Origin of the sequence: Pseudoalteromonas rubra (assembly GCF_004212645.1) — a bacterium.
GTDB lineage: Bacteria > Pseudomonadota > Gammaproteobacteria > Enterobacterales > Alteromonadaceae > Pseudoalteromonas > Pseudoalteromonas rubra_G.
The window spans coordinates 1-50,744 of sequence record NZ_PPUZ01000015.1 but is presented as its reverse complement, the minus strand read 5'-3'; the positions used below and the strand labels follow the sequence as shown (position 1 = coordinate 50,744).

General features: G+C 51.4%; 55 protein-coding genes. 50 read left to right on the top strand and 5 right to left on the bottom strand.

The window, feature by feature from the left end; translation table 11 throughout:
* Positions 1-169 precede the first annotated feature (169 nt).
* From C3B51_RS23545 to ettA, 3 genes are all read right to left on the bottom strand, one after another.
* Complete coding sequence (locus tag C3B51_RS23545; protein ID WP_155946259.1) at positions 170-331, bottom strand: hypothetical protein; 162 nt, start codon at positions 329-331, stop codon at positions 170-172.
* 319 nt (positions 332-650) lie between these two features.
* Positions 651-1,013, bottom strand: a complete 363-nt coding sequence (locus tag C3B51_RS05910; protein ID WP_046005592.1) for a PilZ domain-containing protein — start codon at positions 1,011-1,013, stop codon at positions 651-653.
* A gap of 134 nt (positions 1,014-1,147) precedes the next feature.
* Positions 1,148-2,812, bottom strand: a complete 1,665-nt coding sequence (gene ettA, locus C3B51_RS05905; RefSeq protein WP_130244479.1) for an energy-dependent translational throttle protein EttA — start codon at positions 2,810-2,812, stop codon at positions 1,148-1,150.
* Positions 2,813-3,345: 533 nt separating this feature from the next.
* On the opposite strand from ettA, the gene C3B51_RS05900 reads away from it, so the two are divergent.
* The 40 genes from C3B51_RS05900 to C3B51_RS05710 all read left to right on the top strand — a co-directional run bounded on the left by C3B51_RS05900 (position 3,346) and on the right by C3B51_RS05710 (position 33,952).
* On the top strand, positions 3,346-3,621 hold the full coding sequence (locus tag C3B51_RS05900; protein WP_125720083.1) for a helix-turn-helix domain-containing protein: 276 nt from the start codon (positions 3,346-3,348) through the stop codon (positions 3,619-3,621).
* Positions 3,596-3,958, top strand: a complete 363-nt coding sequence (locus C3B51_RS05895) for a hypothetical protein (protein ID WP_125720081.1) — start codon at positions 3,596-3,598, stop codon at positions 3,956-3,958. Before C3B51_RS05900 ends, C3B51_RS05895 begins: the two co-directional genes overlap by 26 nt.
* Before the next feature lie 9 nt (positions 3,959-3,967).
* Complete coding sequence (locus tag C3B51_RS05890) at positions 3,968-4,387, top strand: glycoside hydrolase family protein (RefSeq protein ID WP_046005596.1); 420 nt, start codon at positions 3,968-3,970, stop codon at positions 4,385-4,387.
* Positions 4,388-4,426: 39 nt separating this feature from the next.
* Complete coding sequence (locus C3B51_RS05885; protein ID WP_046005597.1) at positions 4,427-4,672, top strand: hypothetical protein; 246 nt, start codon at positions 4,427-4,429, stop codon at positions 4,670-4,672.
* A gap of 133 nt (positions 4,673-4,805) precedes the next feature.
* Complete coding sequence (locus tag C3B51_RS05880) at positions 4,806-5,627, top strand: baseplate assembly protein (protein ID WP_130244478.1); 822 nt, start codon at positions 4,806-4,808, stop codon at positions 5,625-5,627.
* An 8-nt stretch (positions 5,628-5,635) separates the two neighbouring features.
* Complete coding sequence (locus C3B51_RS05875; protein ID WP_130244477.1) at positions 5,636-6,550, top strand: phage tail protein I; 915 nt, start codon at positions 5,636-5,638, stop codon at positions 6,548-6,550.
* 14 nt (positions 6,551-6,564) lie between these two features.
* Positions 6,565-7,122: a phage tail protein gene (locus tag C3B51_RS05870; RefSeq protein ID WP_125720071.1), complete on the top strand. Its 558-nt coding sequence runs from the start codon at positions 6,565-6,567 to the stop codon at positions 7,120-7,122.
* A gap of 33 nt (positions 7,123-7,155) precedes the next feature.
* Complete coding sequence (locus tag C3B51_RS05865; RefSeq protein ID WP_130244476.1) at positions 7,156-7,422, top strand: hypothetical protein; 267 nt, start codon at positions 7,156-7,158, stop codon at positions 7,420-7,422.
* Positions 7,423-7,464: 42 nt separating this feature from the next.
* A complete protein-coding gene (locus C3B51_RS05860) occupies positions 7,465-8,280 on the top strand; it encodes a hypothetical protein (RefSeq protein ID WP_130244475.1) in 816 nt (271 codons plus the stop codon).
* Positions 8,281-8,289: 9 nt separating this feature from the next.
* Positions 8,290-8,742 (top strand): hypothetical protein, encoded by a 453-nt coding sequence (locus C3B51_RS05855; protein WP_130244474.1) that lies wholly within the window; start codon positions 8,290-8,292, stop codon positions 8,740-8,742.
* A 72-nt stretch (positions 8,743-8,814) separates the two neighbouring features.
* Positions 8,815-9,804, top strand: coding sequence for a baseplate assembly protein (locus tag C3B51_RS05850; protein WP_130244473.1), 990 nt, complete (start codon positions 8,815-8,817; stop codon positions 9,802-9,804).
* On the top strand, positions 9,797-10,519 hold the full coding sequence (locus tag C3B51_RS05845) for a phage tail protein I (protein ID WP_130244472.1): 723 nt from the start codon (positions 9,797-9,799) through the stop codon (positions 10,517-10,519). The genes C3B51_RS05850 and C3B51_RS05845 overlap by 8 nt, the downstream gene beginning before the upstream one ends.
* 7 nt (positions 10,520-10,526) lie before the next feature.
* Positions 10,527-11,081 (top strand): phage tail protein, encoded by a 555-nt coding sequence (locus C3B51_RS05840; RefSeq protein WP_130244471.1) that lies wholly within the window; start codon positions 10,527-10,529, stop codon positions 11,079-11,081.
* 2 nt (positions 11,082-11,083) lie between these two features.
* On the top strand, positions 11,084-11,809 hold the full coding sequence (locus C3B51_RS05835) for a hypothetical protein (protein WP_130244470.1): 726 nt from the start codon (positions 11,084-11,086) through the stop codon (positions 11,807-11,809).
* A 10-nt stretch (positions 11,810-11,819) separates the two neighbouring features.
* On the top strand, positions 11,820-12,179 hold the full coding sequence (locus C3B51_RS05830; RefSeq protein WP_130244469.1) for a hypothetical protein: 360 nt from the start codon (positions 11,820-11,822) through the stop codon (positions 12,177-12,179).
* 67 nt (positions 12,180-12,246) lie between these two features.
* The gene (locus C3B51_RS05825) at positions 12,247-13,083 is read left to right on the top strand and encodes a baseplate assembly protein (RefSeq protein WP_130244468.1); all 837 of its coding nucleotides are present in this window, start codon (positions 12,247-12,249) and stop codon (positions 13,081-13,083) included.
* Positions 13,068-13,919, top strand: a complete 852-nt coding sequence (locus tag C3B51_RS05820; RefSeq protein ID WP_125720050.1) for a phage tail protein — start codon at positions 13,068-13,070, stop codon at positions 13,917-13,919. Before C3B51_RS05825 ends, C3B51_RS05820 begins: the two co-directional genes overlap by 16 nt.
* Before the next feature lie 20 nt (positions 13,920-13,939).
* Complete coding sequence (locus tag C3B51_RS05815) at positions 13,940-14,419, top strand: hypothetical protein (RefSeq protein WP_125720048.1); 480 nt, start codon at positions 13,940-13,942, stop codon at positions 14,417-14,419.
* Positions 14,420-14,427: 8 nt separating this feature from the next.
* On the top strand, positions 14,428-16,404 hold the full coding sequence (locus tag C3B51_RS05810; RefSeq protein ID WP_130244467.1) for a DUF4815 domain-containing protein: 1,977 nt from the start codon (positions 14,428-14,430) through the stop codon (positions 16,402-16,404).
* Positions 16,404-17,591, top strand: coding sequence for a hypothetical protein (locus tag C3B51_RS05805; RefSeq protein ID WP_130244466.1), 1,188 nt, complete (start codon positions 16,404-16,406; stop codon positions 17,589-17,591). Before C3B51_RS05810 ends, C3B51_RS05805 begins: the two co-directional genes overlap by 1 nt.
* A gap of 9 nt (positions 17,592-17,600) precedes the next feature.
* Complete coding sequence (locus C3B51_RS05800; RefSeq protein WP_130244465.1) at positions 17,601-17,819, top strand: hypothetical protein; 219 nt, start codon at positions 17,601-17,603, stop codon at positions 17,817-17,819.
* 45 nt (positions 17,820-17,864) lie between these two features.
* Positions 17,865-19,346, top strand: coding sequence for a hypothetical protein (locus C3B51_RS05795; protein ID WP_130244464.1), 1,482 nt, complete (start codon positions 17,865-17,867; stop codon positions 19,344-19,346).
* A 9-nt stretch (positions 19,347-19,355) separates the two neighbouring features.
* Positions 19,356-19,781, top strand: a complete 426-nt coding sequence (locus tag C3B51_RS05790; protein WP_130244463.1) for a hypothetical protein — start codon at positions 19,356-19,358, stop codon at positions 19,779-19,781.
* A 598-nt stretch (positions 19,782-20,379) separates the two neighbouring features.
* Positions 20,380-21,261, top strand: a complete 882-nt coding sequence (locus C3B51_RS05785) for a baseplate assembly protein (RefSeq protein ID WP_165389118.1) — start codon at positions 20,380-20,382, stop codon at positions 21,259-21,261.
* Entirely contained in the window at positions 21,254-22,381 is a 1,128-nt protein-coding gene (locus C3B51_RS05780) for a phage tail protein I (RefSeq protein WP_130244461.1), read from the top strand. The genes C3B51_RS05785 and C3B51_RS05780 overlap by 8 nt, the downstream gene beginning before the upstream one ends.
* Positions 22,381-22,938, top strand: a complete 558-nt coding sequence (locus C3B51_RS05775) for a phage tail protein (protein ID WP_130244460.1) — start codon at positions 22,381-22,383, stop codon at positions 22,936-22,938. The genes C3B51_RS05780 and C3B51_RS05775 overlap by 1 nt, the downstream gene beginning before the upstream one ends.
* A 33-nt stretch (positions 22,939-22,971) precedes the next feature.
* Positions 22,972-23,805 carry a hypothetical protein gene (locus C3B51_RS05770; RefSeq protein WP_130244459.1) on the top strand — a complete coding sequence of 278 codons (834 nt, stop codon included), beginning with the start codon at positions 22,972-22,974 and terminating at the stop codon, positions 23,803-23,805.
* Between the two features lie 2 nt (positions 23,806-23,807).
* Positions 23,808-24,053 (top strand): phage tail assembly chaperone, encoded by a 246-nt coding sequence (locus C3B51_RS05765; RefSeq protein ID WP_130244458.1) that lies wholly within the window; start codon positions 23,808-23,810, stop codon positions 24,051-24,053.
* Positions 24,054-24,129: 76 nt separating this feature from the next.
* Positions 24,130-24,711 (top strand): hypothetical protein, encoded by a 582-nt coding sequence (locus tag C3B51_RS05760; protein WP_130244457.1) that lies wholly within the window; start codon positions 24,130-24,132, stop codon positions 24,709-24,711.
* Complete coding sequence (locus tag C3B51_RS05755; RefSeq protein ID WP_130244456.1) at positions 24,708-25,439, top strand: phage baseplate assembly protein V; 732 nt, start codon at positions 24,708-24,710, stop codon at positions 25,437-25,439. The genes C3B51_RS05760 and C3B51_RS05755 overlap by 4 nt, the downstream gene beginning before the upstream one ends.
* Positions 25,440-25,454: 15 nt before the next feature.
* The gene (locus C3B51_RS05750; RefSeq protein WP_130244455.1) at positions 25,455-25,769 is read left to right on the top strand and encodes a PAAR domain-containing protein; all 315 of its coding nucleotides are present in this window, start codon (positions 25,455-25,457) and stop codon (positions 25,767-25,769) included.
* A gap of 11 nt (positions 25,770-25,780) precedes the next feature.
* Positions 25,781-26,116, top strand: a complete 336-nt coding sequence (locus C3B51_RS05745) for a GPW/gp25 family protein (RefSeq protein WP_125720016.1) — start codon at positions 25,781-25,783, stop codon at positions 26,114-26,116.
* A 124-nt stretch (positions 26,117-26,240) separates the two neighbouring features.
* Positions 26,241-27,401: a phage tail sheath C-terminal domain-containing protein gene (locus C3B51_RS05740; protein WP_054015366.1), complete on the top strand. Its 1,161-nt coding sequence runs from the start codon at positions 26,241-26,243 to the stop codon at positions 27,399-27,401.
* Entirely contained in the window at positions 27,401-27,910 is a 510-nt protein-coding gene (locus tag C3B51_RS05735; protein ID WP_125720012.1) for a phage major tail tube protein, read from the top strand. Before C3B51_RS05740 ends, C3B51_RS05735 begins: the two co-directional genes overlap by 1 nt.
* 97 nt (positions 27,911-28,007) lie before the next feature.
* Entirely contained in the window at positions 28,008-28,265 is a 258-nt protein-coding gene (locus C3B51_RS05730; RefSeq protein ID WP_125781843.1) for a phage tail assembly protein, read from the top strand.
* A 5-nt stretch (positions 28,266-28,270) separates the two neighbouring features.
* On the top strand, positions 28,271-28,396 hold the full coding sequence (locus tag C3B51_RS24060; protein WP_276312565.1) for a hypothetical protein: 126 nt from the start codon (positions 28,271-28,273) through the stop codon (positions 28,394-28,396).
* 166 nt (positions 28,397-28,562) lie between these two features.
* Positions 28,563-32,234 (top strand): hypothetical protein, encoded by a 3,672-nt coding sequence (locus C3B51_RS05725; protein ID WP_130244454.1) that lies wholly within the window; start codon positions 28,563-28,565, stop codon positions 32,232-32,234.
* Between the two features lie 27 nt (positions 32,235-32,261).
* Positions 32,262-32,717 carry a phage tail protein gene (locus C3B51_RS05720; protein WP_125720006.1) on the top strand — a complete coding sequence of 152 codons (456 nt, stop codon included), beginning with the start codon at positions 32,262-32,264 and terminating at the stop codon, positions 32,715-32,717.
* A gap of 9 nt (positions 32,718-32,726) precedes the next feature.
* Entirely contained in the window at positions 32,727-32,939 is a 213-nt protein-coding gene (locus C3B51_RS05715) for a tail protein X (RefSeq protein WP_125720004.1), read from the top strand.
* Positions 32,940-32,941: 2 nt separating this feature from the next.
* Entirely contained in the window at positions 32,942-33,952 is a 1,011-nt protein-coding gene (locus C3B51_RS05710; RefSeq protein ID WP_130244453.1) for a phage late control D family protein, read from the top strand.
* Between the two features lie 157 nt (positions 33,953-34,109).
* Here C3B51_RS05710 and C3B51_RS05705 read toward each other — a convergent pair whose 3' ends face one another.
* The gene (locus C3B51_RS05705) at positions 34,110-34,454 is read right to left on the bottom strand and encodes a hypothetical protein (RefSeq protein ID WP_125720000.1); all 345 of its coding nucleotides are present in this window, start codon (positions 34,452-34,454) and stop codon (positions 34,110-34,112) included.
* Positions 34,455-34,574: 120 nt separating this feature from the next.
* The gene (locus C3B51_RS05700; RefSeq protein ID WP_165389117.1) at positions 34,575-35,675 is read right to left on the bottom strand and encodes a response regulator; all 1,101 of its coding nucleotides are present in this window, start codon (positions 35,673-35,675) and stop codon (positions 34,575-34,577) included.
* A gap of 140 nt (positions 35,676-35,815) precedes the next feature.
* On the opposite strand from C3B51_RS05700, the gene C3B51_RS05695 reads away from it, so the two are divergent.
* The 10 genes from C3B51_RS05695 (at position 35,816) to C3B51_RS05655 (ending at position 50,625) form a co-directional block, all read left to right on the top strand.
* A complete protein-coding gene (locus tag C3B51_RS05695) occupies positions 35,816-36,760 on the top strand; it encodes an ABC transporter substrate-binding protein (RefSeq protein ID WP_165389116.1) in 945 nt (314 codons plus the stop codon).
* Positions 36,757-39,936, top strand: a complete 3,180-nt coding sequence (locus C3B51_RS05690) for a PAS domain S-box protein (protein WP_130244450.1) — start codon at positions 36,757-36,759, stop codon at positions 39,934-39,936. The genes C3B51_RS05695 and C3B51_RS05690 overlap by 4 nt, the downstream gene beginning before the upstream one ends.
* A 109-nt stretch (positions 39,937-40,045) precedes the next feature.
* The gene (locus C3B51_RS05685; RefSeq protein ID WP_130244449.1) at positions 40,046-40,993 is read left to right on the top strand and encodes a homoserine O-succinyltransferase; all 948 of its coding nucleotides are present in this window, start codon (positions 40,046-40,048) and stop codon (positions 40,991-40,993) included.
* Between the two features lie 55 nt (positions 40,994-41,048).
* Positions 41,049-42,071, top strand: coding sequence for a homocysteine S-methyltransferase family protein (locus tag C3B51_RS05680; RefSeq protein ID WP_125720136.1), 1,023 nt, complete (start codon positions 41,049-41,051; stop codon positions 42,069-42,071).
* Between the two features lie 11 nt (positions 42,072-42,082).
* On the top strand, positions 42,083-44,716 hold the full coding sequence (metH, locus tag C3B51_RS05675; RefSeq protein WP_130244448.1) for a methionine synthase: 2,634 nt from the start codon (positions 42,083-42,085) through the stop codon (positions 44,714-44,716).
* A 425-nt stretch (positions 44,717-45,141) separates the two neighbouring features.
* Entirely contained in the window at positions 45,142-45,312 is a 171-nt protein-coding gene (locus C3B51_RS23540) for a hypothetical protein (protein ID WP_164488164.1), read from the top strand.
* Between the two features lie 185 nt (positions 45,313-45,497).
* Positions 45,498-46,571 (top strand): YjgN family protein, encoded by a 1,074-nt coding sequence (locus C3B51_RS05670; protein WP_130244447.1) that lies wholly within the window; start codon positions 45,498-45,500, stop codon positions 46,569-46,571.
* A 38-nt stretch (positions 46,572-46,609) separates the two neighbouring features.
* A complete protein-coding gene (locus C3B51_RS05665) occupies positions 46,610-47,587 on the top strand; it encodes a M48 family metallopeptidase (RefSeq protein WP_240701858.1) in 978 nt (325 codons plus the stop codon).
* A 315-nt stretch (positions 47,588-47,902) separates the two neighbouring features.
* Entirely contained in the window at positions 47,903-48,790 is an 888-nt protein-coding gene (locus C3B51_RS05660) for a hypothetical protein (protein ID WP_130244445.1), read from the top strand.
* Positions 48,787-50,625: a GGDEF domain-containing protein gene (locus C3B51_RS05655; protein ID WP_130244444.1), complete on the top strand. Its 1,839-nt coding sequence runs from the start codon at positions 48,787-48,789 to the stop codon at positions 50,623-50,625. The genes C3B51_RS05660 and C3B51_RS05655 overlap by 4 nt, the downstream gene beginning before the upstream one ends.
* Positions 50,626-50,744 lie beyond the last annotated feature (119 nt).

Here is a 50,744-nt window from a genome sequence, read left to right as displayed (position 1 = left end):
TGAACAGGTATTAAGTGAAATCGGTATTAAGCAGTGAAAAAAGCAGGTTGAGTTTCAGGCAATTGAGAAACGCGGAGTTATAAACAGGGTTGAATAGGATTGTGGACACTCTAATAAGCCCGCCGGGTGCAAATTTCTTCGCGGGCTTAGTAACAATATCAATGACGGATTAGCACAGCCACGATGTTTGTGTGCCCGGACAGCGATGATCTGACCAACAGTAGTAAGTTTTTTCTACGCCACCAGCTACTTGGGGTGTCATGTTTGCAGGTACGCCTGCTTTGTCGTTAGATAGGGCTTTCATTGGTTTCTTTTTCAGTTTTAGTAACATAGTTATCTCCTTTGGTTGTTACATTAACTAACCTAGCACAGGCCAAAAGTAAAAATAAAGTAAAATATTCCCTTTAATCTAAAGAGAATGATTAGGCTATTTCACCACAACGATCCCAAAACGGCATTCTACCAGGCTTGACGGTCATAACAACGGCGTCAGCGTGATGGGATATTGTTTATGGCTGCAATGGCTGGGTAAGGCGCAAAGAAAATGGCGTGTTCTGGAACTTAAGATCAAATGAACAGAGAGTAGTTCAGTGCTCTGGTGCACACAAGGGTGCAAAGCCACCCTTGTGGGACTTTGTCCATACCGGAGCTTAGTCGTGCAGCAGGAGTTGCTCCAGGTCGCGGTGCAGTACGTCGTCGTCTCCCAGGTTTAGCTCAATCAGGCGTTTGAGGTGGGTTACGCTGTCTAAGTCTATCTGATTACAGTGCACGCCAAGGTGGCCTTCTTCTATATGACGAACCTGAACCTCCATTGCGATTTGAATATCGCTTTGCGGTAAGGCAAAGCGCAAACTGGCTGGCTCATCTTTAAGGGGGACATACCCCACAGGTAACGTCAGCAGTGCGCCATTGAGTGAAAGGTCAATCACTTCGCATTTGTAGTCGCCACTGGCCGTCATAAGCAGGGCCGGGTTCGAAAACAGTACGCGTGAAAATCGTCTACGTTCTTTCATCTGTATTCTCTTAGCTTGTTTCTTATAGCTTAGCCAGTTTTTTGCTGTCTCTCCACTTTGCGGAGCAAAATTCAGTTCAGAGCAGGTATAAAAAAGCCCCGAAAATCAGGGCTTTTATCTGGCGTTATGGGTGATTAACCAATTTTTTTGTATTTAATACGCTTTGGCTCAGCGGCTTCCGCGCCATAGGTCTTTTTCAGCCACTCTTCGTATTCAGTGTAGTTACCGTCGAAGAAGTTCACCTGACCTTCGTCACGGTAATCCAGAATGTGTGTCGCGATCCGGTCGAGGAACCAGCGGTCGTGCGAGATACACATTACGCAGCCTGGGAATTCCAGAATGGCGTTTTCCAGTGCACGCAGGGTTTCTACGTCCAGATCATTGGTTGGCTCATCCAGCAGGATCACGTTACCACCTGCTTTGAGCAGTTTAGCCAGGTGCAGTCGGTTGCGCTCACCACCGGAAAGCTCTTTTACGAACTTCTGCTGGTCGTTGCCCTTAAAGTTAAAGCGGCCCACATACGCACGGCTGGGTACTTCAAAGTTACCAATTTTCAGAATGTCCTGACCATCAGACACTTCCTGGAATACGGTATTGTTGCCGTCCATGTCATCACGGAACTGCTCAACGGTGGCCAGCTGCACGGTCTCGCCCAGCACAATCTCACCGCTGTCCGGCTGATGCTCACCACTGAGCATTCTGAACAGGGTAGATTTACCTGCGCCGTTGGCACCGATAATGCCAACGATTGCGCCTTTTGGTACCGAGAAGCTCAAGTTGTCGATCAGGACGCGATCGCCAAAGCTCTTAGTCAGATTGTTCACTTCAATGACCTGATCACCCAGACGCGGACCCGGCGGAATAAACAGCTCGTTGGTTTCGTTACGCTTCTGATAATCTGTTTGTTGCAGCTCACTGAACTGTGCCATACGGGCTTTTGATTTAGCCTGACGGCCTTTCGGATTAGAGCGTACCCATTCAAGTTCTTTTTCAATCGACTTCTGGCGGGCTTTTTCCGACTTCTCTTCTTGCTTCAGACGGGCATCTTTTTGCTCCAGCCATGAAGAGTAGTTGCCTTCCCATGGAATACCATGGCCACGGTCCAGCTCCAGGATCCAGCCTGCCACGTTATCAAGGAAGTAACGGTCGTGGGTAATCGCGACCACAGTACCTTCGTAATCGTGTAAGAAGCGCTCTAACCAGGCAACCGACTCGGCATCCAGGTGGTTGGTCGGTTCGTCCAGTAATAGCATGTCTGGCTTTTCAAGTAACAGACGACAAATGGCAACCCGGCGACGTTCACCCCCCGACAGGTGCTCAATTTTGGCATCCCACTCAGGTAAACGCAGTGCATCGGCAGCGCGCTCCAGCGCGTTGTCCAGGTTATGGCCATCGTGTGCCTGGATAATGGCTTCCAGTTCGCCTTGCTCTTTGGCTAATGCATCAAAGTCGGCGTCTTCCATTGCGTACTCAGCGTAAACTTCGTCCAGGCGGCTCAGTGCGCGTTTTACTTCACCCACTGCTTCTTCAATGGTTTCGCGCACGGTTTTGCTTTCATCCAGCACCGGCTCCTGCGGCAGGTAGCCAATTTTGGTGCCAGGTTGCGGACGTGCCTCTCCTTCAAACTCGGTATCGACCCCGGCCATAATGCGTAACAGGGTTGATTTACCCGCACCGTTCAGACCGAGCACACCAATTTTGGCACCCGGAAAAAAGCACAGAGAAATATCTTTTAAGATTGTGCGTTTGGGTGGCACTACTTTGCTCACCCGCGACATTGTATAGATATATTGAGCCATGAATTTTGCTTCTCTTTGTTTAGATGTGGTTATTTTAGTGAATGCGATGCATGGGGGCAATGTTTGTCTGGCATACAAGCTACTTTGTGAAGAATACCCCGCTTAATTTTACAATTGTTAATACTGTTTGCTTCCCTCAAGAACTGCAGGTAAGTTTCTATAGAAATCTTAGATGAATTTTAACTTTATAATTGTTAGGGCATTTTTGACCTGTTTAGCGCCGATGAAAAAGGTATTATAGCCCTAAGCTTGATAAAGCTATGACATGGAGTTGTAAACATGTGATGCGATTTTTGCATCAGCGCACTTTTCCTTCAATCCCTGCGCCAGCACACTAATAACAGCGGATGTTACAGGGAGTGAGTGAACAACCTACCTGGTTCACTGACGGATCCGTTTAATTTAATGACCAGAAACATGAACAGTGACCGCTGTTGCTCGTGATTGCTTATCACATCAAGTGCACAATGCGAAGTCCCGCATACAGGGCGCTGTTTTGTCTGTCGAATGACTTCAAAAGTATAAGGAAAACGATGAAGCAATTTATACATGCAAAGCCGCGACTCACAGCGCAGCGAAAAACACCATTAGGTGCCGATATTCTGAGGTTTGCTCGCCATATCAGAGGCTATACACAGGCAGAATCAGCTGCGCACTATGGTGTTGAGGAGCGTACATTGAGACGTTGGGAAAACAAAGAGTACAGCCCCAAGTGGAACGACGTAGTCGGTCTGGTGGAGGATGTTTACTCGCTCGATATTCTAGAAGTAATAGGAAAGATCAATGATGATGACACAACCAACCATTAAGCAGCTGCGTACCGCCTTGAAGCGCTGGGGTCGATTCTGGCGTGCCAAAGAGCTGGGTAAAGGGTTTAGCCGTCAGGCTGTAACTGAGCGGATAGGGGATTCTGGTGCAGGCTACATCAGCAGCGACATGATGACGGTGCCTGAAGAAATTGAAACGCTGACCCAGTGCATTGCCAGGCTGCGACCTGAGTGTATTCGGGCGCTGCGGGGCAAATATCTGGTTGAGGGAGATATTGCCCTGGTTGCTAAAACACTGGGGTTTGACTCCAAGCGGTCGATGGAGTTTTGGCTGGTGAAAGCAGAAAGAAGCCTGCTCCAGAGTTTATGTCATCCATAAGGAGCGAATATGACCATTATGAACACGGTTGAACAGTTAAAAAAGCATGAAGGGTTTCGCCGTTTCCCTTACTACTGCACGGCGGGCAAGCTGACCATAGGCTATGGCAGAAACCTGGAACAGAACGGCATTGCAGAGGAAGAAGCGGAACAGTTGCTGGCACAGGATGTGGCTAACGCACAGGCCGGCGTGCGACGCCGCATAGATACTGTGCACTGCAATGAGGCCAGGCAGGCGGTACTGACCAATATGGCGTTTAATTTGGGGATGCAGGGATTGCTGGGCTTCAAAAAGATGCTTGAGGCAGTGCAAAGTGGCGATTTTGAGCGTGCAGCACTGGAAATGCTGGATAGCCGCTGGGCTCGCCAGGTGCCAGAGCGGGCGCAGGAGCTGGCCCAGCAAATGCTCAGTGGCCAGTGGCAGTCTTAAATTGCTGGGGGTAACTATGAATGAGGAGGTGGCCAAACCATGCAAGCCGATCAATGGCAAATGAAAAAGGAGCTGAATCTGGCTCATATCCTGACCACCATTGCATTAGTGGTGTCGGGCATTTTATATCTGAACGATCTGGATAAACGGATCACCACAAACTCACAGGAGCTGGCACATCTAAAGCAGATCCGCAAAGAGGACCAGAAGCGCATCGAAAAGCGTCTGGATTCTATCGATAAGAAACTCGACGCCCTGTTGAGTGCAAAACGCAATAACGGCTAGCTGAGGGCACAGTCGATGCAGCACATCTGCATCAGGTTGCACCGCCAAAGCATTCTGCCTCGTCCTTTTAATGACTGAATTGACCTGAACAGTATTGTCCGGGCGGGACGACTGTTGCCTGAGGAATTGATCTATGAATACCGCGATTGACTTATCACGCCTGGCGCCTCCGGCGGTGATAGAAACACTGAATTACGACGAGATCCGCCAAGCGCTCATAAGCGCGATTACCGAACGCTTGCCTGAGCATACGTTACTGGCGTCTGATCCGGCAGTCAAAGTCCTGGAGGTTGCCGCTTACCGGGAATTACTGTTAAGACAAAGGATTAACGACGCTGCACAGGCTGTGATGCTGGCCTTTGCAGCAGGGAGTAATCTGGATCACCTGGGAGCCCTGTTTGGTGTTGCCCGCTCAGAAGGGGAAAGCGATGAGCGTTACCGTGCACGCATTCCACTGTCGCTAGAAAGCCATAGTATGGCTGGCACCAATGGGGCCTATCAGTTTCAAGCGATGTCGGCTGACCCGCGAGTGCGGGATGTGCATGTGGCCTCAAATACGCCGGGTGTGGTGGAGGTCACGGTGCTCACGGAGTTGGGGGCCGATCAGGCGGCGGTGCAGGCGGCGGTGTCGGCACACCTGAACCATGAAGATGTTCGGCCACTGACAGATCAGGTGCAGGTCACCGTCACACGCCCAACCAGTGTGGTGGTTGATGCACATATCTACCTCAATCCGGGTGTGAATGAGGCTCAGGTCAGACTGGCAATTGATACGGCTATGGACGATTTCAACCGCGCACATACCCGCCTCGGCAAAGAGATCCCGCATTCAGCCATTATCGATATGTTACACCAGGGCGGGGTGCGCAAAATCAAGCTGTTGTCGCCGTCGGATGACATTGTGCCTGAGGCAACACAGGCCGTGAGTTTGTCGCTGCAACTGTCGTTTTTATAGGTGGGGCAATGACTGAGACAACACAATTATTGCCGCCCGGCGCGAGCGTACTGGAACGTGGCTTGAGCGAAGTAACACAGTGCAGCGAGCGTGGGGTTGTGCCAGAGCAGATAGCCAAACTGTGGGATCCACAAACCTGCCCGGAACCTCTGTTGCCCTGGCTGGCCTGGGCGCTGTCGGTGGATGAGTGGGATGAAAACTGGCCGAGCGAGACCAAGCGGGCATTGGTAGCCCGCTCTGTGCCTATTCACAAACATAAAGGAACAGTGGGCTCGGTCAAGCGGGCGCTGTCTTCACTGGGCCTGGAACTGGAGTTTTTCGAGTGGTTTGAGGATACCGATGATGTCTATCTGGCCCCGTACTTAAGCAAGGAGCCGCATACCTTTGTGTTTATTGCCTGGGCCAATGCACTGCCTTACACCAGTCGGGCCATCAAGCTGGATCAGGCGCTGTACGACGCCATTTACCGGGTGACGAATCAGACCAAGCCGCAAAAGGCCCATTTTGATTTCCTGGTTGGGATGAAAATGGCCAGTGGCGCGGCAGCAGGGGCAATCGTTCACCCGATCACACACAAGCGGATGTATGCGGCGGTAGAGCCCTGTATTGGCGACAAAGCCAAACAGCGAGACAGCCTGGTTGGGCTTTCTGTGGCTAGCAACTTATCGCGCGCGCGTTATCAGGTGTTCAGGCACCGCGCTGGGGTGGACAAAGAGCGCCACCGAACATGGCAATGTGGTTTACGTCAGGCACTGTGCATGACTCGTAAGCCCCTGCAGGTCGTTCGTTTCAGAGGGCTATCGGACCAGCGTATTCCCGATGAGTTTATTAACAGTCGCAGTTGCGCCGCAGCGTTCATGCACATCAGCCGCCGCCGGGTGAGTGCGGTGCGTTGCTACGGCACGCTTGGCGTACCTGTATAAAGGAGTTTTTAACAATGAGTATTTTACTACAACCCGTGATCACCTCGGCGGGCTTATCGGCGCTGTTCAGGGCGCAACAAGGTGGCTTTAAGGCCAAAATCAGCAAGGTGGGCCTGGGCAGTGGCAGCTATCAGCCGCATGAAGGGATCACCCGCTTGCAGGATGAAAAATACAGACTGGATCTGGCCAGTGCCAAAACCCTGGCGGATGGCAAACAGTTACATCTGACGGTGCGCGATGCAGAGCCTATCGCAGGAGAGGGCTTTTTTGTTAACGAAATCGGTTTTTATACCGAAGAGGAAGTCAATGGTGAAATTCAGCATGTATTGTTCGCTGTTTATTCTTCTCCGACCGAGTCTATTGCTTATAAATCCAATGATGTTGAATTGCTGCTGGCATTTGACTTGGCCCTTACGGGCGTGCCTTCGGATTCAATCACGGTGATCGATCAGGGGGTTGAGTTCAATATTTTGGTCGCACCTGAGCTTGCCAAAATGGGCAAGGCACAAATTGGCAATATGCATCGTCACCTGAAAATGAAGTTTGCATTGATGGATCAGGGCGTGCTTTAGGCACCTGGTCTAAATAAACAAGGAGGCATCATTATGACGCAATACAGCACGGCTCCTGAGCGGGCACAACAGCTGGCCGAAGAGGCCATTAAATTACTCAAGCAAGCCAAAGCACTGCAACATCAGGCGCAGGTGGATGCCGCCCGGATGCAGGCTTATCAGCAACACAGCGATGGCCTGGCCTTTCAGTTTCTGGCTGCCTGCGCGGAATACGGCGAGCATAGCCCACAGGCGGGTAAAGCCCGTGAACGCTGGCTGGGGGCACGTAACGCCATCAAGGTCCAGTTTCCAAGAACTTAATTTTATTTAACTTTTTAATTCCAATTTTAAACGGAGAAAACGATGGCATTAGAACACGATATTGCCAGCCTGGTTGAAGCGTCAGAAGCGCTGACCAGCACGGTAGATAACAAAATTCAGAGTATTGATAGCGCGCTCAGTGCGGCACTCAGTGCAAGTGAGACAAAAACAAACCAGCACCTTGCAAAAGTAGATGCGCAGTTGAGTAGGTACACGGAGTCTCAGTCGCATTTTCGGGTGACAAAGAACCAGGCATTGATCCCTAAAGAAGATGGCTCGTTTCCCAAAGATTGGAGTGCGGGCTATCTAAAGCAAGCCAGGTTGGTTGAAACCGTAGAAACGGGTGTTGAGCCGCAAAACAGAACCGATCTTGCGCGCGAGTTTTTACGCGCAATTGGTTCAGATACCAAGTACTTTGCCAAAAACTTTAATATCTGGGAAATGGAATTTCTGCCTTATCGAAACGTGACCAACGAGAACGGAGACACGGTTAAAACCTATTCCTATATGATGTATCAGTATCTGCGTCGTCCTACCTACGTGACCTGTGCGGCGGTAGTAAAGCACATTCGTGGTGCGGTTCCAACCGGGTTCTGGTGCAGTGGTTTAGAAGCAAATGCACCGGCTAAGGTATGCGGTGGTGGCATATCCCATAGTAATCGCAACTTATACACACATTGCCATCCCTATATCCATGGTAAAGACCTCGACTTGTCTGAAACAACGGTGATCCAGGTCGCATTACCTGCGGTGGTAACGGGCAATGTTCCAATTGCGAACGCCTGGGGCCAGTTCCCATACTTGGGTGACAGTACTGTGTCTGCTTATGAACATCAACCAACCCCAACTTTACCTTAGGAGTGCAACATGGCAAAACTTATCGTCAATAATCAGGTAGCAGAGCAATTCTTTGACCCATTTACCCCACCTGCGGTGGTTGCACAGTTTGTGGAGGAAAACTTCGGTAAACACAGCGAATATTCAGTTGAGCTGAGTGAGGCCGAACAACAGATGAAAAACCGTATTCAGGTTCGCGGTGATGTAGAAAAGCAAGTAGCGGACAATCAATCCCTGCTTGGCACAACGTCAGATACGGCCCACTTGTTACTCAATGAGCTCAGCGGTTTCGTCAACAAACTGTCAGCAGCTCAAGACATAGACGACGTAAAAGCGTCAGTGACTTCACTGAAAGACACCATTGGTGATATTGAAGGGAAAGTAGCAACGGGTGAGCTGACCTTTCCTTATCAAAGCAAAGGGCTGGATACTGTAAAACAGGAGATCATTGACCGCGCCAATGGCGTTAACGACCTGCTGTAACCCTTGCCCGTTCGCCGCACTCTTGCGCTGCCCTTTGCCTTAATTTCCAAACTTGTATTATCAGGAGCTGCTATGTCTCTGACCAATTTTAGTGCCATAGATATGGCACGTTTACCTGCGCCAAAACTGATAGAGCCGCTGAGCTTTGATGAGATAAAAACCGCCATCGTGGCGGACTTTTCACAGCGCTATGACGGGGGAGGGCTGGATTATGCCAGTGACCCCGCTATAAAGCTCATTGAGGCCTTTGCCTACCGGGAAATGCTCTTAAGGCAGCGCATTAATGAGGCAGCCGAAGCCGTGTTGCTGGCCAAAGCCAGCAGCGCTGAGCTGGACTATCTCGGCGCGCGCTTTGGTGTCAGTCGTGCAATGCTGTCGTCAGGCGATACCTCTGCGACTTCGCCTGCACAACCTCAGTATGAAAGTGATGAGCGCTATCGTGAGCGAATTCGTCTGGCGCTGGAAGGATTCAGCACAGCGGGACCGGCCGGCGCTTACGTGTTTCATGCCTTGAAAGCATCGCCAAAGGTTCGGGATGTGTATGTCTGCGCGCCTGAGTTTGAGCGCTCAGCGGTAGCGGACGCCACTGCAACAAGCACATTTGTGTTGAACTGTACATCAAGTGCGGGGCTGAGTGAGCCCATGCCCGGCGATGTCGCGGTGACTATCCTCAGTGATGAGGGAAGCGGGCTGGCGTCGCCGGCTTTACTGGATACGGTCCAGCGCTATCTCAATCAGGATGAGATCCGCCCGCTGACCGACCGGGTGCGGGTGAAAGCCGCAACTATCAAGCCGTTTACCATAAACGCGCGCTTGTATCTTTATCCGGGTATGGATGGTGACGCCATCAAACAGCAGGCATTAGACATCACCTCAGAGTGGCTATCTGAACACCACAAACTCGGCCATGACATTTCGCTGTCCGCCCTGTATGCGGTGCTGCACCGGGAAGGAGTTCAACGGGTAGAGTTACTTGAGCCACAGTGGGACATCACGGTAGGACTGGATGAAGCCGCTTATTGCTCAGCGATTGAAGTCGACATTGGAGGCGAGCATGTCTGAGTCACTCTTGCCCTGTCAGGCGAGCGAATTTGAGCAAGCACTGGATAAGGCCGGAAGTCGTATTTCACAGCTGCCTGTGCCCATTTCACAAATTTGGGATCCGTGGCGCTGCCCGGCGCATTTTTTGCCCTGGCTGGCCGACGGGCTCAGCGTGGACAGCTGGGACAGCCTCTGGCCCGAGCATATTCAGCGCCAGGTGATTGCCGACAGTGTGCCGAATCACAGGATCAAAGGCACCATCGGGGCAATTAAGCAATCTCTGAATAGTTTGAATGCCAGTGTTGAACTACACGAGTGGTGGCAAACCGGCGGTGTGCCGCACAGTGCTGAGCTATTGGCGCTGGCCCATGACAACCTGGACCCGCAGGGCAACACTTTGCTGACGCCAAAACTTCAGGCGCAGTTGTGGCAAAGCGTCGCTGCGACCAAACCCTGTCGTAGCCAGATCCAGTTTAGTGTTGGTGTGACGCAAACTCAGACGCTGGGTCTGGCTTCGGGCGCACACTCACTGAGCGCCCAGACGGGGCAGTGGTCTGAACAATACGATTTTTCTTTTTCACCTTCATCAATACACCTGTCAGGCGCGGCACAGTCCTTGTCTGTGTCGACACGCTGTTTAAGTCAGTCTGCTCAGATGCAACTTAATAGCGCGGTGTGGGTGGCCAATGGGATGGCCACGACCCAGCTGCAACAGGTTATGATGACAACTGTTTAGGCAACCTATGAGTATCTATACACCCATTATTACCCAGGCGGGCATCAACGCCGCCGTGAATGCCCAAACCCATGGTATTCAGCTTGAGATTGGGCGCATCGGCGTGGGCGACAAAGGCTATGTGCCTACCCGCACTCAAACACGTCTGCAAAATGAACGTAACAATGTGCCGGTCACCGATGGCCGAGTGGTCGGCGACGGTCAGTTTCATCTATCCGGTGTGTTCACTGACGATAAGGAATACGCGGTTTGTGAAGTGGGCTTTTATCTGAATGACCACTCCGATGATGCACGCAAAACCCTGTTTGCCATCTGGTCTCACCCTGAAAATGTCTTGTTTTATCAAACGCCGGTTGCCCGCGTTGTACAGGGTTTTGACCTGACGCTAACGGCGGTCCCATATGAGCATCTAACCGTGAATACCAGCGGAGATCTGAACCTGTTTCACACCCCCGAATTTGTGGCCATGGCAGAAGCACAAACCAGTATGGCGATCGCCCAGTTGCAGTCAAACCACAGACAAATTCAATTTAACGACCGTTTACTCGAACTAGGAGTTTAACTATGAGTAATTCACAAACTATGTCGCTGGATCAGCGTATCGCTGCATTGCAGCAAACCAATGGAGAGCTGGTGGCGTCAAACAATACGCTTACCAGTGAAGTGACAGCTAAAATGGGCGCGATTAATGCCACAGTTGCTGGTGCAGAAACCCGAGTAGATCAGGCCATTGCCGAACTGGCTGCAAGTCACTCTGATACAAAAATCAACTATTACGATGGAACTGTTTACTCAAAGGATACTCTTGGAATAGAAGCCGAGGAAGGTCAGGAGCATATCTCCAAATGGAAGAAAGTGCCTTTAACTGGTGCCGGTTTTTATCAGTATCCAAGTGCCGGAGCCCTGACAAGAGTACAATTTATCAACTCTTATATCAAAGCACCGGGTTATTATGAAAAACCAGTCCAATATGTTGAAGACTGGAGCATTACACAGATGCAGTTTGTGCTAGCCAATGAAAAAGCGACCAGTGAGCAGATAAACCACGTACTTAACGAACAGGGAAGTGTTTTATATAAAACAGGCTATTGGGATTCTACGCCGAGAATGCTTACTATTCCTTGTATTTTTATTCCAGGTTTGCACCCCTATTCAGTGTTGTTTGTAAGATTTATAAACTCGAATACTGAACAAATACCTGATCCTCGGCCTTTGCAAAACATCACCCAATTTGGTTATGCCACATTTGCCGTTGACCGCGTTGTTAACTATCCACATATCAAAGTATAGGAGTATTGAAATGGAGCCATTTCTAACACCAGAAGCAGAGCTGGAAATGCAGGCAAGACTGGAAAAGCTTGTCAAGCGAGGTCAAATCACGCAACAAGTCGGCGACAGTGAGTCACTGCTAGGCACGACTTCAGATACGGCTCACCTGTTACTGGTGGAGCTCTCCAAACTGGTATCTGCAATTGTCAGTGCAAATTCTTTGGATGATATTAAACCCACGGCACAAAACTGTGTCGATCTCATTGGCACAATAGGTGAGCAAGTTGATGCTGGTGCCCTGTATTTTCCCTATCAGCAAAAGGGGACCGAGGTGGTTTTGTCTGAAATTCAAAGCCGGGCTAAAGGAGTGTCTGAGATTTTAGCACCCTAATCACGCCACTCCTGAAGTACTTCAAGGCAGTCTCTGAGGCTGCCTTTATTCACCCCTGAGGCCTTCCATGACCGACCTTTTCGATTTTGCGGCGCTCCCTGCGCCCGATATATTAGAATCTATTGAATTTGAAGAAATTTATCAGGCGCGGGTGGCGCGGTTTAAAGCCCTTGCGCCGCAATATGCAGACGCACTGGCCCTGCAAAGCGACCCGTTATCGGTATGCTTGCAGGTCGAAAGTTACCGTGAATTACTGCTGCGCCAGCGTATTAACGAGGCGGTGCAGTCAAACCTATTGGCCACTGCGCAGGATGCCGACCTGGATCAGCTGGGGTTGTTCTATGGTGTCCTGCGGGCGGCTGATGAAGCTGACAGCGGGTTTCGCCAGCGGATACGGCAAAAGACTCTGGCATCTAGCACCGCAGGCAGTAAAGACCACTATCGCAATGCGGCCCTGAGCGCAGCACCGAGTGCTATCCGCGATGTGGAAGTAGACAGTCCCGAGCCCGGCAAGGTGCGAGTGGCCGTGCTATTTCACACCAACGAAAACCCGATAACGGCGCTAGAACAGGTGCGCAGCCATGTGCTTAGTGATGAAGTTAAAGTACTGACTGATACGGTGGATGTCGAGCTGGCCGAGGCCATTGAGGTGGATGTCCGCGCTGATATTTATCTCAATCCGAATACGCCCGTGCGGGTATTCGAGCAACTGGAGGCCAAGTTGCATGCAGCCTGGCAAACGGAGCTGGCATTGGGCACAGTGATGACGCCCAGCTGGCTCAGTGCCCAGTTGCATATTGCGGGCGTGAAACATGTTGAGATCCATACGCCTGCCTCCTTGGTCGAGGTCGCGGCAAATCAATATGTGCAACTTAGGCAGGTGAATTTATGTCTGAAAACCTGACCCCAAATTCGCCATTAGTGCCGCCCAATCACACCAAATTGCAATGGGCGCTGGATCAGCACGGACAACTCACTCAGACACTGGAAACAGGCATTTCACTGCTGCGAGGGTTTAAGTCTCACCCTAATCCCAATCTGTTGCCATGGCTGGTATGGGAATATGGCCTGGATCCGCTGGAGCCTTATCTGGACAATCTGGATGAGGTGCTGTTACAGGGCCTGAGTTGGCAACGGATCCGGGGCACAAGGGCGAGTCTGGCGATGGCGGTTGGCTGGCTGGGCGTACCCTTATTGCAAATTGAGGAGTCGGACTCACTTCGGCATTTTTACCGCTATCAGTTGCACCTTGATAGTGTCCCGGGAGAGTGGCAGCTTAATCGGCTGGCGCAGCTGAGTGAACTCAGTGCGCCGGCTCGCAGTCAGCTGGTCCGCATTACTTATCAGCTCGACATTCGAGAACTGGCCCTCTCCTCAGGTCAGTTTGGCGACTTGCTCAGCGACCAGTCTGGTTTTCGCTACACCCTGCAAGATGGCCAACAAGTGAGGCTATCCCGCCTACGTGCTCACAGCGAAGGAACAGAGGTATCCGTACAGAGCGAGGGCGGCGTATTGCGCAAACGAGGGCAGTTGTGGGGTCAAGTCCATGATGTCCGACTGGGTTCATTGGTACTCAGTGAACCGCCCGCCAGTCACCTTCTAGCAGGTATCTCACATCAACGTAACATTGCCAGTCACATCCATACCCAACCCGGACTCTGGCAGGGAAGCTGGTCAACGGTGAGCTGGTCACACAACCAGACACCTCAGCTTGTCCAGTGTCATTACTCACTTACTTAACCTCTAAACAAGGAGTTACATTGTCTATTTTCACCTTTAACGGGCGGACTCTGCTTGCGCGCAGTGTGGCCCAAACCCCGCTTTATCTGGCATGGGGACGTGGTGATGGCAACTGGCAGACGCCACCATCCGAGCCCATCAGTGCAACACATCTGGCAGATCCGCTTGGCTATCGCAAAGTCAAAGTTCAAGGTTTTTGCGAACCCGATGAACAAGGCGATATCGAAGTCCAGGGAGGGCGATACCGACGCTCAACCGAGCCAACGCGTCATGTTTATTGTCAGTTTGTTTTTGATTTTGCAGATGCCCAGGGCGAGACCATTCGTGAATTGGGGATCTTTTCAGGCACCACGTTCACAGACGATGTGGCAGCAGGGCAGGTCTATGTATCGCCGGAGCAAGTCGCATCACCGGGAACCTTGTTGCTGCTGGACCATCGTGCACCTTTGGTAAGAGAACCCGGTGTGCGAGAAAGTTTTGAATTTGTGATGAGTTTTTAGGAGAGCCCATGCTACAGGATTATTATCACAATTATGATAAGGCCAATGGCTATGAGCGCTTGTTGTTTCGCTCCGGGCGCGGTTTGCAAAGCCGGGAACTGAATGACCTGCAGTCTCAGGTTCAGAATCAGGTTAAAGACATTGCCGATGTTTTGCTAAAAGACGGCGATCTGGTGTCTGGCGGCGACGTGGTGATCGATACACAATCGGGTGAGACGCAACTGAGCGCCGCTCAGGTCTATCTGGATGGTCATATCAGAAGCCTGCCAGCTGCCACACTTACCATTGCGCTGCAAGGCTCGGTAGACATTGGTGTCTGGCTGACCCACAGTGTGGTGACGGAAGTGGAAGACCCAACGCTCAGAGATCCGGCCGTCAATGCCCTCAATTATGACGAACCTGGTGCTGCCCGTTTAAAACAGCATTGCCAGTGGGGCCAGCGCGATGACGCCCTGGCCGAAGAAAATGCCTTTTACCCGGTGCACCGCATTGAAGATGGGGTGCTGATCATCAAACAGCCGCCGCCTCAGCTGGATGCCGTGACTCAGGCACTGGCCCGCTATGACCGTGAAGCCAATGGCGGCAGTTATGTGGTTGAGGGCATGGCGCTGAGCTATCGTGACCGCGAAGCCGATCAGCAGGTATTCAGTCTGCAAGAAGGGAAGGCGCATATTCAGGGCTATGAAGTGGCCTTTGATACCGCACGCAGCGCGGCTTTTGACTGGGATCCGGATATTGGCACTGTCAGGGAAGAGCCCAAAGCCTTTATCAGTGTTCCGGCATCGGGTGACGACACACGCAGTATGCGGGTTGACCTGGATTTCTTCCCGGTGAAAACCGTAGAAGAAGTGAATGTCAGCATCGAGAAAAGTGCGACACTGACGCGTGCTCAGCTGGCGGGGGGGGAAGATCTGCTGCCAGATGAATCGGTGCTGGAGATCCTCAGTGTCACCCAGGGCGAGACCACCTTTGTGGCTGGGGTCGATTTTCTTTTTTTGCGCAATCACATCAGCTGGCAGCTCAGTGGAGCAGAGCCTGCACCGGGCAGCCAGTTTGAGGTGCGTTACCGCTTTCGTACCCAGGTTGTAGTAGAGCCCGATGAATTTGGTTTTACTCTGCAAAAGCAACAACCACAGGGCGAGCTGGTTGAGAATGCACTGATCACGGTGGACTATCAGTGGTATCGACCGCGTATTGATTTAGTGGTACTGGACCGCTTTGGCCAGCTTAAACGCATTAAAGGCCAACCGGCCCATCAACTGCCCGTAGCACCAAAAGTGCCGGCCAATCATTTGCCCCTGGCACAGGTGAGTCAGAGCTGGTTCGCGGAGCAGGCGCCGGAAATTGAAAACCTGGCGGTCAGAGCGGTATCTATGTCTGAGCTGGAACAAATGCAGTCTCAGATCAGCGATTTATATCAGTTGCTGGCGATTGAACGGCTGCGTAATGACGCCAACAGTGAAGAGTCTTCCAGCAAGTTTGGTGTGTTTGTTGACCCCTTTATTGACGATGATATGCGCGATGCCGGGATTGAACAAACGGCGGCCATTGTCGATGGTGAGCTTATTCTGCCCTTAAGTGCTGATATTGTTGAACTGCCTTTGCCGACTGGCAATGTGCTGACTTTGCCCTATGAGCTCGAAGACGTGCTGGCGCAAACCAAGCAAACCGGCAGCATGAAGGTCAATCCCTATCAGGCGGTTGAGCCTATCCCTGCCACCGTGCGTTTGTCACCCAGTGTCGATCACTGGACTCAGACAAGCCGCAGCTGGACCAGCCCAATTACCCGGCGCTTTGATATTGGCCGGGGCCTGCGCAGGTTAACCCGCACTCGCACCAGCACTCAGGTATTGCGCCGAACCACGCGTCAGGCTCAGTTTATGCGTTCACGTTGGGTGAATTTTACCATCTCCGGATTTGGCCCACAGGAAACCCTGGACAGGGTGACCTTTGATGGGATCCGTGTTCAGGCTCAGGAGGCATAATGATCAAGGCAGATAATAATGGTCAGGTACGTGGCCGATTTTTGATCCCCGGCAATGTGCCGGTGGGCAGTAAAGATGTGCGCTTTAGTGGCGCCATGGGATCGGTGGGGCAGGCCCGTTATACCGGTAATGCGACCATCCGCAGCGAAACGGTCAGACGCATCAACTCCATCGTGACAGTGCGCTACGATCCGCTGGCACAAACTTTTACTTTGCCAGAGCGTCGCTTTATTGCCGCTGTGGAGCTGTGGTTTAAAAAGACCGGGCCCGAGGCGGTACGAGTGCAGATCCGCGAAACTGAGCTGGGGATCCCAAACCAGACCGTACTGGCCGAGGCGACCTTGCAGCAAAGCGACATCAAACTCGGTGGCGAGTCGACCTTGTTCGAGTTTACGCCGGTGTCGCTGAATGCTGGCGAAGAGTACGCGATAGTAGTGCTCACGGATGGTGCTGAACATGAAGTGGCGATTGCCGAGCTGGGTCAATTTGACAGCCAAAGCGGTTGGGTAACCAGTCAGCCCTATCAGGTAGGTGTATTGTTGTCTTCAAGTAATGCATCAACCTGGACACCGCACCAGAATCGTGATTTGGCGTTTCGCCTTAAAGCTGCGCGCTTTACGCAAACCGAGAGCCAGGTTGCACTGGGCGAGGTAGCACTGGATGGTCACACAGACTTGCTGGCACTGGCTGTTGCAGAGCGCCCGGGCAGCGATACTCAGCTACAACTTGAGTTTTCAGGTGAAAACACAGGCACATTCAGCTTGCAGGAGTTGCAGTCTGTGCGACTTGCCAATAAGGCTGTGGAAGCGCTTAGCGTCAGTGCCAGACTGACTGGTACGGCAACTCAGTCTCCGGTGTTGTTTGAAAGCGTACAGGCTGCGCTGGGCAAAGTCGCGGAGCAGGCCGACTACGTAACCCGGGCTATTCCCTGTGAGCTGGATGGCAGCCTGAAAGTGAGCTTTGAAGCCCAACTGCCCGGCGTGGCCAAGGTCACTGTCTTGATTGAGCAGGGCGATGCCTGGACTGAGGTGCCACTGAAATCGACACAGGCAGCGGATGAAGGCTGGCAGCTGTGTCACTATCAGCTGGATAACCTGACTGAGCGCAGCGCTCGGGTAAAATTATTGCTGTCTGGCAGCCATACCGAGCGCCCCAGAGTGCGCGCTTTACGGGCATTTTCAATCTAAGGAGGCGGTATGCATAATCCACAAACCCCGCACTTTTCGCTGCCGCTGCCGCATCCGGACAATTTGCTGCAACAAGATGTATTGCGACTCGCCAATGCCCTGACGGCAGTAGATTCGCAGTTATATCAGCAACAACACATTCAACAGCAACAGTATCTTGCGGTGCAGGAAAAGCTGCGTCGCAGTCGCCTGAACCAGCTATTAGGTGAACCCCTGCTTGCGCTCTAGTGCAGGCCCCTTCATTTACTTTCTACATTATTCAACGAGGAATTTATGGCAAGTATACAAACTGCCGTGCAGGTCATGGTCGACAAACTGGTCGCCGATATGCAAGGCGAACAACCGCTCAGCGCCGAAGAGCAGGCGCTGGTCAGTAATGCAATCACCAAACTGGCCGACAACGAAAAACTGGAACAGGCTGTTGTGGCCGTCGCCGAATCACATATAGATGAGGCGACCACGGCGCTGCAACAGGCCGCTCAGGTCGGTCAGACCAGCTTGCAGCAGGCGGCTCAAACGCTTAATGACAACGGCGCTGCGCTTGAAGGCAAAGCAGCCAAGCTGGACAGATTGGATACCATGGCACCAAGCCTGGCTCGGGTTGAGGCATTGCAGGGGCGAGCTTTTAACAATCAAATCAGGCCTTTGTTTGGCATGACACCGATAGAAACATCCAGCACGGATGCTAGTTATCGGCGGGGAACAGCTGCATTTGCTGTTTATGATAATAGTGGTGAGACTTTTCTAGTTAGGCCTGCTTACACTCATAACGCGAGCAATGAACAATGCCGTTTAGAGTTTTTATCTTTGAGTTCTGATGGAGCAAGTAAAACGACTTTGCATTCCTGTTTTGTGTATGCGAATGCGTTTGAACAAAACCCAACCAGCAAAATATATTTGTATGGTGCCAGCGCAATTTTACCGCTCGGTAAAAAGGCGAACAATGCTGATGTTGACTATGAAGTTGTGTATAGCACGCAGGATTCTCAAGCAACAGGTGTGGCCAATTACGGTGGCATATTTGTTCGTTCACAGGGGTTTACGTCGATCACTCGCCCTAAAAAAGATTTAAATGCTAAGGACCAGTTTGGAGTAACAACCAATACCAGTCACGCCTACACCAATGTTGCTGTACTTTACGACAATCAGAAACACTGTTTGGTGATGGTGGATGAAAATACCTCTCTGCTTATTGAGAAGTATGGAGATGGCAATATTGTTACGAATGTCGCAATTGCTAATCAAGATGAGCTACAGGCCTATGTTGATGCTGGGGATTTTACGACTGTTAATTTTATTTATCACAATTTACCACACCCTTATGGCAACCGACGCTATACATCCAATGAACAGCAATTGAACCATGCTTCATATAGTTATTATGGATACTATGGTGTTTACAATAACACTGTAAAAATGGGAGGGAATAAGTACTGTGCCCACTATCGTTTCACCGCAGAACAACGTTTAGAGCCTGTTAATTACTTCTTTGCAAGCAATTCTTCAGCAAGTCGAACACAAAGCTCAAATGGGACTGAGAATGGTGAAGGTGAGGTCAAAGTTGCGCTAGAAAGCATGGGTGGCGAACTACTGGGCTTATACAGCTTTTGTACAAGAGCTGCCAGCCCTGGTTATGATGGAGGTATAGTGGCTACGGCGATCCATTGTATCAACCCATACAGTCATGTTGGGCTTATCAATGAGTATTATGTTTATAACAAATACGGCCTCGGCCGCACCTGTCGCGCATTTTAAGGAGAGATCATGAGTTGCGAATATTTTGCCGATAAAGGCATGAAAATCGAGGGAAACTACTGGCTGGTGCACCCGCAAACGGGCGAAGCTTGGGATGAGGAGTCTGTCGCTGCCTTTATTGCTGGCTATCAGCCGCCACACCTTAGTGAAGCGGCCATTGCTGCACGTAAAGACGAGCTGGTAGGTGAGATCAAACGTGCTGTGTATGATTGTCTGGAAGCGCAGCTGTGGCGTGTAACCAAGGCGCAGGAACGTGTGCAACTGGCGCAACTGGGTGGCAGCGAGGCCGAGCAAGCCGCAGCTGTGGCTGCATTGCAGGCCGAATTAGCAAAACGTGAAGCGTTGCGTCAGAAAAGTGATGAGGCGGAGCTAGAGGTTGCGGAGCTGACGTCTATTGAGGCAATTGATGCGTTCTCATTTACGGCTGAGCTTTAGATCCGCTCAGCTGGCGAATTAAAAACGTAGAAATATCTAACCCGGTCAGAATTGACCGGTTTTCTGCCCAGAAAATCAGTAAGATACACCTAAGCTTGAGAAAGTTAAGTCAGGCAACCAGGTAAACGGTTACTTTGCAAATAAAGCATCCGCAAGTTAAAAACCACCGGCTCGTATTTCGACTGGTGGTTTTTTTATGTCTGGTTAACGGTGGCTTACTCTGCGGCATTTAAACCGGTCAGAATTGACCGTTTTTAATTCCAAAAAATCAGTAAGATACACCTAAGCTTGAGAAAGTTAAGTCAAGCAACCAAGTAAACGGTTACTTTGTAAGTAAAGCATCCGCAAGTTAAAAACCACCGGCTCGTATTTCGAATGGTGGTTTTTTTATGCCAGGTTAACGGTGGCTTACTCTGTGGCATTTAAACCGGTCAGAATTGACCGTTTTTAATTCTAGAAAATCAGTAAGATACACCTAAGCTTGAGAAAGCTAACAGAGATTAAAAACAGACTTCCCGTGATAAACCCGATGCGGTACTGCACTGATGCAGGACCAAATCGGGTTTTTTTATTCCTTTTTGTAAAGACCGAGGGTGAGATGAGCCAATTTTCAACACCAGACCTGTCTCGGGTGCCTTTGCCGGACCTGCTGCAGGATGTAGATTTCGAACAGCAGTTTAGTGAAATCAAACAGCGTTTTTTGGCGTCTCACCCTCAATATGCCGATGCGCTTAAGCTTGAAAGCGACCCTTTGACGGCTTTATTACAAACGCTGGCTTATCAGCAGGTATTGCACACTCAGCAGGCAAATGATGCGGTCAAAGGCGTGATGCTGGCAACAGCCAGTGGCGCAGATCTGGATGCCATCGCATCGCGCTATAACCTGCTGCGCGACGAGGGTGAAAGCGATACCCGGTTTCGCCAGCGTATTCAGCTGGCCTTCGACGGGTTAAATACTGCGGGCAGCGTATCGGCCTATACCTTTCATACTTTGTCGCTCGACCCGGCCATTCGGGATGTGACGGTGCACAGTCCGGCGCCGTGTGAGATCACCCTGACCATTTTAAGCAACGAAGGGGACGGTACGCCCACGCAGGCGTTGCTCGACAAGGTGGGTAAACATTTTGCTGCCCAGGGATGGGAGCACCAGGGTGCTTCGCAAGTGAGACCACTCGGAGACAGAGTAACTATCCATGGCGCACAAATTGTGCCCTTTACGGTTAACGCTCAGCTGATTGTGTTACCCGGACCGTCTGCCGAAGCTATCCGGCTGTCGGCCGAGGACGCATTGCAAGCCTACCTGACAAGTCGCCGGGCACTGGGCAAAAAAGTGACCCGTGCTGGTTTGTTTGCGGCGCTGCATCGTGAAGGGGTAGACGAAGTGAATTTGCTGTCTCCCGCTAACAATGTGTCCGTGACACAGGCTCAGTCGGCCTGGTGCGAGCATATGCAAGTGTCTGTGGTGGTCAAAGATGAATGAATTATTGCCAACCAATGCATCGGCGCTGAGCCGGGTGGTTGCCGATGAGATGATAAAGCCTGGCAAGGTACGGGCATTGTTACTTGATACACTGGATATCAGCAACAGGAGCCAAGCAGAACGCCGGCGCCTTGCGACCCAGTGGCAGTTAAATTCCACGACCGATAGCGCATTTTTTAGTACGGACATCAATCAGTTACTGACCTTACTATGGGATCAGGCGATTTGCCCAGCGGCTAAGCTTGCTGAGCTTGCCCGGGCGCTCAATATCCCCAATTGGCATGACGGCCTGGATGAACAAGCACAGCGCCGGGCTGTGCAGGATGCCTGTATTTTACAGGATATCCGCCTGCTGCTTCGCGCGCTGTGGGATCCCATGTTGTGCCCTGCGCCTTTGTTGCCCTGGCTGGCCTGGGCGATGTCGGTGGATGAATGGGATGAAGCTTGGTCAGAAACACTCAAACGCCAGGTTATCTGTGATGCCTTTGCGGTGCACCAATACAAGGGCACCCCTTACGCGCTGCAAAAAGCGCTCGACAGTTTAAACATTGCTACTGAGATCAAGGAATGGTGGCAGTCCGAAGGAGCGGACACCCCCTCAGATGAGGTCATGCCGCCCGGTAACATTAAAGTCTGGGCACTGGTGAATCAGAATTTGGACGACCAACAGCAAGGACTGCTGACTCCCCTGATGCTGAAAAAAATCCGCCGGGTGATCAATACCGTTAAGCGCGGCGCTATTCACGTGGATTTACAGCTGGGTATAGCACTGAGTGAATCCTTGGCCCCTTTTGGAGCTGCACAATCGCCGCTCAATCTTATCGACCATCAAGCGGCGGGGTTGGGGGTTACGCCAGACTCAGCACAGGGAGCTGTGGCAACGGCCGCAGCGGGACACTTACTCAATTGTCAGCGTTGGCGCATAGAAGGTGAGGGGATCACTCCGGATCCGAGCGACGGGGTAATGGCAGCGCATGCACAGCTGCAGTCCTTAAATACCGCCAGCCTTAAGGCCGAAAGCTCGGGTGTGACGCCCGACTCTATGGCTGGCGCACTGGCGCTATCTTCAGGGTTAGATGCGCTGAATATTCAATCTTTTCATTTCCAAGGAGTGACGTAATGTCAGCATTAACCTTGCAATTTACTCAGGTGGGGCTGGATGCGCTGTTGTCGGCGCGCGCCAGAGGCTTTAAAGGGCAAATAAGCCACATGGCCTTTGGCGATGCAAGCTACACCCCGTCAAAAAATCAAACCACGCTGCGCTCTCAAAAAGAGCTGGTGGAAATTGCCGATTCGGATTACACCGACGGCGAAAGCAGCAGCCTGAAAGTGGCCGCCAAATTCGAAGCGCCGCTGGAATATGCCATTGGTGAAATTGGCGTATTTCTGGATTCCGGCGAAAAGCTCTCCAACGGTCAGCCCAAGCTGATTTTACTGGGCGTGTATTCTAAACCTAACACCACGCTTGGGTATCGTACGCCGGACGTCAAAGTGTTGCAATGGCTCACCCTAAGCCTGACCCAGCTGCCTTCCGACAGTATTGAGGTCAAACTCGGTGTCGATAACCTTAACCTGATCCTCGACAACGAACTGGCCGAGCTGACCCTGGTGCAGCTAGATACCATGCACCGTCAGATCAAACAAGAATGGCGCTTAGTGGCGCTGGAACAGGCTTGAAGATAAAGACTTATAAAATTCAAAGGAAACTATATGACAACTGAAACTAAACCAATCTCGCAGCAGCTTACTGAGGTCGCAGGGCGTGCAAACGCATTGTGTCAAACTGTAGCCGATAAAGCCGGTGAAATAACAACCACACTGAATGCTAAGCTTGCGCAGGTTGATGCGCGTGTTACAAACGCTGAAGCGTCGCTCAATACTGAAATGGTTCAGGCTCAGTCTGAGTTTAATAGCTGGAAAAGTGGCCATACTGAGCTGGTTAACGGCTTGGATGTCCATAAGCAAGGCAAAATAAAGCGCTACTTTTTTGCGACTACTCTGGGTAATGGTGGATATACAGCAGATAGAGATGGACCTGACGCTGCTTTTCCGCATTGCGCCTCACCACAGGAACCCTATTACATCAATTTACTTGAATTTGATGCACAAAATGGCGGTGGTTTCGGTGCAGCCGGTGACTACTTTAAATGCGAAGTTATCATGACCCACCGGGGGATGTTTGCAACCAGTTACACTGAACACTTAGTGTTTACCGGTACGTCATTTCAGGACTGTGTTTCTGCCGTAATGGAAGCAAAAAGCATTGTACACAATAACCATTTGAGCCTGTTTATTTCGGAGCCGGACAACCCTGCGAAAGAAATTCCTTTGGGTTCGGATCTGGCTGGTTCTTCGGTTCCTGTGAATTTCAGGGCAATTGGTCAGGGATATGACTCGGGCATCGCGAGGTTAACTCTTAAAGTTGACCCAAGATTCCATTGCGGCGCATCTCGAGCTATTAGCGTAAGCACTGAGTATACGTCGGAGCGTGGTCGCCCAAGTGCCGAGCGCATTAGTCAAAACCAACCAACATGGGAGCAATAAACATGGACATAGCAGAAAATGAAGCGCAAATGCCTGTTCAGCAACTTGCAGATGAGAGTCAATGGCACTCAATCAGGGCAATGCGCGATGCGTATTTGCGTTCAACGGATTGGCTGGTACTGAAATATCAGGAAACGGAAGGTGCGATACCTGATGAGCTGAAGCAGTATCGTCAGGCGTTGAGGGATTTACCGCAGGCATATAGCTCGCCGAGCGAAGTCGTGTGGCCGGTCAGACCCGAGCTGTAATATCGTTCCCTTCGGGCACGTCGCCCGCCCTGACTCACTGATTGTCTTCGAGTCTTTTTAATCTAAGAGCAAGTCTATGCAACGAACGACCTTAATCACCCAGGTGCTTGAGCGCCTGACGACGTCCCTGGCACAGGTGGCTCGGGTGGATTATCTAATCCCGAGCCAGGCTGCCATGGACCTGACCCAGCAAGCGCAACTGACAGTAACGCCGACACAGGAGCGTCAGGCCAGCGAGCTGCAAAGTAAAGGCACCGACAAAGGTGTCAGCTATGGACCGGCGTACAACAAAAACCTCAGCCCAAACCCGCTTGACAGGCGGGTGCTGAGTGTACAGCTCGATATTGCGTTGATGGATGGCGATAAAGCCAGGTTGCTGGAGAGGCTGGATGAGGTACTCAGTATAGGCGAAGCCGCGATGATGGCGGACGACGTGCCCACCCATTGGCAGCACTTTATTGCTGAGCAAACGACCTTTGCGTTTAGCCAGCACAGTGAAGGGATTAAAGCACAGTTGCAGCTGAACTGGTCATTTTACTATCAGCTTGAACAGAGCGAGTCACCTGGTACGCCCATCACGGATGTTTACCTGGGGCAGCAGGGCTATGAGCACAAGTTAATCTACAGCACCCAGACGGGCGCCGGGGAGGTACTATGAATCTGGATCCCGCTCAATCTGAGTTAGCGCTATCTGACTTACAGCATCGTTTAAGCAAGCTGATCACGCTGGGTACGGTGCATGAAGTGGATTATGAAACGGCTCGTGTGAAAGTCAAAATCGGTGACTGGATCACAGCTAAGCTGCCCTGGCTGACCGATATGGCAGCGCATAATATGACCTGGCGAGCCCCGGAAATTGGTGAGCAGGTAATTGTTCTTGCGCCCTGCGGCGACACCGCTCAGGGTGTGATCCTGGGCAGTGTGTATAGTGCGGCTGCTGATCACCATAAACCCGACCATGTGTTAGGTGCGGGTGAAGGGGAAAGTTACGCTGCGGCAAGTAGTCGTGAACATGTGCATCGCACCCGCTATCAGGACGGCGCGCTGGTGGAGTATGACAACCAAAATCATGCTTATCATATTTATGTGCCGGACACGGACGGTGGGGAAACGGCAAGAGTACATATTCATTGTGCCAGAAATATTTCGCTCAAAGCAGATAAACAGCTGGATATCACTGCAGTTCAAAGCAATGTGAATATTAAAGCTGAACAGGGAAACCTCAACGTTGAGGCCACCAAGGGGGCGCTGACGGTAAAGGCGAGTGAAGGAGCGTTGACACTAGAAGGTAAGACTGTCTCGGTTAAATCCACTGGTGGAAATTTGGATGTTGATGCTGGTGGCAGCACTTTGCTGCTCAAAGGCAACAAAATCGAAGCGAGTTAGTAAGGAGAGTTTGACATGGCAGATGTCAGCATCTTAGGCGATAAAGCCGATGGAAAGCCGCACAATAAGCTTTTTGACCCGGGAGTGGTGTTCATTGAAAAACCCGAATCGCGCAAGTTTACCGTCAACGGAAAGCCTGTGACTCTGGTGGGAGACAAAATTACAGAGCACCTTAGTAAGGACAAAAAAATCCTTCATGAGAAAGCGGTTGTAGCGACTGGTAGCGCTTTATTTACGCTTGGTGGTGTGGCTATCGCCAGGGTAGGAGACAGCACGTCTTGTGATGCCCTGCTGATTGGTGGAGATGCAAAACTGGACATTAAAACATAAGGAGGTGAAACATGATTGGCATGAATGCCCGGACAGGTAAGCCGCTGGGCGGCGTTGAGCACCTGAAACAAAGTATTCGCGATATTGTGACGACCCCTAAGGGAAGTCGGGTGATGCGTCGCGATTATGGCTGCGGTTTGTTTGAACTTATTGACCGGCCGTTTTCACACTCTCTGGTTGGTGATATTACCATTGCCATTTCCAATGCGCTTGAGCAGTGGGAGCCGAGATTCGCACTTGAAGGGGTGGCGGTGCACCCGGCCGGAGACGGCAAATTATCAATCGCCATTGAAGGTTTATATCTTATCAATGGCGAACCGGTAACCATCGAAGGGATCCAAATCTAACTTGTGATTTTTTAATTTTCTCAATTTATTTTTCAACTTAAGCCACAGCACCTGGGCTGCGTTTGTCGCAGCTCGGCTGTGGCTTTTTTATTAGCTAATTGACATACCTTTAAAGGAGATATCTATGTCTGAATTTCTACACGGTGTAGAAGTCATCGAGGCGCAATCTGGTACGCGTCCTATTAAAACTGTAAAAAGCTCGGTTATTGGTGTTATAGGTACTGCCCCTGGCGCAGATACAGACGCTTTCCCGGCCAATACACCAGTATTAATCGCAGGTAAACGTAGTGAAGCCGAAAAGCTGGGAACTGACGGTACACTGCCTGCTGCACTGAGTGGCATTTTTGACCAGGCTGGCGCCGCTGTGGTTGTGGTACGTGTTGAAGGTGCCGATGAAGCCGCTGTGATGGCAGCGATGACAGACGATTCAACGGATGACGGCAAGTATAAAGGGGTATTTGCCTTTTTAGGTGCAGAGTCTGTACTGGGTGTTGCGCCACGTATTCTGGTTGCGCCGGGTTACACGCATCAACGTGATGGCGGTGCTAACCCTGTGGTCAGCAAACTAGTGGGCGTGGCTGAGCGACTTCGTGCGGTGATCATCGCAGATGGTCCAAATAGCACAGATGCGAAAGCCATTGAATATCGTGGTGATCAGAGTTCACGTCGTGTATTCCTGGTTGACCCACATGTTCGCGTGTTCAAAGACGGTGTTGAAAAGGTTGAGCCAGCCAGCGCACGTGTTGCCGGTATGATTGCCAAATCGGATAACGACCGCGGATTCTGGTGGAGTCCGAGTAACACTGCCATGAATGGCATCGTCGGTACTGCTCGTCCGGTGGACTTCCAGCTGGGTGATAAACAGGCGCGTGCTAACCACCTGAACGAAAATGATGTAGCAACTATTATCCGCCAAAACGGCTTTAAGCTTTGGGGTAACCGTACGTGTTCTGGCGACCCGAAATGGGCTTTCCTGTCAGTGGTTCGTACCGCAGACATGATCAATGACTCACTACTGCGTGCCCATATGTGGGCGGTTGACCGTAACATCACCAAAACCTATATCGAAGATGTGAAACAGAGCGTGCAGTCTTACCTGGACAGCCTTAAAGCACAAGGTGCAATCCTGGGCGGCGAAATCTGGGCAGATGAAGAGCTGAATACGCCGGAAAACCTCCAGGCTGGCAAGGTGTACTTCAGCTTTGACTTCACGCCGCCAACCCCGGCTGAGCACATCACCTTCAAGAGCATTCTGACAAATAACTACCTAGAGGAAATCGTATAATGGCAATGTCTCCTAAAATCCTTAAAAAATTCAAACTGTTCGTAGACGGCAAAGGCTACCTGGGCATTGCGGACGAAATCCAGCTGCCAAAAGTCACAGTAAAAACCCGTGAAGTAACATCGGGCTTTCAGGCACCGATTGAGCTGGACGTGGGTCAGCTTGAGAAACTCGAAGGCAGTATCACTTTGCTTGAATACAACGCCGACATGCTCAAGCTGCTGGGTGACTGGAGTGGGGCAACCACGCCACTAACCGCGCGTGGTGCGATTCAGGCACAGGGTCAGCCACCACAGCCTGTGGTTGTGACCCTGGAAGGTTACTTCAAAGAAGTCGATATGGGTAACTGGAAAGACGGCGAAGAAGCCAAGCTGACGATGCAGTACACAGTGCAGAAGTACAAGCTGGAGATCAACAACGAAGTGATCTACGAAATTGACCTGTACAACGATGTGCGCAAGATCAATGGCACAGACCAAATGGCGCTGCTACGCGCTGCGATTGGCGCTTAATTCGCGCGCTTGCCTTGATTTGGTGGGCACGTCTTACTGGTTTAACCCCTAAGGCGGCCCACCTGCGCACTGAGAAAATAATAATAGGAGCAAAAGCATGAAAGAAATCATTACCCTGGCATTTCCAGTGACGGTCGACGGGCATGAGTATGCCGAATTAACAATGAGACGACCAAAAGTACGAGACCGGTTAATGGTGGACAAGGCTGATATCAGCGAGTCGGAAAGTGAAATTCGCTACTTCTCTAATTTGTGCGAAGTCTCGCCGGATATCATCGAAGAGCTTGACTGGAGCGACTTTGTGAAGCTCAGAGAAACCTTACAGGCTTTTCTCGTATCCCGCCCAGGCGCTTAAGAGCCATGGTCGTGGCCCTGGCCAAATACACTGGCTGGGGCCTGGCCGAACTCAATGCATTGACCGAGGATGAATTAATCGACTGGTTCAATGCCGCGGTTGACTACAAAGAGGCAACCTCAGCGTCCTGATCTGGTGCGGGTCATATCTCTGCAAACATGCGTTTTTGCGCATGTTTGTAGTTTCAATTGCGGGCATTGCTCAGTGGCTTTTTGCAGGCTGCTTAGCAATGCCAATCACACACTACATCGTCCTTCACTCTCTGGTATCACTTCTTAACGCTTTTCAGGTAAATCTATGAAACAAGGAACTGTCGAACATCTTCGTGCTCCTGGCGGAGCCAAAAATAAAGTTAAACATCGCCTGGCGCAGAGCAACGGCGTGGACCAGCGGCTGGCAAAACTTGGCCGGGCACTGCAGGCTTTGCAGCTGCAAAGTGAGGCAAGTGCCATGTCCATCGGGCAATTGCTCGCACAACTGCAGGCGCTGTCGTTATTAGCGCCTCAAAGTGGCGATTTGCAAAAACGTCTGCAATCTGTACTGGCACAACCGGGACCATCGGCGCAGCCTGCTTCAGGCCAAGGCGTTGTCAGTCTGAGCGTCGATAATCCAGCTTCTTCTGAGGTGTCAGACGCTTTGCTGGCGTCTTTGGATAACCTGGGCGGTGTGATTGCGCGCCTCGCAGCTCAAAATGAACAAGCACCTCAGCCTGGCGGAGTTAGCCAGATAGCAACCACAACGGCGCCCGGTTTTGCGCCGGTAAATGCGCCCGGGCAACGACCGGAGGCGCTTGAACTCAATACGTCCGCAGGCAGTGATGTATTGGCGACAGCGACTGCTGAGAGCTCAGTGGATGTATCCGCTGTGACTGCGTTGTCTCAGTCTGTGAATGCTGATCTGGACAGTCTGACTACTTTGGTGCCTGAAGTGGCACGTGCACTGGATCTGGGCCAGAGCGTAGCGGCGTTTCAATCCGCAGTACCGGTATTACAAAATCAGGACCTCAAGGCGTTGCTCGAAGGTGACCTGAGTGGACTCAAAGCGGCTTTACCTGCGTTGATTGACGCCGTCGATTTGCCTCAGCTACAGCAGGCATTGGCTTCAGAACTCCCCGCACTGGCACAATTGGATTTGTCTGGTGCATTGCGTGGTGATGTACAGGCTTTGGCATCAGAGCTGCCAAAAATGCTTAGTGCGCTGCAACTGGATGGCGTCTCGGACAGCGTAGCACAAGCCTTACCCGCCCTTGCACAACTGGACATACCGGCGATTGCCAGCGGAGAGTTGGGTTCACTGGTTCAGGCTGCACCGCAGCTATTTCAGGCCTTGAACATGCCAGGTGCATCACAGGCGATGGAAAAAGCCCTGCCGGTGCTCAGTAAACTCAATGCGCCTGCGATCATTGAAGGCGACCTTAGCAGTTTACTGGACGCTGCGCCCGAGGTTTTGCGTGCATTTGAGCTGGAAGGGGCTGCAGACAAATTGCAGGCCGCCATACCCAGCTTGACCCAGCTTGATCTCAAAGGCATAGCACAGGGCGATGTGTCCACTCTGATGGCGGTCGCCCCTCAGTTGCTCAGTGCATTGGAGCTGGGAGATGCGGGCACGGCTATGGCTGCCGCGCTTCCCGCATTACAAAAATTTGATGTAGACGGATTGCTCGGGGGTGATCTGACTTCTCTGGCTGAAGCCGGTCCGGAACTGCTCAATGCACTGGGCATGGAAGAGGCGGCAGCCCTGCTACAACAACACGCTGGCATTGTGCAAAAGCTCGACATCCAGGGCGTGATGAGTGGCGATCTGGCTTCGCTGGGAGAGGTTGCCCCTGCGGTATTTGATGCACTGGACATGCCCGGCGCATCGGCAGCAATGCAAAAGGCCATGCCGGTGCTGAGTAAGCTCAATGCCCCGGCGATTATGGAGGGCGATCTCAGCAGCTTACTGGATGCTGCGCCCGAAGTATTGCGCGCGTTTGAGCTGGATGACGCCGCGGATAAGTTGCAAACCGCCATTCCCGGGCTGGCCAAGCTTGATCTGAAAAGCATAGTGCAGGGAGATGTCTCCAGCCTGATGAATGCGGCCCCGGACTTGCTAAAAGCATTGGACCTGGGAGACGCAGGTGCCTTACTTGAGTCGGCTTTACCTGCGCTACAGAAATTCGATGTGGACGGGCTTTTGAGCGGCGATCTGTCTTCTTTGACAGAAGCCGGCCCTGAGCTGCTGAGTGCCTTTGGGATGGATGATGCGGCCTCGTTGCTGCAACAACATGCCGGGGTGTTCCAGAAGCTTGATGTAAAAGGCGTACTGGATGGCGACTTGTCGTCGCTGGTGTCTGCTGCACCGGATCTGCTCAATGCGTTTGGCATGGACGGCGCGGCCTCATTGTTGGCGCAACATGAAGGGGCGCTTAGCAAGCTGGACTTTAAAGGACTGATGAACGGCGACTTGTCGTCGCTGGGCGACGCTGCATCTGAGTTCTTGACCGGTTCAGGGCTATTTGGCGATTCTGAAGGGGGCGGCGAAGCCTCTAGTGTCTTTGATGACCTTGACGGTCACTTGGAAGACGAGCCTGAAGAAAAGAAAAAGCCAGGCAAGCGCAAAAACAAAGGCAAATCTAAGGGTAAGTCAGGCTCTAAACGTGGCCGTAACAAAGGAAAACGCCAGGGCCAGGCAGGCTCTGAGCCTGAGCAAAACAGCAACAGAAAGCATAAACATAAGCCTGTAACTCAGGGCAATGCTATTCGCATGCTCGACAGTGGCAGACAGCTGCCGAATGCGACATCAAAGTCGATTGAGGTGCAGGCTGCGGCAAATGATGCGAAAGCTGGCAAGCTGGGGGAATTTGCAGGGAAAAAAGGCGGGTTATTTGGTCGTCTGCCCGGAGCCAAAATGCTCGGTAAGCTGGCTCCCCCTTTGAGTGCTGTGATGGGCGCGGTGGATGTGGCGACTACTTTGTCAGATGACACTCTGAGTGCTGAGCAGAAAACGCAGCAGGTTGGCAGCGCCGTCGGCGGTGCGGGCGGTGCCTGGGCTGGTGCGGCAGCAGGTGCAGCCATTGGCTCGGTGATCCCAGGTATTGGCACTGCCATTGGTGGCCTGGTCGGAGGCGCGCTGGGCGCGATGGGCGGTGAGTCTGTTGGCGGCTGGCTGGGTGAAAAGCTCGGTGGCTGGTTTGCTGATGATGAACCTGCCCAATCTCAGACGACACCAGATACCGGAGGTAGTGCCGGGAAAACTCTCGTTCAGACAAATGAGGTCGGTGCACCTGTTACGGCCTCACAAAGTGGCGATGGTAATCATGTGTTGGGTCTGGCCGAAGGGTTTATCAAAAATCAGTTTATCAATCCGTTTAATCTGGCCGCAGGCACCGCATCCGCGTTGGCTGAAGTCACCGGAAATGACAAGAGTCGCGCACACAAAGTGGCCAAAGTTGGCAACTTTGTTGGCGATGCGCTGAACTATCACACCGTATGGCAGGCCGCCAACGATGAGTCTTTGAGTGGCTCGCAAAAAGCCGGAGTGATTGGCGGCACACTCGGCGGCATGCTTTCAGCCAAAGCAGTCACAGGGCTGATGGAAAAAAGCAAAAGCCCCTGGCTAAAAATGGCGGCACCATTGGCCGGGTTTATCACCAATGCCGCGGTGGGGTCCCATATTAGCAGCTGGTTTAGTGATGACACATCAGCCAGCACCAGCGATGCGCTTGCAGACAAGGCTAATATTGCTGGTTCGCCAGAGTCTTTGTCGGCTTCGCCGGACATTGCAACATCATCTGCAGAGCCGGTGTCGGCAAAAAGTACCACAGCGTATCAGGGTGCGCATGTAACGGTAAACGCCAATATCACAGTCAATGCGCGTAGTGGTGAACAGGCTCAGGATATTGCCATTCAGGTTAAGCAGATCCTTGAGGAGCAGCAACACCAGGCCATTCGGGACATGAATGCACGCTATTTTAATCAAGTGGCTTGAGCCCACATTTCATAATTCAGGTGAACAATGAGTAATACTAATCATGCCAGACATATGATGCAGCTGGGCAACTATAAGTTTTCGGTCAGTACAGCGGCATTTAACAAGCTGAAATACGACACCCAGTATCGCTGGAAGTCGCTAGATGCGCCAACCAATAAAAACAGCCCCCTCATGCAGTTTATCGGGGTGGGTGAACAAACCCTGGACCTTGAAGGCACCATTTTTCCACAGATCGTCGAAAACGGCCTAAAACAGCTCGACTATATGCGCGAAGAAGCATCTAAGGGGCAGCCACTGACCCTGGGCTATGTCGAAGAAAGTGGTAAAACGAACCCCAGTGTGGGCCGGGTGTTGGGTAAATGGGTGATCAGCAGTATCAGTGAAACCCGCACCTTGTTTTTTAACGATGGTATTCCCAGAGAGATCCAGTTTTCAATGCGCTTAAGCCGATACCAAGCGGCACTCAAGGAACCCGAATAAGGAGACGTTATGAAAGGGGTAAGTTACGTTACGCGTGATGGCGATTGCTTGGATCTGATCTGCTATCGCCATTACGGGAATAGCTCAGGTACGGTGGAAAAGGTACTGGGTGCCAACAGCGGCCTGGCCGGGCTGGGCGCTATCTATCCGGCAGGCATTGAAATTTTTCTACCTGAGCTGCCCAAGCCTAAGACCAAGCATGTGATCAATATCTGGGATTAGTTATGAATCAGCAACCCTATTTTTCTATCAAAGCGAATGGCAATGAAGTCACCAAGCGTCTCAAAGATCGGATCGTTGAGGTCAGTGTAATACAGCGAACTGGATTACTGAGTGATGTGTGCAAGGTGCGGTTTGATAACCTGGAGGAGCTGCCAATTGCGCTCCCGGAGCCGGGTAACGTGCTTGAAATCGCAATGGGGTACAAAAATGGCACGCCAGACACCCATGCTGCACTCACGCCGGTGGGCAAGTTTGATGTGGGCGCATACGAACTCACAGGGCCTGCCAGAGCACTGACTTTGTATGGTAACAGCATTATGTGGGATGCCGATTTTAAGTCGCCCCGATTTCGCTCCTGGCCACCACAAGGGGATGAAACGCCTGTCACATTAGGTGATTTGGTGGCGCAAATTGCCTCAGAATATGGCTTGCAAAGTGGGGTTAGTGAGGCGTTGCGCAGTATTACCTTGCCACATCTGGACCAAAGCGAAAGCGACATGCAGTTGCTCACGCGTCTTGCTTTGCGTTACGACGCCGTAATGAAGGTGGCGGCCGGTAAATTGCTGTTTGTTGCCAAAGGAAGCGGGCAGTCATTGTCCGGGCAAACTGTGACCTCGGCTACGTTGGGTAACCATCAGATAATACACTGGTCCAGAGTGAGTAATCATTATCACCTGGTGGGGGCTGTACAAGGCTTCTATCACGACTCAGATCAGGCGCAGCGCATGTCGGTGCAGGCGGGCAGCGAAGCGCCCACGATTAAGCTACCTTACCTCTACCCGGATGCAGCCAGCGCACAAGCGGCTGCCAATAGTCAACTGACGCGCCTGAAGCGCGCCCATGGCGCGGTTCGGCTCACTGTGCCTGGCAATCCAGAGATTGTTGCCGGGGCATTAATCTCGGTTGATAACTCAGTGGATCACCTCAAAGGCGACTGGTTTATTACAGAGGTCACCCATCAGCTGACATCAACGGGATACATCAGCCTGATCACAGCAGAGCAACCTAATTAGTCCTGCCATCGCATCGCCCTGATGCGAGTTAGTCCTTTCACTATCCCTTTCCAATCAGCACCATGTAAATCCTTGCGGTTTGCATGGTGTCATGCCAGCACAGCCCGGGGATTCGATTGTTTTACAATCTGAATGAGGCGGGTCGCTCAAAATATATTTAGTTCATACGTACGATACGGCTGTATACAGAGCTATTTGAATCCCACGGTTCACAACTTGTCGATTCATAGGTCAGGTTGACATTTTTACCAGCAGCCTGACGTGACAATAGCATAGAGTACATGCGGTTGCGCCTTTCAGTGGGCAGATTATAACTGACCGCAAGGGTTCTCTTATTGGAACAGCTTGTGTTGATGTCACTGGTAACAGAGTCCAGCGTGACCAAAATGGTATCTCTGCTGGAATATATATTTACATCTTTAACTTTGCCGCTGACTGTGATCCAGGCCGCCTGAGCCTGTCCTGCCATTAACAATGCGCAGCCAAAAATAAGCTTTTTCACTTAAATTTCCTTTCTATTTATTATTGAGTTTTCAGCTATTGTACATAAAAGTGGGAATAGAAAAAAAGTGTGATGTTTTTATGTGGGCGCATGTTAAGTAACAAATGCACAACAAAGAAATCAGAACAACTCTATATCAGCGCTGTTGGTGCTGGCCGCCCGATCATCGAGGGTTGCAATTAGCTGGGTGAGTTGCCGCTCAACCTCTTTACCGGACTGGAGTTTGGTGTCCGCAGACGCCCTTGCCGCCTGGATCATGTTAAGGAGCTGCTGCTCCGCCTCTTCAGAGAGTTCGTTATCTATACTCAAAGTGCAAAACAAAGATTCCAGCTGAGTTTCTAAATCGTCAATCAGGCCCACAATGCCGTTTTTGATGTTGGTATTTTGGGTTTTAAACTGGCGGATGGCTTGACGCAACTGCTGCTCCAGCAACACCCGGTTGATACATTGTTCCATACCATCCATCACATAGGCGAGATAATCTCGCATTGTGCCCGCCATTTCTGGATCTTCAGGCATATTTTTTACCAGTAAGGAAGCACGGCGCCAGTTAAACGCCGCCCTGTGCTTACCAAATGCCATGATCCGGCTTGCCCCGTGTAACGACTCCAGTAAAGCCGCGTCGATATTTTTAACTACCCCGTCATCAAAAAAACAGGGGCTGGTGTTGTGACTTCGAATGATCAAAGAACATTTGAGCCCGAATCCGCGCGTGACGTTAAAAACGGACTCGGCCAGGTGTTCCAACTCATGGCAGTGAAAACTATCCCGATAAAACCCCATCACTATTCCCAGCGAAGAAAGCGCCGATAAGGCTTTGACAGCCACGTCTTCGGCGTCGTCTGGCTTAGCTACGCGCGCCTTATGCGATTTAAGCAGGGCAGACACCTTGATGTGCAGCTCTTGTTCGTCTACCGGTTTGGCAATAAAGTCGTTGCCGCCGGCATCATAGGCTTTTAAGCGCTCATCTAACGAGTTGAGGTTCGAGAAAAACAAAATAGGCATGGTGTGCCCGGCCATTCGTAACTTATATGCAGCCTCGTAGCCGCTCATACCGGGCATCTGTATGTCCATCAGGATCAGGTCCACAGCGCCGGATTGTGCTGCTTGTAACGCGTCTTCACCGCTTCTGGCTTCCCTGATGAGGTATTTTGAGGACAACATGTGATTGTGATACTCCAATACAAACTCATCATCATCAACAATCAGAATTGTTTCCATTGTGCTCATCCTAAGTCAAACCCTCAGCTGAATTTGTGTTGATCCGTTGTGGGATTGTCTGCCACAGCTCCCAAACGCCTAAATCAAGACTAGAATACAAACAAGGACTTTACCACTGACTTATCTGTCCGGGAGGCAAGGTGAGATCATTGTTTTTGATATGGGTATGGATACTGCTGTGTGCTTGCACGGAGCAACCGCAGGCACAGCTGCGGGTCGGCTTTAATGTCTGGCCAGGCTACGAGACGCTACGCCTGGCCAAACAACAGGGTTATCTGGCGGACAACATTCGGCTTGTCGAACTGATGTCAGCCACCGATACCATGGATGCATTTCGGCATGGCCGTATTGAGGTGGCGGCGTTGACGCTTGATGAAGCCCTGGTGCTAGCTGGCGAGGGCATTGCGCTGAATATTGTGCTGATCATGGATATTTCCAATGGTGCTGATGCCGTGGTTGCGCGTCAATCTGTGACCGATCTGAGGCAACTTAAGGGCAAGCGTATTGCTTATGAGCAAACTGCCGTGGGAGCGCTGATGTTGCACGAAACACTGGAAGCCGCACAATTGCAAATGGCCGACATTGAAGCGGTGCATTTGCCGGTCAATCAGCATTTTCATGCTTTGCAGACACGCCATGTTGACGCCGTCGTCACCTTTGAGCCGGTAACGACCCAGTTACTTAATCATGAACATCAAATTATTTTCGACAGTGCAGAGATCCCCGGAAAAATTGTGGATGTGCTGGTGGTCAGAACGCAGCAGCTGAGCCGTCATCAGGCGTCATTGCGGGCGCTGATCTGGGCACAGTTTGCAACACTTTCCTATGTTGCACAGCACCCACATCATGCCGCCGAATTGATGTCGCCCAGGTTGGGGCTTGAGCCGGATGACTTGCTTTCTGCGCTCGATGGTATGGTGCTTGCCGATGCGGCAACAAACCGGGCACTGCTGGTTGGTCAGGGCAAAACCCCGCCGTTACAGACAACGGCTGAGCAGCTGTTATCTGTGCTGGTTGAGCATCATATGATAGACGCCGACGTTGATCTGCATAGCCTGGTCGATGCGAGGTTTGTTATACAATGAGACGTGTGGTATTGCCGCGCTCACTGGCATTTTGGGTGCCGGTGGGGATTATTGCATTTTGCCTGATTGTGCTGACGCTCAGCACCATAGTGATTTACACTGGCAGCCGGGATGTTGCTCAAACGAGCCACCAGTCTCATGCAAACTATATGCTGCTGACACTTAAGCGCCATGTTGAAGTGAATTTGAGCTTAAATAAGCCCGATGAGATCCGTCATGATATCTCTGTGATGGGCACTGTGCCTGAGGTTTTGAACATTGCGGTGACCGATAGCACCGGGCGGGTTATATTCAGCAACCACTTTTCTGATATCGGCAAATCATTACCAGAGATAGCCAGTCACAGCTCTGCTGAGTCACTCACCAGGGCGCTGGCTGGCAATATGCCCGTGATCACCTTTTCGAGCGAACATAGCCAACTTGAAGCCCTACAAAGCTTTGCCTTACCGTCGCACCTTGAGCTGCGTTCCAGTCGCCGTGGATTGGTTTTTCTGCGTTATAACCTGGCTTTTAGTGAGCAGGCGCTGTGGCAGCAAATTCGCTTTGACTTGCTGCTGCTGTGGAGTGGCTGCGGGTTGCTGGTGCTGCTGGTCATGATATTGCTGCGCAGGCGTGTTATTGCCCCGCTGGGAGAGTTGGCCAGGCAGGCAACGCTGCTGGCCAGTGGCGCTGAACCGCTCAAGCCCGTGCGTTCGGGCTTTAAGGAAATTGCAACCTTGGCAAATACCTTCAGCTGGGTGTCTCATGCTATCTCCGAACATATCGCTGCTTTGGCTAAAAATCAGCAGGAATTGGAATCTCAGGTCAGCTTGCGCACAGAGGAATTACGCAGCGCAAATCTCAACTATGAACAGGCGCAAAAAATGGCGCGGCTGGGCCGCTGGGAGCTAGACGACGGCCTGATGCACTTTTCTCATGAAGCGTACGACATTGTGGGGGCAGATCCTTCGCAGCGGGTCAGTTTACGTGCTTTATTCGGTCATTCAGAAGATGTTGCAGAGCCTGCGATGCGTGCCATCTTAGATGAGCAACAGACCCACCACGATTTTAGTTATGAATTGCATTACAAAGAGGGCGCACGACGATTTGTCCGTTTGGTGGCTGAGCGTTGCCAGGACCGTAATACCGGGCGCAGTAAGGTGGTCGGGATTGTTCAGGATATCTCAGAGCAGATGCGTAAGGAGCACTCACTGATTGAAAATCAGGCCATGACTCGCGCAATCATAGATACCGCTGCCGACGCCATTATCGTGATCAATACCCGTGGAGAGGTGCAGGAATTTAGCCCGGCTGCGGTCGAGATGTTTGGTTACGAGCCCGCAGAGGTGCTGGGTAACAATCTAAAAATGCTGATGCCTGAGCCTGATCGAAGCCAACATGACCAGTACATGCAGGATTATTTCGCCACCGGGGTCAAAAAGGTCATAGACAATAAGCGTGAGGTGACCGCAAGGAATAAAAATGGCGCATGCTTTCCCATTGATCTGGCCGTGGCCGAAACCCAGGTTGGAGACATTACCTACTTTACTGCCATTATTCGTGATATCACGGAGCGCAAAGAGGCCGAGAAAAAGCTCCTCGAAGCCATGCAGGCCGCACAAAGCGCTACGCGGGCCAAATCGGAGTTTCTGGCCAATATGTCTCATGAGATTCGCACACCCATGCATGCTATAACCGGGCTGACGCACCTGGCGATGAAAATCGATGCGCCCCCCAAAATGCGCAACTACCTGAACAAGATCCAATATGCGGCGGATAGCTTGCTACTGATCCTGAACGATATTCTGGATATCTCAAAAATTGAAGCCGGTAAGCTGAGCCTGGAGTTGGTGCCGTTTCGCCTGGCTAAGGTGGTGGATCATGCCTGCGAATTAATCGCAACCCGGGTGGAGCAAAAGCAACTGACCTTTGAGGTGCACTGTGCGGAGGATTTGCCTGAGGTACTGATGGGTGACCCCCTGCGCCTTGGCCAGGTGTTGCTCAACCTGTTGAGTAATGCTGTTAAGTTTACTCCCCGTTATGGCAAAGTCTCACTGGAGCTGGCAATTCAGGCTCGTAGCGAGCGCGGTGTGCAACTCTTGTTCACGGTCTCGGACTCTGGCATTGGGATTTCCCAGTCGCAGCAGCAAACGTTGTTTTCACCTTTTACACAAGCCGATACTTCAACCACCCGGCAATTTGGTGGTACGGGTCTGGGACTGGCGATTTGTAAAAATCTGGTCCGTCTGATGGGGGGCAAAATCTGGTGCGAAAGTGAAGTCGGGCAGGGGGCTCAGTTTATGATTACGGCTGAGTTTGATATTGCGCTTGAACAGGATGAACCCGTACCGCAATCAGGTCGGCTTGATAAAACTCAGCTTGTTCAGGCCCTGTCGGGCGCTGTGGTGTTGTTAGTAGAGGATAACGATATTAACCGCGAAATTGCTCAGGAGATCTTACAGGATGCGGGCATGGAGGTGATCACGGCAGTGCATGGCAAAGAGGCCATCGAGCGTTTGTGCGATAGCCAGGTAGACCTGGTTTTAATGGACTGTCAGATGCCAGTGATGGATGGCTACACGGCAACCCGGGAGATCCGCAACATGCCCGACTGTGGGCAAGTGCCTATTATTGCCCTGAGTGCCAATGTGATGCAGCACGACCTGCAACAAATTAAAGCCTGCGGAATGGACGATCATATTGCTAAGCCCATAAACGTTGAGCTGGCATATCAGAAGATCTACCAGTGGCTGCATCGCAAGCCGCTCAGGCAGAGTATAGCGCAGGACAACACGCCATTGCCCAGTGCGCCACCGCCTGTTTTATCCGCGGAGCCTGCCGCCCCGCCTGAACCTGAGTCCTGTGAATTGCTTGATTTTGCTCAGGGGCTTAAACACGTTAATGGTAACGCGGCCTTTTATCATAAAATGTCCGACAAGTTTATCGCCGCCCAGCGCGAGTTTTGCGCATCTCTGACGCAGACCTTGCAGGCGCAGGATATCGAGGGCGCCATCAGAATGGCGCACACACTCAAAGGCCAGGCGGGTTATCTGGGGTTATTGCGCTGTGCCGAGCTGGCCGCACAGTTGGAGCGGGCGATTGCGGATCAGGTGCCACAGCTGGCGCAGCAGATACAGGCACTTGATGATGTTTTGCAACGTTCCTGTGCATTGTTGAAGGCGGCATTTGAAGAATAATTGGTTTTGGACGGCTAAACATCTAGAAGTTGAAATTTATTCCCATTACGTCATAATGTCGCTGGAAAGCGGATCTGTTTATTAGGGTCCTGTCACTGAGGGGAACATCATGCCAATCACAGTCACCGACGATTTACCTGCCATTAGCCATTTGCGCCACGAAAATGTCTTCGTGATGCCACAAAGCCGCGCCAGCACGCAGGAGATCCGGCCAATGCGGCTGGCCATACTGAACCTGATGCCCAATAAGGTGGAAACCGAAGTGCAGTTTATTCGCCTGCTGGCCAACACGCCCTTGCAGGTGAACGTGGATCTGCTGCGCCTGGACACCCATCGCAGCTCCGACAATTCCGAGCAGCATCTGAATATGTTTTACCGTTATTTTTCGGATGTCAGAGAAGAAAACTACGATGCGCTGATTGTCACTGGTGCCCCATTAGCACATCTTGAATATGAAGAAGTGACTTACTGGGAAGAATTGCAGGCATTTTTCGACTGGGCCGAACACCATGTAACTTCAACGCTATTCTCCTGCTGGGCAGCACATGCCGGCCTGTTTCACCACCATGGTCTGAAGCGGGAGCTTAAAAAAGACAAGCTGTGCGGGGTGTTCCGCCACCACTGCTACTTTGAACATGGTGCGCTAACCCGTGGCTTTGACGATGAATTTTTGGTGCCTCATTCCCGTTATGGCCATATTGAGGCCAGTAAAATAGATGCCTGTGAGGAGCTGGTGACGCTGGCGGGTTCCGAGCGAGTTGGAGCCTACCTGATCAAAAATGTATCGGGCAGTCAGGTGTATATTACCGGGCACCCGGAATACGATGCCGATACCTTAAGTAAAGAATATTTCCGCGATTGCGAAAAAGGGCCAAACGCACCTAAGCCGGAAAATTATTTTCCCGCAGATGATGTGACCGCCAAGCCATCCAAGACATGGCAAAGCCATGCCTTTTTGTTATTCTCCAACTGGTTAAACTACTATGTTTACCAGACCACTCCGTACGATATTAATCTGGTTAGCCAGGATGTAAGGACTAACAATTATGCCGAATAAAGATACCACCACCGCGATTGACGGCGCAGCCATCGCTGACGCGCTGAAAACAGCCATGCAGCAGCGTATTTTGATCCTCGACGGGGCCATGGGCACCATGATCCAAAAACACAAATTTGAGGAAGAGGACTATCGGGGCGAGCGTTTTAAAGACTGGCATGTCCTTATCAAAGGTAATAACGACCTGTTAAGCCTGACTCAGCCTGAGGTGATCCGTCAGATCCACCGTGACTATCTTGAAGCGGGTGCGGACATTATTGAAACCAATACCTTTAACGCCACCACCATTTCGATGGAAGATTACGATATGGCCAGCCTGAGCCGCGAGATCAACGTCGAGTCGGCCCGGCTGGCACGGGCTGTGTGTGATGAGTTTACCGCCAAAGACCCGAGTAAGCCGCGTTATGTGGCGGGTGTTTTGGGGCCAACCTCAAAAACCTGTTCGATTTCACCGGATGTGAACGACCCGGGTTATCGCAATGTCTCGTTTGATCAGCTGGTGGCGGCCTATATTGAGTCGACCGAAGCCCTGATTGAAGGCGGCGCACATTTGATTTTAATTGAAACCATCTTCGATACGCTGAATGCCAAAGCGGCGGCCTATGGGGTGGAAGAAGCCTTTGAGCGCACCGGCATAACCCTGCCGGTGATGATCTCCGGCACCATTACCGATGCATCAGGCCGAACATTATCAGGCCAGACAACCGAAGCCTTTTACAACTCGATTCGTCATATTAAACCTATCTCGATTGGGCTCAATTGCGCGCTGGGACCGGATCTGTTGCGTGCTTATGTTGAGGAGCTATCGCGGGTGTGCGAGACCTACACGTCGGTGCACCCGAATGCGGGCCTGCCGAATGAGTTTGGCGAGTACGACTTGGAAGCCCCTGAAATGGCAAAAGAGATCATTGACTGGGGTAAAGAAGGCTTTATTAATATTGTGGGCGGTTGCTGTGGTACAACACCCGAACATATTCGCGCTTTTGTGAAAGGGCTGGAACAGGTGGCACCGCGCACTTTGCCTGAGCTTGAAGTCAGAATGCGCCTGGCGGGCCTTGAAGCTTGTAATCTGAATTAGGAAGTACTGATATGACGCAATCTACAGCCATTTTTACTAACGTTGGTGAAAGAACCAATGTAACCGGCTCGGCGCGTTTTAAGCGTTTGATCCTGGAAGAAGATTACGAAGCCGCACTTGATGTGGCACGCAGCCAGGTGGAAAACGGCGCCCAGGTGATCGACATCAACATGGATGAGGCGATGCTGGATTCCAAGGCTGCCATGGTTAAGTTCCTGAACCTGATTGCCTCAGAGCCGGATATTTCCCGTGTGCCAATTATGGTCGATTCATCTAAATGGGAAGTGATTGAAGCGGGCCTGAAATGTATTCAGGGCAAGGCCATCGTGAACTCTATCTCACTCAAAGAGGGTCGCGAGCCGTTTGAGCGCCAGGCGAAGATCATTAAGCGCTTTGGTGCGGCTGTGGTGGTGATGGCGTTCGACGAAACGGGCCAGGCCGAAACCGCCGACCGCAAGTTTGAGATCTGTGAACGCTCTTATCGCATTTTGGTGGATGAGCTGGGTTTTCCGCCTGAAGACATTATTTTTGACCCTAATATCTTTGCTGTGGCAACGGGGATTGAAGAGCACGACAACTATGCTGTCGAGTTTATTGAAGGCACCCGACGCATCAAGCAAAACCTGCCGCACTGTAAAGTGTCGGGCGGGGTGTCGAATGTGTCTTTCTCATTCCGCGGTAACAACCCGGTGCGTGAAGCCATTCACTCGGTGTTTTTATATCACGCCATTCAGGCCGGTATGGACATGGGCATTGTCAACGCGGGTCAGCTGACGGTATACGATGATATTCCCGATGAACTGCGCAAGGCGGTAGAGGATGTGGTCCTCAACACTGACCCTGGCGCCGGTGAGCGTCTGGTCGAGATAGCACCGAATTATTCGGGGATGGCACAGGCTGAGAAAGCGGAAGATCAGGAATGGCGCAGCTGGCCTGTGGCCAAACGCCTGGAGCATGCCCTGGTTAAAGGCATTACTGAATTTATTGAAGAAGACACCGAAGCCTGTCGTCAGCAGTTTGATAAACCCATTGAGGTGATCGAAGGCCCGCTGATGGATGGTATGAATGTGGTCGGCGACTTATTTGGTGCCGGTAAAATGTTCCTGCCTCAGGTGGTTAAATCTGCACGCGTGATGAAGCGGGCGGTGGCTTATCTGGACCCTTTCATTGAGGCAGAAAAACAGGCCGGTCAGAGTAATGGTAAGATCATCATGGCGACGGTAAAAGGGGATGTACACGATATCGGTAAAAACATTGTGGGTGTGGTGCTGCAATGTAATAACTACGAGGTTGTGGACCTGGGCGTAATGGTGCCGGCAGAGAAAATTCTGCAAACGGCCATAGATGAAAATGCCGATGCCATTGGGTTATCGGGTTTGATCACCCCGTCGCTCGATGAAATGGTCCATGTCGCCAAAGAAATGACCCGTCGTGGATTTGAGATCCCATTGCTGATCGGTGGCGCAACCACCTCTAAGGCCCATACCGCGGTGAAGATTGAACCGCAATACGACAAGGGCGTGGTGTATGTGAACAATGCCAGCCGCGCAGTGGGCGTGGTTTCCAGTTTACTGAGTGCCACACAAAAGCCAGGCTTTTTAGAAAAAACCGCCAGTGAATACGTTAAGGTACGCGACCAGCAGGCGCGTAAAAAGCCCCGCTCCAAGCCCGTGACTTTGGCCCGTGCGCGCGACAATGCGGTTAAACTCGACTGGGAAAATTACACCCCACCGGTGCCCAAAAAGCTGGGCATCACCGAGTTTAAAGACGTCAGTATTGCCACCTTGCGCGAGTATATCGACTGGACACCCTTTTTCATGACCTGGACGCTGGCGGGCAAATACCCGCGTATTCTGGAAGATGAGGTGGTGGGTGAAGAAGCGAAAAAACTTTTTGCCGACGCCAATGCCATGCTCGACGAGCTGAGCGCCAAAGGCAGTTTACAACCGCTGGGCGTAATTGGTTTGTTCCCGGCCAACCGGGTGGGCGATGACATTGAAATTTATCGCGATGAAAGCCGTGAAGAAGTGCTGCTGAAGTCTTGTCAGCTGCGCCAGCAAACCGAAAAAACCGATTTTCCAAACTATTGTCTGGCCGATTACATCGCGCCAAAAGGCACGCCAGATTATTTTGGTGCCTTTGCGGTCACCGGTGGCCTGGAAGAGGATGACCTGGCTGAGGTGTTTGAGCAGCAGCAAGATGATTACAACAAAATCATGGTAAAAGCCGTGGCAGATCGTCTGGCCGAGGCCTTTGCAGAATACCTGCATGAGCAAGTGCGTAAGCAATACTGGGGCTTTGCTGAAGATGAAAAGCTCAGTAACGAGGAGCTTATTCGCGAGAATTATCAGGGGATCCGTCCGGCACCGGGTTATCCGGCGTGTCCTGAGCACACCGAGAAAGACAAAATCTGGCAGTTGCTGGATGTAGAAAGCCGCATTGGCATGAAGCTCACCAGCTCTTATGCCATGTGGCCGGGCGCGGCGGTATCCGGCTGGTACTTCTCCCATCCTGATTCCAAATACTTTGCCGTGGCAGCCATTCAGCAGGATCAGGTTGAAGACTATGCTCAGCGCAGCAATATGACGCTGGCAGAAGCCGAGCGCTGGCTGTCGCCCAACCTAGGATATGAACCTCAGTCATAAGAATGCATATGAAGGGTGTCAAAGTGGCACCCTTGCTTTTTTTAGACAAAAAGTCAGTAAATTTTTCTTGCATTAAACTACTTTTTCGATATTATTACCTACTTGCTTTAAATAACCTCTGATTTAAAGCGTCATAGAAGTAATGCCCTCTTGCCTTGATCCAGTAAGCCCGCATTAAAAATTACAAGTAGAGCTTATTATAGTCAGGCGATATACCACTGCAGTTACCCCAGATGGGGACGTTGTGAATGCAGATATTAAGATCGCCAGTACCATTTCCTTTGAAGCACGCGTCGGTTTGCAGACTCAAAAGTGTCGAAAAATTGATCGCGATTTTTTTAGGTTTGGTATCAAACTGTCATAAAGCTCGTTTATTGTCTAAAGCGATAGCCGCCAGGCTGCGCATTATAAAAGTGAGTTTTATTATGTCTTATACATACAACGGAACAGAGATCCGTGTTGAGCAACCTATTCGCTCAATTTCGGTGAACAAATCAAAAGTCGTTTTTGCTGATGGCACAGGCCGCAAACAAACGCAATTTTCAAGTGGCAGCGAAGCCCGTCACTTCCTGAACTGGTTGACCCGCGCCTGCTAAGTAAAACAAGCACATTGACCAGCACTAAGCGCCGAGGTAACTGACAAGTTACGTCGGCGTTTTGCTTTTTATGCGTTGCACTTATTGCCGTTCTGATGTACTTTTCCGTGGTTTTCATGGGGACATTTCGCCATGAGACCTTCAATCGTGTGAAAACGCATAATAATGAAAAAAGGAAGCCAACAATGGACTCGACTTCTACGCCTTCTGCTGCTCAACCGGGCAGTCAGACTGTACCCTCTCAATTACAATTCACCGGTAACGGTAAAGAATACTTTGGTATCTGGATTGTCAATATTCTGCTTACGCTACTGACACTGGGTATTTACTCTGCCTGGGCCACCGTGCGCAATAAGCAATACTTCTACGGTCATACAGTGCTGGACGGACATCGTTTTGATTACCTGGCAACGCCGCTGCAAATTCTCAAAGGCCGCCTGCTCGCGGTCGGCTTGTTTGTGATCTACAGTGTGGTGTCGAGTTACTTCTCGCTTGTGGGTGTGTTGATGGCATTGGGGCTGGTGCTGCTGGTGCCCTGGATGATCAATCAGGGGCTCAAATTCAGCATGCGCATGACCCGTTACCGCAATATTCGCTTTGCCTTTAAAGGCAATTTTGGCGACGCCATGGTCAACTTTGTTGTCTTGCCTTTTTTCAGTATTTTTACGCTGTACCTGGCGATGCCCTGGGTGCTGAAGCGCATTGATGCCTATATCCACAGCAATATCCTTTACGGTGACAAGCCGGTCCATGTGCAGTTGCAGGGCAAGGCATACTACAAAGCCGCATTGCTGGTGGCGGTACTGGGTATTCTGATGATGATGATGTTGGGTATCGCATTGAGTCTGGTAGCCGATATCAACATTAACCCGGGTGAGCTGGGCGGAGTCAACTCTGGCATGTTCCTGATTGTGCCTCTGTATTTGTTTGTGATTTCTGCTCTGCAAGGTATCTATCAGGCACAGATCCGCAACCATATTCTCAACAATGCACAGATTGAAGATGTGGCTGAGTTCAAATCGAACCTGGAGCCACAGCGCTATGCGCTGATTTTGGCGACCAATGCCGCTGCGATTGTGCTGACAGCTGGCCTGGCTTTTCCCTGGGCTAAAGTACGTAAGGTCAGGGCACTGGCTGAGGCAACTCAGGTTGTGGTGTTGCCAGGGGCAGATCAGGTGCTGGATACAGCGCAGCAGGCAGACTCTTCTTTTGCAGAAGAAGCCGCCAATGTGTTTGACGTTGATATCTCCTTGACCTGATGATCCCGGGATACTTTTATCAGCCAGGCAGCAGTCGGGTGCAGGAATGTGCAGCCCGGCACAGTGGCGATCGCATTGCCATTTATGCCGACGACGAGTGTGTGTGCGAAAGCTTGGTTGAGACGCTCAAGGTGTCGGCACACTTGCCGGGGCAGGCCAGTGAGCTGACTTTCACAGACGGGGCGCGCTTTGTGCCGCTGGATGTGGCACATCGTTGGTCGTTTCAGTCGGGCAAGAGTTCGCTACTGGCGAGTCTTGAATCCAATCTGGCCCTGATAGTGTGTGCGTTGGTAGCGACACCTGTATTGCTCTATGCCTTGCTGTTTAAACTGGTGCCTGGCATTGCGGTGACAGCCGTACAGACCATGCCAGATGCGGTCGTGGAGCAAATGGGCCAGCAATCTATGGCGCTCATTGAGCGCACGGTGCTGTCACCCAGTGAACTGTCCGATGCGCAACAGCAGGCTGTTCGTGATTTGTGGCAAGACACACTGGCGCAGCTTGATTTATCTGTCGACAAATATCGTATTGATGTATATCGCTCTGACCACTTTGGCGCCAATGCCTTTGCGTTGCCCCATGGTCAGGTGGTGGTCACCGATGAGCTGGCACTGCTTCTGGCCGAACAACCCGATGCGCTCAGAGCCATTATATTGCATGAAATTGGCCATGTAGAGCGCATGCACAGCGTGCGCTTGGCGTCTCAGGCGGCGGTGGCCAGTATCGCCATTGCTATACTGCTAGGTGATATGGATATTGTTGCCGAGGTGGTACTGGGCTCCGGTAGTGCACTGATGGACTTACAGTTCTCGCAGAATATGGAGTGGGAAGCCGATAACTATGCCCTGGCGCAACTGGCACGCCTTGGATACAGTGGCGAAGACTTTGCCCAGGCGCTGGAGTCATTGGTATCGCTGGATGATGAACAAGAGCAAAGCTGGTTAAAGTACCTCTCTACCCATCCCAGCCTGCAAGAGCGTATTGAGCATGCCAGAACCTATACGCCATCTCCCTGATATCTGGTTTGATAGCGGATCAGTATAAGGGGTTCCAATGCGGCTGAATCGCTTCAAAAAAGCGATTTTGCGAACATCTCCCCTGAAGGCCTGAATAAGGCCTTTTTCATTTCAGAATCATTTTAAATCAGAGCGGGACGCTGATACTCACCATTTCTTATCCTTTATAAGTCTTTATTATTGTTTTAAAAACCGAGATTGGTATGTTGTTTTTACGGCTTTTGGCTGGTGCGTTGTTATTTAAAGGTTAACTTTTGTTCGCACCTTCCTGTATACTAGCGGATGCTGTGACTTACCTGTGTGCTGGGGAGGCAAATGAAGTTTTTGGTGTTGTTATTGCTCGTTGTGTCGCAATGTGCCAAAGCCCACAACCCTTTGATTGTTGATATCATCAGTAGCGAGAACTTTTCTGAGCGTTATCAGGCCTTTTTGCAAGGTCGATCAGTGCTTGATGTGACCGACTTTCGGCCCACCACCCAGGGCTCCCATATCGAAATCATTGAAATGGTGTTGTTGCAGCAAGCGCTGTTCCTTGGCGGGGAAACCCGGGAAGTGGTGTTCAATCCCAAGCCTTCCGTGAATATTCTTGAATTTACCGACATGATAGCCGGAGAAAGCCTGATTTTGGCGCGTACTGTCTGGCATGAAGATGTGATCAATTATCGTGGCTCAGTGTACGTCAGCGATCCTGTGGTTAAATTTGGCGAGTATGAAGCCGGTATTTATGTCGCTAAACGCAACCAGGCACTGCATCAGACCACACAAGACGGGCTCGAGCAATTAACGCTGGTGGCTAACCCGCGCTGGCGGGTAGACTGGCATGCGCTGACAAACAGCAAAATGAATCTGGTCAGCTTTATTGGTCCGTGGGAAAGCATGCTGAATATGGTCGAAACCGACATTGTTGATGGCATGCTGGTGAATTTCAGTGTCAGTGAATCCTTGCAGCTGGCATTTGAAGGGCGTGACTATGTACCCATCGAGGGCGTAAAAATGGTGCTGCCTGATTCACGGCATTTTATAGTCAGTAAACGCCATCCAGAGGGCGCGCAAATATTTGCTGCACTGAATCGTGGCCTCAAAGAGCTCAGGCGTCGGGGCGTGATCCGTAAAGCGCTCACAGAATCCGGATTTATTAATAGCAAGGTGCGGGAGTGGGCTGTCATAAACCGGGCTATGTTGCCGCAGGAGCCCAACCCATGATGCGAATTGCTATGCTGGCGAGCTGGCTGCTCTGTATGGTGTTGAGTGCACCTGCCACAGCAAATGAGCTTGCCTCGCCCAGTGTGCTTGAAAAGTCGCTGGCCGAACTAAACGAAGCGCTGAAAAGCGACTTTGACTTGTCATTGTTACCCGAGCTAAGAGCGCTACGCCGTGATGCTCAGGACATTGATGCACTGGAAATTGTTGCCCAGACTTTGTTGCTCGAAGGACAAGTTCGTCAGCAATATGGGGATTATCAGCAAAGCCTGGTGTTGCATAACGATGCGCTGCAGCTGGCCATACAGCGAAAAGACCTGGCGCTGATGGCACAAAGCCGGCTGGCGATTGCCAGACTGGAGATGGATCTTGAGCGTTACACCTATGCCCAGCGTTCGCTGGATGATGTTCACCAGCTGATAGTGCAATTGACCAATCACCCCCAGAAAACGCCTTACGTAACTCAGCGATTGCAGCTACAGCACAGGCTTTGGCAGGGGTACTTGTATGTTTTGCTGGGCAGTTATCATCAGGCGGTTGCAACGCTGCAATCCGATGGTCTGGTCGTCACCGGCGCGCCTGAGTTGCACGATACACTCTTGCTGGCGCGGGCCTGGGCATTGCTCAAACTTGGCCGTTATCAGCAGGCGCAACCTATCCTGAATCAGGTTGCAAAAAGTAACATGCTGGTTCGTAATCAAAGAATGCGGCTGCGCTTTAAGCTGTTGCAGTCTATGGTCTGGTTGCAGTCGGGCGATTTTCAGCAAACCCTGGATACGGCTATGCCGGCATTAATGGAAACCTTTGCCACCCGGTTTTTAGATGAGCAGGCCGAGCTGCAATTTGTTATGTCTAACGCCTATGTACAGATGGGGGACTACCAGCAAGCGCATTTATACCTGAAACGCTATGCCCTGACAAAAGATGCCCTTAACTTTCAGAAGCGTAATAATAAGTTGCTGCAACTTGAGTCACAGTACGCATTGGCAACACAAAAACAACAGCTGAGCTTGCTGGAAAAAGACAATGCCCTACAGGCGCAAGAGATCTTCCGTCACCAACAAATTCTTGAAAACACCCGCCTGGCGCAGCAACGCGGCGCACTGCTGCTGATTTTGGCCGTCGCATTATTGGGCTTTTTATACTGGCGATGGCAAAACAAGCGTTATCTCTCTTTGCTCGAAGAGGAGGTCAAGCAAAGAACGGCTGAGCTGGACGAGCGAAATCGCCAATTGCAGGCCCTCAGTTACTCCGACAGCCTGACCGGATTACACAACCGCCATTACTTTTTCAGCGAGGCCGACAAACTGCTGGCGCACACTCACAGCGCATCGCAGAGCACGATTTTTTGTCTGATAGACATCGACCATTTTAAACAGATCAATGACAGCTATGGTCATGCCGTTGGCGATCAGGTGCTGCAACAGTTTGCGCAACTGGTCAGACTGCAACTTCGTGAGCAGGATGTTCTGATCCGCTGGGGAGGGGAAGAGTTTTTGCTGGTCATGCCGGATACCGATGTATCGCAAGCCCAGCCGCTGATTGAACGGATCCGCCATGTGGTTATGCAGGCCTTGTTTGGCTCTGATGCTCAGCGTCTTATGTGTACCTGCTCACTTGGGTTTGCGCCTTACCCGCTGCGTCTGAGCAATGGCCAGCCGCTGGACTGGGAGCAGGTGCTGGAGCTTGCGGATAACTGCCTGTATCAGGCCAAACACGGTGGACGTGATGCCTGGGTTGGCCTGAATCCGCCGGCGCAGCCTCTGGCGATGAGTTTTGAACAGCTACAACAAAACATGGAAGCATTTACCGTAAGCAGCACTCAGCTTGCGGGGTAATACCAATTTCACTTAATACCTGTTCAATTTGAAGGAGCAAATATGAAGCTAACTGTGTTAAAAATTTCTCATTTAGAACAACTAAATAGCAAAATTTTTGCCTGGTTATCGACCCTATT

Excerpts from the sequence above, each read along its gene's own strand:
- C3B51_RS23545 (WP_155946259.1), bottom strand. The coding sequence starts at position 331 with ATGTTACTAAAACTGAAAAAGAAACCAATGAAAGCCCTATCTAACGAC.
- C3B51_RS05910 (WP_046005592.1), bottom strand. The coding sequence starts at position 1,013 with ATGAAAGAACGTAGACGATTTTCACGCGTACTGTTTTCGAACCCGGCC.
- ettA (WP_130244479.1), bottom strand. The coding sequence starts at position 2,812 with ATGGCTCAATATATCTATACAATGTCGCGGGTGAGCAAAGTAGTGCCA.
- C3B51_RS05900 (WP_125720083.1), top strand. The coding sequence starts at position 3,346 with ATGAAGCAATTTATACATGCAAAGCCGCGACTCACAGCGCAGCGAAAA.
- C3B51_RS05895 (WP_125720081.1), top strand. The coding sequence starts at position 3,596 with ATGATGATGACACAACCAACCATTAAGCAGCTGCGTACCGCCTTGAAG.
- C3B51_RS05890 (WP_046005596.1), top strand. The coding sequence starts at position 3,968 with ATGACCATTATGAACACGGTTGAACAGTTAAAAAAGCATGAAGGGTTT.
- C3B51_RS05885 (WP_046005597.1), top strand. The coding sequence starts at position 4,427 with ATGCAAGCCGATCAATGGCAAATGAAAAAGGAGCTGAATCTGGCTCAT.
- C3B51_RS05880 (WP_130244478.1), top strand. The coding sequence starts at position 4,806 with ATGAATACCGCGATTGACTTATCACGCCTGGCGCCTCCGGCGGTGATA.
- C3B51_RS05875 (WP_130244477.1), top strand. The coding sequence starts at position 5,636 with ATGACTGAGACAACACAATTATTGCCGCCCGGCGCGAGCGTACTGGAA.
- C3B51_RS05870 (WP_125720071.1), top strand. The coding sequence starts at position 6,565 with ATGAGTATTTTACTACAACCCGTGATCACCTCGGCGGGCTTATCGGCG.
- C3B51_RS05865 (WP_130244476.1), top strand. The coding sequence starts at position 7,156 with ATGACGCAATACAGCACGGCTCCTGAGCGGGCACAACAGCTGGCCGAA.
- C3B51_RS05860 (WP_130244475.1), top strand. The coding sequence starts at position 7,465 with ATGGCATTAGAACACGATATTGCCAGCCTGGTTGAAGCGTCAGAAGCG.
- C3B51_RS05855 (WP_130244474.1), top strand. The coding sequence starts at position 8,290 with ATGGCAAAACTTATCGTCAATAATCAGGTAGCAGAGCAATTCTTTGAC.
- C3B51_RS05850 (WP_130244473.1), top strand. The coding sequence starts at position 8,815 with ATGTCTCTGACCAATTTTAGTGCCATAGATATGGCACGTTTACCTGCG.
- C3B51_RS05845 (WP_130244472.1), top strand. The coding sequence starts at position 9,797 with ATGTCTGAGTCACTCTTGCCCTGTCAGGCGAGCGAATTTGAGCAAGCA.
- C3B51_RS05840 (WP_130244471.1), top strand. The coding sequence starts at position 10,527 with ATGAGTATCTATACACCCATTATTACCCAGGCGGGCATCAACGCCGCC.
- C3B51_RS05835 (WP_130244470.1), top strand. The coding sequence starts at position 11,084 with ATGAGTAATTCACAAACTATGTCGCTGGATCAGCGTATCGCTGCATTG.
- C3B51_RS05830 (WP_130244469.1), top strand. The coding sequence starts at position 11,820 with ATGGAGCCATTTCTAACACCAGAAGCAGAGCTGGAAATGCAGGCAAGA.
- C3B51_RS05825 (WP_130244468.1), top strand. The coding sequence starts at position 12,247 with ATGACCGACCTTTTCGATTTTGCGGCGCTCCCTGCGCCCGATATATTA.
- C3B51_RS05820 (WP_125720050.1), top strand. The coding sequence starts at position 13,068 with ATGTCTGAAAACCTGACCCCAAATTCGCCATTAGTGCCGCCCAATCAC.
- C3B51_RS05810 (WP_130244467.1), top strand. The coding sequence starts at position 14,428 with ATGCTACAGGATTATTATCACAATTATGATAAGGCCAATGGCTATGAG.
- C3B51_RS05805 (WP_130244466.1), top strand. The coding sequence starts at position 16,404 with ATGATCAAGGCAGATAATAATGGTCAGGTACGTGGCCGATTTTTGATC.
- C3B51_RS05800 (WP_130244465.1), top strand. The coding sequence starts at position 17,601 with ATGCATAATCCACAAACCCCGCACTTTTCGCTGCCGCTGCCGCATCCG.
- C3B51_RS05795 (WP_130244464.1), top strand. The coding sequence starts at position 17,865 with ATGGCAAGTATACAAACTGCCGTGCAGGTCATGGTCGACAAACTGGTC.
- C3B51_RS05790 (WP_130244463.1), top strand. The coding sequence starts at position 19,356 with ATGAGTTGCGAATATTTTGCCGATAAAGGCATGAAAATCGAGGGAAAC.
- C3B51_RS05785 (WP_165389118.1), top strand. The coding sequence starts at position 20,380 with ATGAGCCAATTTTCAACACCAGACCTGTCTCGGGTGCCTTTGCCGGAC.
- C3B51_RS05780 (WP_130244461.1), top strand. The coding sequence starts at position 21,254 with ATGAATGAATTATTGCCAACCAATGCATCGGCGCTGAGCCGGGTGGTT.
- C3B51_RS05775 (WP_130244460.1), top strand. The coding sequence starts at position 22,381 with ATGTCAGCATTAACCTTGCAATTTACTCAGGTGGGGCTGGATGCGCTG.
- C3B51_RS05770 (WP_130244459.1), top strand. The coding sequence starts at position 22,972 with ATGACAACTGAAACTAAACCAATCTCGCAGCAGCTTACTGAGGTCGCA.
- C3B51_RS05765 (WP_130244458.1), top strand. The coding sequence starts at position 23,808 with ATGGACATAGCAGAAAATGAAGCGCAAATGCCTGTTCAGCAACTTGCA.
- C3B51_RS05760 (WP_130244457.1), top strand. The coding sequence starts at position 24,130 with ATGCAACGAACGACCTTAATCACCCAGGTGCTTGAGCGCCTGACGACG.
- C3B51_RS05755 (WP_130244456.1), top strand. The coding sequence starts at position 24,708 with ATGAATCTGGATCCCGCTCAATCTGAGTTAGCGCTATCTGACTTACAG.
- C3B51_RS05750 (WP_130244455.1), top strand. The coding sequence starts at position 25,455 with ATGGCAGATGTCAGCATCTTAGGCGATAAAGCCGATGGAAAGCCGCAC.
- C3B51_RS05745 (WP_125720016.1), top strand. The coding sequence starts at position 25,781 with ATGATTGGCATGAATGCCCGGACAGGTAAGCCGCTGGGCGGCGTTGAG.
- C3B51_RS05740 (WP_054015366.1), top strand. The coding sequence starts at position 26,241 with ATGTCTGAATTTCTACACGGTGTAGAAGTCATCGAGGCGCAATCTGGT.
- C3B51_RS05735 (WP_125720012.1), top strand. The coding sequence starts at position 27,401 with ATGGCAATGTCTCCTAAAATCCTTAAAAAATTCAAACTGTTCGTAGAC.
- C3B51_RS05730 (WP_125781843.1), top strand. The coding sequence starts at position 28,008 with ATGAAAGAAATCATTACCCTGGCATTTCCAGTGACGGTCGACGGGCAT.
- C3B51_RS24060 (WP_276312565.1), top strand. The coding sequence starts at position 28,271 with ATGGTCGTGGCCCTGGCCAAATACACTGGCTGGGGCCTGGCCGAACTC.
- C3B51_RS05725 (WP_130244454.1), top strand. The coding sequence starts at position 28,563 with ATGAAACAAGGAACTGTCGAACATCTTCGTGCTCCTGGCGGAGCCAAA.
- C3B51_RS05720 (WP_125720006.1), top strand. The coding sequence starts at position 32,262 with ATGAGTAATACTAATCATGCCAGACATATGATGCAGCTGGGCAACTAT.
- C3B51_RS05715 (WP_125720004.1), top strand. The coding sequence starts at position 32,727 with ATGAAAGGGGTAAGTTACGTTACGCGTGATGGCGATTGCTTGGATCTG.
- C3B51_RS05710 (WP_130244453.1), top strand. The coding sequence starts at position 32,942 with ATGAATCAGCAACCCTATTTTTCTATCAAAGCGAATGGCAATGAAGTC.
- C3B51_RS05700 (WP_165389117.1), bottom strand. The coding sequence starts at position 35,675 with ATGGAAACAATTCTGATTGTTGATGATGATGAGTTTGTATTGGAGTAT.
- C3B51_RS05690 (WP_130244450.1), top strand. The coding sequence starts at position 36,757 with ATGAGACGTGTGGTATTGCCGCGCTCACTGGCATTTTGGGTGCCGGTG.
- C3B51_RS05685 (WP_130244449.1), top strand. The coding sequence starts at position 40,046 with ATGCCAATCACAGTCACCGACGATTTACCTGCCATTAGCCATTTGCGC.
- C3B51_RS05680 (WP_125720136.1), top strand. The coding sequence starts at position 41,049 with ATGCAGCAGCGTATTTTGATCCTCGACGGGGCCATGGGCACCATGATC.
- metH (WP_130244448.1), top strand. The coding sequence starts at position 42,083 with ATGACGCAATCTACAGCCATTTTTACTAACGTTGGTGAAAGAACCAAT.
- C3B51_RS23540 (WP_164488164.1), top strand. The coding sequence starts at position 45,142 with ATGTCTTATACATACAACGGAACAGAGATCCGTGTTGAGCAACCTATT.
- C3B51_RS05670 (WP_130244447.1), top strand. The coding sequence starts at position 45,498 with ATGGACTCGACTTCTACGCCTTCTGCTGCTCAACCGGGCAGTCAGACT.
- C3B51_RS05660 (WP_130244445.1), top strand. The coding sequence starts at position 47,903 with ATGAAGTTTTTGGTGTTGTTATTGCTCGTTGTGTCGCAATGTGCCAAA.
- C3B51_RS05655 (WP_130244444.1), top strand. The coding sequence starts at position 48,787 with ATGATGCGAATTGCTATGCTGGCGAGCTGGCTGCTCTGTATGGTGTTG.